This window comes from Streptomyces sp. EDA2-14, assembly GCF_054963755.1.
The window spans coordinates 341906-399576 of record NZ_JBUEGE010000005.1 but is presented as its reverse complement, the minus strand read 5'-3'; the positions used below and the strand labels follow the sequence as shown (position 1 = coordinate 399576).

The 57671-nt window shown below is 71.6% G+C and carries 46 protein-coding genes (2 of these 46 running past the window's edge); 17 read left to right on the top strand and 29 right to left on the bottom strand.

The features are described from left to right. From ACY34M_RS17310 to ACY34M_RS17295, 4 genes are all read left to right on the top strand, one after another. Positions 1-491, top strand: the 3' portion of a protein-coding gene (locus ACY34M_RS17310; protein ID WP_462716858.1) for a S8 family serine peptidase. It extends 3166 nt beyond the left edge of the window; 491 of the gene's 3657 nt are visible here — the last part of the coding sequence; the start codon falls outside the window, past its left edge; the stop codon is at positions 489-491. Between the two features lie 182 nt (positions 492-673). Next, positions 674-934 (top strand): DUF3311 domain-containing protein, encoded by a 261-nt coding sequence (locus ACY34M_RS17305; RefSeq protein ID WP_462716859.1) that lies wholly within the window; start codon positions 674-676, stop codon positions 932-934. Then, positions 931-2424 (top strand): sodium:solute symporter family protein, encoded by a 1494-nt coding sequence (locus ACY34M_RS17300; protein ID WP_462716860.1) that lies wholly within the window; start codon positions 931-933, stop codon positions 2422-2424. Before ACY34M_RS17305 ends, ACY34M_RS17300 begins: the two co-directional genes overlap by 4 nt. Further along, on the top strand, positions 2421-4082 hold the full coding sequence (locus ACY34M_RS17295) for an HAL/PAL/TAL family ammonia-lyase (RefSeq protein ID WP_462716861.1): 1662 nt from the start codon (positions 2421-2423) through the stop codon (positions 4080-4082). The genes ACY34M_RS17300 and ACY34M_RS17295 overlap by 4 nt, the downstream gene beginning before the upstream one ends. A gap of 33 nt (positions 4083-4115) precedes the next feature. On the opposite strand, the gene ACY34M_RS17290 is transcribed toward ACY34M_RS17295, so the two are convergent. Further along, complete coding sequence (locus ACY34M_RS17290) at positions 4116-5069, bottom strand: PDR/VanB family oxidoreductase (RefSeq protein ID WP_462716862.1); 954 nt, start codon at positions 5067-5069, stop codon at positions 4116-4118. Positions 5070-5256: 187 nt separating this feature from the next. Between ACY34M_RS17290 and ACY34M_RS17285 the strand changes: the two genes are divergently transcribed. Further along, the gene (locus tag ACY34M_RS17285) at positions 5257-6462 is read left to right on the top strand and encodes a cytochrome P450 (protein ID WP_462716863.1); all 1206 of its coding nucleotides are present in this window, start codon (positions 5257-5259) and stop codon (positions 6460-6462) included. Positions 6463-6493: 31 nt separating this feature from the next. Here the strand turns inward: ACY34M_RS17285 and ACY34M_RS17280 are convergent, their stop codons facing one another. Then, complete coding sequence (locus ACY34M_RS17280; RefSeq protein WP_462716864.1) at positions 6494-7261, bottom strand: IclR family transcriptional regulator; 768 nt, start codon at positions 7259-7261, stop codon at positions 6494-6496. Then, on the bottom strand, positions 7258-8031 hold the full coding sequence (locus ACY34M_RS17275; RefSeq protein ID WP_462716865.1) for a hypothetical protein: 774 nt from the start codon (positions 8029-8031) through the stop codon (positions 7258-7260). Before ACY34M_RS17275 ends, ACY34M_RS17280 begins: the two co-directional genes overlap by 4 nt. Positions 8032-8108: 77 nt before the next feature. Between ACY34M_RS17275 and ACY34M_RS17270 the strand changes: the two genes are divergently transcribed. Continuing rightward, entirely contained in the window at positions 8109-9326 is a 1218-nt protein-coding gene (locus ACY34M_RS17270) for an alpha-hydroxy acid oxidase (protein WP_462716866.1), read from the top strand. A gap of 56 nt (positions 9327-9382) precedes the next feature. On the opposite strand, the gene ACY34M_RS17265 is transcribed toward ACY34M_RS17270, so the two are convergent. From ACY34M_RS17265 to ACY34M_RS17230, 8 genes are all read right to left on the bottom strand, one after another. Beyond that, the gene (locus ACY34M_RS17265; protein WP_462716867.1) at positions 9383-10927 is read right to left on the bottom strand and encodes an FMN-binding glutamate synthase family protein; all 1545 of its coding nucleotides are present in this window, start codon (positions 10925-10927) and stop codon (positions 9383-9385) included. 160 nt (positions 10928-11087) lie between these two features. Further along, positions 11088-11606, bottom strand: a complete 519-nt coding sequence (locus ACY34M_RS17260) for a DUF4232 domain-containing protein (protein WP_462716868.1) — start codon at positions 11604-11606, stop codon at positions 11088-11090. A gap of 128 nt (positions 11607-11734) precedes the next feature. Then, positions 11735-12367, bottom strand: a complete 633-nt coding sequence (locus ACY34M_RS17255) for a VOC family protein (RefSeq protein ID WP_462716869.1) — start codon at positions 12365-12367, stop codon at positions 11735-11737. 52 nt (positions 12368-12419) lie between these two features. Next, the gene (locus ACY34M_RS17250; protein ID WP_462716870.1) at positions 12420-13538 is read right to left on the bottom strand and encodes a Gfo/Idh/MocA family protein; all 1119 of its coding nucleotides are present in this window, start codon (positions 13536-13538) and stop codon (positions 12420-12422) included. After that, a complete protein-coding gene (locus tag ACY34M_RS17245) occupies positions 13523-14221 on the bottom strand; it encodes a ThuA domain-containing protein (RefSeq protein ID WP_462716871.1) in 699 nt (232 codons plus the stop codon). Before ACY34M_RS17245 ends, ACY34M_RS17250 begins: the two co-directional genes overlap by 16 nt. Before the next feature lie 41 nt (positions 14222-14262). After that, positions 14263-15153, bottom strand: a complete 891-nt coding sequence (locus tag ACY34M_RS17240) for a carbohydrate ABC transporter permease (protein WP_462716872.1) — start codon at positions 15151-15153, stop codon at positions 14263-14265. Further along, positions 15153-16055, bottom strand: a complete 903-nt coding sequence (locus ACY34M_RS17235) for a carbohydrate ABC transporter permease (protein WP_462716873.1) — start codon at positions 16053-16055, stop codon at positions 15153-15155. Before ACY34M_RS17235 ends, ACY34M_RS17240 begins: the two co-directional genes overlap by 1 nt. 2 nt (positions 16056-16057) lie before the next feature. Further along, on the bottom strand, positions 16058-17380 hold the full coding sequence (locus tag ACY34M_RS17230; protein ID WP_462716874.1) for an extracellular solute-binding protein: 1323 nt from the start codon (positions 17378-17380) through the stop codon (positions 16058-16060). Positions 17381-17592: 212 nt separating this feature from the next. Between ACY34M_RS17230 and ACY34M_RS17225 the strand changes: the two genes are divergently transcribed. After that, positions 17593-18636 (top strand): LacI family DNA-binding transcriptional regulator, encoded by a 1044-nt coding sequence (locus ACY34M_RS17225; protein ID WP_462716875.1) that lies wholly within the window; start codon positions 17593-17595, stop codon positions 18634-18636. Positions 18637-18640: 4 nt separating this feature from the next. On the opposite strand, the gene ACY34M_RS17220 is transcribed toward ACY34M_RS17225, so the two are convergent. From ACY34M_RS17220 to ACY34M_RS17190, 7 genes are all read right to left on the bottom strand, one after another. Beyond that, positions 18641-19864: an acetyl-CoA C-acetyltransferase gene (locus ACY34M_RS17220; protein WP_462716876.1), complete on the bottom strand. Its 1224-nt coding sequence runs from the start codon at positions 19862-19864 to the stop codon at positions 18641-18643. Positions 19865-19958: 94 nt separating this feature from the next. Beyond that, positions 19959-20699 (bottom strand): 3-oxoacyl-ACP reductase FabG, encoded by a 741-nt coding sequence (gene fabG / locus ACY34M_RS17215; protein ID WP_462716877.1) that lies wholly within the window; start codon positions 20697-20699, stop codon positions 19959-19961. A gap of 8 nt (positions 20700-20707) precedes the next feature. Continuing rightward, positions 20708-21991, bottom strand: a complete 1284-nt coding sequence (locus ACY34M_RS17210; RefSeq protein ID WP_462716878.1) for a CoA transferase — start codon at positions 21989-21991, stop codon at positions 20708-20710. A gap of 34 nt (positions 21992-22025) precedes the next feature. Continuing rightward, positions 22026-22796, bottom strand: coding sequence for an enoyl-CoA hydratase/isomerase family protein (locus ACY34M_RS17205; protein ID WP_462716879.1), 771 nt, complete (start codon positions 22794-22796; stop codon positions 22026-22028). Continuing rightward, entirely contained in the window at positions 22793-23938 is a 1146-nt protein-coding gene (locus ACY34M_RS17200; protein WP_462716880.1) for an acyl-CoA dehydrogenase family protein, read from the bottom strand. Before ACY34M_RS17200 ends, ACY34M_RS17205 begins: the two co-directional genes overlap by 4 nt. A gap of 23 nt (positions 23939-23961) precedes the next feature. Beyond that, on the bottom strand, positions 23962-26118 hold the full coding sequence (locus ACY34M_RS17195) for an acetate--CoA ligase family protein (RefSeq protein WP_462716881.1): 2157 nt from the start codon (positions 26116-26118) through the stop codon (positions 23962-23964). Positions 26119-26164: 46 nt separating this feature from the next. After that, complete coding sequence (locus ACY34M_RS17190) at positions 26165-27490, bottom strand: MFS transporter (protein ID WP_462716882.1); 1326 nt, start codon at positions 27488-27490, stop codon at positions 26165-26167. Positions 27491-27722: 232 nt separating this feature from the next. Between ACY34M_RS17190 and ACY34M_RS17185 the strand changes: the two genes are divergently transcribed. From ACY34M_RS17185 to ACY34M_RS17175, 3 genes are read left to right on the top strand one after another with little or no spacing between them, the layout of a single operon-like run. Continuing rightward, entirely contained in the window at positions 27723-28625 is a 903-nt protein-coding gene (locus tag ACY34M_RS17185; RefSeq protein WP_462716883.1) for a LysR substrate-binding domain-containing protein, read from the top strand. A 46-nt stretch (positions 28626-28671) separates the two neighbouring features. Then, positions 28672-29283, top strand: coding sequence for a class I SAM-dependent methyltransferase (locus ACY34M_RS17180; RefSeq protein ID WP_462716884.1), 612 nt, complete (start codon positions 28672-28674; stop codon positions 29281-29283). A gap of 50 nt (positions 29284-29333) precedes the next feature. Next, positions 29334-29936, top strand: a complete 603-nt coding sequence (locus tag ACY34M_RS17175) for a gamma carbonic anhydrase family protein (RefSeq protein ID WP_462716885.1) — start codon at positions 29334-29336, stop codon at positions 29934-29936. Between the two features lie 71 nt (positions 29937-30007). Here ACY34M_RS17175 and ACY34M_RS17170 read toward each other — a convergent pair whose 3' ends face one another. Further along, complete coding sequence (locus tag ACY34M_RS17170; protein ID WP_462716886.1) at positions 30008-32026, bottom strand: GxGYxYP domain-containing protein; 2019 nt, start codon at positions 32024-32026, stop codon at positions 30008-30010. 292 nt (positions 32027-32318) lie between these two features. Between ACY34M_RS17170 and ACY34M_RS17165 the strand changes: the two genes are divergently transcribed. From ACY34M_RS17165 to ACY34M_RS17140, 6 genes are all read left to right on the top strand, one after another. Then, the gene (locus tag ACY34M_RS17165; RefSeq protein ID WP_462716887.1) at positions 32319-32900 is read left to right on the top strand and encodes a hypothetical protein; all 582 of its coding nucleotides are present in this window, start codon (positions 32319-32321) and stop codon (positions 32898-32900) included. Next, entirely contained in the window at positions 32897-35878 is a 2982-nt protein-coding gene (locus tag ACY34M_RS17160; protein WP_462716888.1) for a M48 family metalloprotease, read from the top strand. The genes ACY34M_RS17165 and ACY34M_RS17160 overlap by 4 nt, the downstream gene beginning before the upstream one ends. An 85-nt stretch (positions 35879-35963) precedes the next feature. Beyond that, a complete protein-coding gene (locus ACY34M_RS17155) occupies positions 35964-36515 on the top strand; it encodes a hypothetical protein (protein WP_462724117.1) in 552 nt (183 codons plus the stop codon). A 6-nt stretch (positions 36516-36521) separates the two neighbouring features. Then, the gene (locus ACY34M_RS17150) at positions 36522-37697 is read left to right on the top strand and encodes a hypothetical protein (RefSeq protein WP_462716890.1); all 1176 of its coding nucleotides are present in this window, start codon (positions 36522-36524) and stop codon (positions 37695-37697) included. A gap of 223 nt (positions 37698-37920) precedes the next feature. Then, a complete protein-coding gene (locus ACY34M_RS17145) occupies positions 37921-38880 on the top strand; it encodes a D-alanyl-D-alanine carboxypeptidase family protein (protein WP_462716891.1) in 960 nt (319 codons plus the stop codon). 212 nt (positions 38881-39092) lie between these two features. Then, the gene (locus tag ACY34M_RS17140) at positions 39093-43376 is read left to right on the top strand and encodes a caspase family protein (RefSeq protein WP_462716892.1); all 4284 of its coding nucleotides are present in this window, start codon (positions 39093-39095) and stop codon (positions 43374-43376) included. A 77-nt stretch (positions 43377-43453) separates the two neighbouring features. Here ACY34M_RS17140 and ACY34M_RS17135 read toward each other — a convergent pair whose 3' ends face one another. The 8 genes from ACY34M_RS17135 to ACY34M_RS17100 all read right to left on the bottom strand — a co-directional run bounded on the left by ACY34M_RS17135 (position 43454) and on the right by ACY34M_RS17100 (position 52420). Then, entirely contained in the window at positions 43454-45028 is a 1575-nt protein-coding gene (locus ACY34M_RS17135) for a PTS ascorbate transporter subunit IIC (RefSeq protein WP_462716893.1), read from the bottom strand. Positions 45029-45071: 43 nt separating this feature from the next. Next, positions 45072-45872, bottom strand: coding sequence for a PTS sugar transporter subunit IIA (locus tag ACY34M_RS17130; protein WP_462716894.1), 801 nt, complete (start codon positions 45870-45872; stop codon positions 45072-45074). A 108-nt stretch (positions 45873-45980) separates the two neighbouring features. Next, on the bottom strand, positions 45981-46952 hold the full coding sequence (locus tag ACY34M_RS17125) for an ABC transporter permease (protein ID WP_462716895.1): 972 nt from the start codon (positions 46950-46952) through the stop codon (positions 45981-45983). Next, a complete protein-coding gene (locus tag ACY34M_RS17120; protein WP_462716896.1) occupies positions 46939-47736 on the bottom strand; it encodes an ABC transporter ATP-binding protein in 798 nt (265 codons plus the stop codon). The genes ACY34M_RS17125 and ACY34M_RS17120 overlap by 14 nt, the downstream gene beginning before the upstream one ends. 44 nt (positions 47737-47780) lie before the next feature. Continuing rightward, positions 47781-48887, bottom strand: a complete 1107-nt coding sequence (locus tag ACY34M_RS17115; RefSeq protein ID WP_462716897.1) for an aliphatic sulfonate ABC transporter substrate-binding protein — start codon at positions 48885-48887, stop codon at positions 47781-47783. A gap of 324 nt (positions 48888-49211) precedes the next feature. Next, positions 49212-50444, bottom strand: a complete 1233-nt coding sequence (locus tag ACY34M_RS17110) for an acyl-CoA dehydrogenase family protein (protein ID WP_462716898.1) — start codon at positions 50442-50444, stop codon at positions 49212-49214. 13 nt (positions 50445-50457) lie between these two features. Next, complete coding sequence (locus tag ACY34M_RS17105) at positions 50458-51087, bottom strand: winged helix-turn-helix domain-containing protein (protein ID WP_462716899.1); 630 nt, start codon at positions 51085-51087, stop codon at positions 50458-50460. Between the two features lie 328 nt (positions 51088-51415). After that, complete coding sequence (locus ACY34M_RS17100; protein ID WP_462716900.1) at positions 51416-52420, bottom strand: amino acid ABC transporter permease; 1005 nt, start codon at positions 52418-52420, stop codon at positions 51416-51418. A 622-nt stretch (positions 52421-53042) separates the two neighbouring features. On the opposite strand from ACY34M_RS17100, the gene ACY34M_RS17095 reads away from it, so the two are divergent. After that, positions 53043-53996 (top strand): ABC transporter substrate-binding protein, encoded by a 954-nt coding sequence (locus ACY34M_RS17095; RefSeq protein ID WP_462716901.1) that lies wholly within the window; start codon positions 53043-53045, stop codon positions 53994-53996. Positions 53997-54068: 72 nt separating this feature from the next. On the opposite strand, the gene ACY34M_RS17090 is transcribed toward ACY34M_RS17095, so the two are convergent. Then, positions 54069-56780 carry a beta-N-acetylglucosaminidase domain-containing protein gene (locus ACY34M_RS17090; RefSeq protein ID WP_462716902.1) on the bottom strand — a complete coding sequence of 904 codons (2712 nt, stop codon included), beginning with the start codon at positions 56778-56780 and terminating at the stop codon, positions 54069-54071. A 96-nt stretch (positions 56781-56876) separates the two neighbouring features. Then, on the bottom strand, positions 56877-57671 hold the 3' portion of the coding sequence (locus ACY34M_RS17085; protein ID WP_462716903.1) for a PucR family transcriptional regulator. 417 nt of this gene lie beyond the right edge of the window; 795 of the gene's 1212 nt are visible here — the last part of the coding sequence; its start codon lies off the right edge, out of view; its stop codon occupies positions 56877-56879.

Genomic DNA, 57671 nt, shown 5'->3' with positions numbered 1-57671 from the left:
GACAGCTGGGCAGCACCGCCCAGTTCTCCGTCACCGACGGCTCCGAGCAGCCGTTCAAGGTCGTCACCGATACGGCGCTCGACGCGGACGTTTGGGGCATCGCCACTACCTCGCACAGTGAGTGGACGTTCCGCTCCGCCACCACACCGGACGACAGATACACCTTCCTGCCGCTCATCAACCTCTCCTACGACCTCGACACGGACCTCGCCGGGAAGATCCGCGCGGGCGCGCGCCTGCCCGTCGGCCTGTCCGCCGAGTACGTCAAGGGCGCGGCCGGCACCGGCACCATCGGCGGCGGCACCCTGAAGGTGTCCTACGACGCCGGCAAGACCTGGAAGTCCGTGCCGCTCACCGGCAAGGGCGCCTCCTGGAAGGCCACGCTGAACGTGCCGAAGGACGCCACGTCGCTCTCGCTGCGGGCGGGCGCGACGGACGACAAGGGCGGCTCGGTGTCCCAGGAGATCGTGCGGGCGGTGGCCGTGCAGTAGGCGGCCGAGCACCCGAACGCCACCTGTGAGGACGGCGGTTCCTGTGCAGTGAGAATCCGGCATTGCCAAGATCGGTTCACCGGGCAAGCATTCCCCGCGCGCCTGCCCGGTGACCTCAGGGCTCTTCTTTCCGGACGGGCGTCCCGCCCATGTCCCGTCCGTCCGGAAGGGGAGCACGTCCCGTGTCACGCCGCTGGATCCTCTTTCTGCTCAGCGCCGTCCCGGTCGCCGGGTCGTTGATCGTCGTCAATACCGAGCGGCCCTATGTCCTGGGCCTGCCGATGGTGGTGTTCTGGGCCGCCCTGTGGGTGGTGCTGACCACCGTCGTCATGGCGGTCGTCTACTGCCTCGACCCCGCCAACCGCGCACCCGACGACCCTGAACAAGCCGACACACCAACTGAGTTCACGGGCGACACCGCCACCGAAGGAGCCGCCCGGTGAACACCGCCCTCGCCATCCTCGGCAGCGCCTTCGTCCTCGTCCTCGTGCTCGGGCTGCTCGCCCGGCGTGGGCGCACCATGGACCTCGAACAGTGGTCCGTCGGCGGTCGCGGACTCGGCAGCCTGCTCGTCTTCCTCCTCGCCGCGGGCGAGAACTTCACCACGTACACCTTCCTCGGTGGCAGTGGAGGCGCCTACTCCATGGGCGGGCCGATGATCTACATGTTCTCGTCGATCTGCTACGTCGTCTTCTACTGGCTCGCACCGCCGATCTGGTCCTACGCCCGCCGCCACAAACTGCTCACCGCGCCCGATCTGTACGCCCACAAGTACCGCTCCAAGGGGTTCGGCGTGCTCACCGCGGTCGTCGGTGTGGTGTCCCTCGTGCCGTACCTGGTGCTGCAGCTCAAGGGGCTCGGCATCATCGTCCACGAGTGCTCGTACGGACGGATCTCGCAGGGCGCCGCCGTGTGGATCGGGGTCGCCGTCGTCGCCGTGTACGTCACCGTGTCCGGGCTGCGCGGCACCGCCTGGAACGCGATCATCAAGGACCTGCTGATGCTGGTCCTCGTGGTGGGGCTCGGCCTGTACCTGCCGATCCACTACTACGGCGGGCTCGGCGACATGTTCCAGGCGCTGTCCGCCGCACACCCGCACTTTTTGACACTGCCCGACCACGGCTACAGCGTCTGGTGGTACATCTCCACCAGCCTGCTGTTCGCCCTCGGCATCTGCACCTGGCCGCACATGATGCCCGGCATCCTCGCCGCCCGCAGCGCCAAGGCCCTGCGCCGCAACGCCGTGATCACCCCCGCGTACCAGATCGTCCTGGTCATGGTCCTCGTCATCGGGTTCACCGCGGTGCTCAAGGTGCCGGGCCTGAAGGACGGGGACCTCGCGTTGCTGTCGCTCGCGAAGGACGCGCTGCCGCCGTGGCTCGTCGGGCTCGTCGGCGTCGCAGGGATGCTCGCGGCGCTCGTCCCCGGCGCGATGCTGCTCCAGTCCGCCGCGATGTTGCTCGCCAAGAACGTCTACCAGGCGGCCCGCCCCGCCACGAGCGAGCGCACCGTCGGACGCCTCAGCCGGATCCTCGTGCCCGTCCTCGCGCTCGTCGCCGCCGTGCTCACCTTCCGCGGCGGCGAGGCCATCGCCATGCTCCTGATCATGGCGTACGGGTTCGTGGTGCAGCTCTTCCCGGTGCTCGTCGCGTCGATGTGGCGGCGCAACCCCGTCACCACCGCGGGCGCCTGGGCCGGGGTGTGCACCGGCGTCGCCATCGTCAGCTGGACGACGCTCACGGACGCCACCACCGCGAGCCTGCTGCCGTGGGCGCCGCAAGCGGTGCGCGACCTCGACGTGGGAGTCGTCGCCATGGTCGCCAACGTCCTCGTACTCGCCGTCGTCAGCGCGGCCACCCGGCAGCGCGCCGGACACCGCGACGACACGAGCCCCGCCGCCACCGCCACCGTCCCTGAAGGAGCCGCCCTGTGACCACCACAGCAGCCTTTGCGACCACCACCGAACCGCTCGTCATCGGCGACCGGCCGCTCACCCTCGACGACCTCGTCGCCGTCGCCCGCCACCACCGGCCCGTCGTACTCGGCGAGGCGGCCGAGAAGGCCATGGCGCCGAGCGCCGCCTGGATCGCCCGGCTCACCGACGACATGGCGGAGGGCGAGGCGGCCCGGCCCGTTTACAGCGTCAACACCGGCTTCGGCTCGCTCGCCGGACGGCAGGCCTTCGAGACCGCCGAGGACGCCGTCGAACTCTCCCGCAGGCTCATCGTCTCCAACGCCTGCGGCGTCGGCCGCCACTGCACGGAAGACGTCGTACGAGCCACCATGCTGATCCGCGCCTCCAGCCTGGCGCGCGGCTACTCCGGCGTCCGCCCCGACGTCGTGCACACCCTGCTGGCCATGCTCAACTCCGGTGTCCACCCGGCGATCCCCGAGTACGGATCCCTCGGCGCCAGCGGCGACCTCATCCCGCTCGCCCACCTCGCCCTCGTCCTCAGCCGCCCCGCCGCCGACACCGACCCTGAGGAGGACAGCGGGCTCGCCCGCCACGAGGGGAATCTGCTGAGCGGGCGCGCCGCGATGGCCGCCGCGGGGCTCGACCGGCTCGCCCTCGGCGCCAAGGAGGGTCTGGCCCTGACCAACGGCACCTCGTACTCCACCGCCCTGTGCGCCCTCGCCCTCGCCGACGCCGAGAACCTCCTCGCCACCGCAGAGGTGACCGCCGCGATGAGCATCGAGGCGCTGCTCGGATTCGGCGACGCGTTCCTGCCGCAGCTGCACGAGGCGCGCGGCCACCCCGGACAGATCGCCACGGCGGCCCGACTGCGTGAACTACTCGCCGGCAGCGCCTTCGTCGACGGCGCCGCCGACACCGATCCCGTACGTCAGCCGCCCCAGGACGCGTACTCGCTGCGGTGCGTGCCGCAGGTCCTCGGGCCCGTGCGGGACACCTTGGGCTTCGTGCACGGCATCGTCGAGACCGAACTCAACGCCGCCACCGACAACCCGCTCGTCGTGCCCGGACTGCCGCGCGACCTCAAGGCCGTCTCGGGCGGCAACTTCCACGCCCAGTACCTGGCGTTCGCCTCGGACTTCCTGTCCATCGCGGTCACCGAGATCGGTTCCATCGCCGAGCGCCGACTGTTCCGGCTCAACGACGGCACACTCAACCGCGGGCTGCCCGACATGCTCGTCGACGGCGAGAAGGTCGGCATGGACTGCGGCTACATGCTGCCGCAGTACCTCGCCGCCGCCCTGGTGTCGGACTGCAAGACACTCGCCCACCCGGACAGCGTCGACTCCATCCCCACCTGCTCCAACCAGGAGGACCACGTCTCGATGGCGTCCAACGCGGGGCGGCACGCCCGCCAGGTCGTCGCGAACATCGAGGTGGTCGTCGCCACCGAGCTGCTGATGGCGGCCCAGGCCCTGGAGCTGCGCCTCGCCGAACAGGGGCGGGACGCGGACGCCCTCGCCCCGGCGACCCGCGCCGCTCTCGACCGGCTGCGCGCCGCACCGGCCACCGACGGGCGGCCGATCGACCACCTGACCCGGGACGTCGTGCTGTACCCGAGGGTGCACGCGGCGATCGAACTCGTCCGTTCGGGCGCGGTCGTGGACGCGGTGAGGTGACCTCGGCGGGGACCGCCCGGGCGGCCCCCGGCTTCACACGTCGAGCACCAGACGTTCCCCCTGGCAGCGCGACACGCAGATCATCATGACGTCGCCCGCGGCCCGCTCCTCCTCGCTCAGGAGCTGGTCGCGGTGGTCCGGAGTGCCGTCGAGCACCACCGTCTCGCACGTCCCGCACACACCCTCCCGGCACGAGGTGAGCGTGCGCACCCCGGCGTCCGCCAGAGCGTCGACGATGGACTGCCCCGCACCCACCCCGATCTCCTGCCCGTCGGCGGTCTCCACCGTGAACGGCTGCTCCTCGCCGCGTACTTGGCCGTCCGGCGCGGCGGCGAAGCGTTCGAGTGTCAGGCGGGAGGACGGGTGCGCGGCGGCGTACTCCTGAACCGCCGCCAGCAGTCCGGCCGGGCCGCACGCGTACACATGCGCCCGCGCCGCGCCCATGCCGTCCAGTTCCGCCGCGAGGTCCGCGACGCCCGACTCGTCGTCGCGGTGCAGGCGCACCCGGTCGCCGTAGCGGGCGAGTTCCCCGGTGAATGCCATGCTGTCCGCACCGCGCCCCAGATACAGCAACTGCCAGTCGACACCCTTCTGTTCGGCGGCGGCGAGCATCGGAAGGATCGGTGTGATGCCGATGCCACCGGCCACGAACACCAGCCGCGGCGCGTCCAGGTCCAGCGCGAAGTTGTTGCGGGGTGCGCTCACCAGCAGGGTGTCGCCCTCCCGCACCCGGTCGTGCAGATACGCCGAACCGCCCCGGCCGTCGACCTCGCGCAGCACGGCGATCCGCCAGCCGGCCTCTTCGGGGTCCGCGGACAGCGAGTACTGCCGGATCAGGTCGCGGGAGAGGACGACATCGATGTGCGCGCCGGGTGTCCACGTCGGCAGCGTCCCGCCCTCACGCGCGGCCAGGACCAGGGAGCGCACCCCCGAGGCCTCGGCGCGTGTCTCCTTCACGGTCACGGTCAGGTGGTCCTGCGTGGGCATGCCGCCTCCTCCGTCTCGTCTTCTTCCGTCTCGTCCGGTGCTCCGCCGCATCGTCAGAAACCCGGCCGCAAGGCGGCAACAGCTGTTCTCAGCAGGTGATAACGCCCGTGTCCGGCCCGCCGCCCGCCGGTCTACGTTGCCCGTGCCGGTCCCGCCCGGACCGCCCCGCCGTACCCAAGGAGGCCAGATGCCCGCCCCGGCCGACACGCCCGTCGCGTCCCTCCCCGACGACCCCTACGACGACGCCCACCTCACCGACCCGTACCCCCTCTTCACCCGGATGCGGGACGCGGGGCCCGCGGTGTGGCTGGAGCGCTACGGGGTGCACGCGTTCACCCGGTACGAGCAGTGCCGGGAGATCCTCACCGACCACGGGACGTTCCTCTCGGGCGCCGGGGTCGGGCCCCGCAACTACCACCAGGAACTGCCGTGGAAGCCGGCCGGCATCCTGGACTCCGACCCGCCGACGCACACCCCGCTGCGGACCGTCATGTCCGGTGTCATCTCACCGAGGGGCGTCCGCGCGCTGCGCACCGCGTTCCGTGCGTACGCCGAGCGGCTCGTCGACGAACTCCTCGACAAGCGGGAGTTCGACGCGGTGACCGAGATGGCGGAGCTGTTCCCCATCGAGGTCTTCGGCAACGCCGTCGGCATCCCCCGCGAGGGCCGCGCCGAGAACCTGCTCCCGCACGGAGCCATGAACTTCTCCGCCTTCGGCCCCGAAGACGCCCGCTACGCCGAGTACTTCGCGGCAGGCGAGCACACCGTCGACTGGGTCATGGACAACTGCGCCCGCGAGAACCTTTCCTCCGACAGGCTCGGCGCACAGATCTGGGCGTACGCCGACCAGGGCGTGATCACCGGCGACGAGGCGACCAGGCTCGTGCGCGCCCTGCTGTCGGCGGGGCTCGACACCACGGTGCTGGCCCTCGGCAACACCATGAAGTGCCTGTCGGCCGACCCGTCGCAGTGGGCGCTGCTGCACGCCGACCCGAAGCTGACCCGGTTCGCCGTGGACGAGGCGCTGCGCCACGAGTCCCCGTTCCAGTCCTTCTTCCGCACCACGGCGCGCGAGGTCGACTTCCACGGTGTCCGCATCCCCGAGGACACCAAGCTCGCCCTGTTCACGGGGGCCGCCAACCGGGACCCGCGCCGCTTCGGCGATGACGCCGACACCTACCGGATCGAGCGGGACGCCTCCGGACATCTGGCGTTCGGCTTCGGCATCCACCAGTGCGTGGGCCAGCCCATCTCGCGCCTGGAGGCGGAGGTCCTGATCGGTGAACTCGCCCGCCGCGTCCGGGCGGTGGAACCGGCCGGTGCGCCCGTGCCGTTCCTGCACAACACGCTGCGCGGCTGGAAGCACCTGCCGGTGCGGATCACCCCGGCGTGACGGGCCACCTGGCGGCCTCGCCGTCAGGAGGTCACCCGGCCCGGGGATCGGCCCCGTACTCCAGGATCTCCGCGAGGCGGGCGCTCGCCGCCTGGAGCCGGTCTCGGGCCTGCCGCCGCCAGGCGGGACCGCAGCGCTGCTCGGGCCCGGCCACGGTCAGCGCGCACACCACCTCGCCCGTCGCAGTCACCGGCACCGCGACGGCGACCGCGCCCTCGTTCAGCTCGCCGTGCGAGATCAGGAAGCCGCTGGCACGGATGCGCTCCATCTCCCGTGCCAGACGGGCGCGGTCGGGGGTGTGCGCGGTGATGGTGCGCATCGGCTGGTCGAGGACCCGCTCGATCACCGGTCGCGGCGCGTGCGCGAGCAGGATGCGCTGACCGGCGCCCGCGTACAGCGGCAGCAACTGGTTGATCCGGAACGCCATGCGTATCGCGTGCGGTGACTGGGTCTGACGCAGACACATCGCCTGCGAGCCGACCCGCACGGTCAGCACGGCCGTCTCACCGGTCGTGTCCGTCAGCTCCTGGAGCAGCGGGTGTCCCAGCTCCACGAGGCGGGTGTGCGTCAGATGCTGGCCCGACAGCTCCAGGAGCCGCCAGCCGGGCACGTAGGTGCCCGCACGCTCCTCCACCAGGTCCAACTCCCGCAGCGTGCGCAGGTATCGGTACACCGTGCTCACCGGTATCCCCGCGTCGGCCGCGATCTGCTCGACGCGGGTCTCACCGGACTCGGCGACACTGATGAGCACCCGCAGCCCACGCTGGAACGACACACCGGCGCCGGACGGCGCTGTCACAACTCGACCTCGAATTCGAGCTCCTCGAAGCGGCCCTCCGCCAGCTGCTCCGGGGACCCCGCGACGAGCGTGAGGTAGGAGTCCCCGTGGGAGACCGCGCTCTCCGGGATGCGCAGGAGCAGGACGTCGCCCCGGTCCTCGACCGGGTTCTGCCAGGCGCGGGAGTGGCCGCCGAGCTGGAACTCCATGGCCCACCGGCCGTAGAGGACCCCTTCGATGTCCCCTACGAGCCGCTCCATGAGCCGCGCCCGCCCGGCGTCCTCCCCGGCGAACTCCACCGCCTCGGTGACGTCTTGCCAGCGGAGGAAGGACGGCCCGGTCGTGCCCGGCACCGCGTAGAGGGAGAACGGCTCGTAGAACTCCGGACGGTCCGAGGCGTCGACGTCCTGCGGGATGTGCTCGGCGGTCTCCGCGCCTGCCGGGACATGGAGGACGATGCCCTCGCCCGGGTAGTCGCTGATCTCGGCGAAGACCACCAACTGCCCGTCCGCGGGAAACCCGATGTCGAGGACGCCGGTGGGTATCTCCGCACAGTCGACGGTCACGATGTGCGGCAGGTCCTCGGGACCTTTGATGTCAGAGGGCAGCTGGGCGGCACCGGAGGCCCGCCCGACCGGGCGCGCGCCCTCCTTCAGCTCCTCGGGCAGCACGTCGTAGGGGCACAGATACACGCAGGGGCGCAGGAGCCGGAGAAACGCCTCGGTCACCCGCTCCGGCACGTCGAGGGCCCGCCCGGCGTCGAGGACTGCGTCACGTACGGTCGTTTTCATGGACGCCACAGTGCCATGGGCCACTGACATCGCACCCGGTGTCCGCTTCTCCTCCGCCACGAAACGCAAGAGGCCCGATGAAACACCGACTTCCGCAGATCTCCGAGCTGCGCCCCCTGTTGAAGTTCGACGGCTTCAACCCCGACCGGCGCGCCGCGCGGCTCGCCAAGGCAGCCGACGTGTGGGACCTGCGCGCCATGGCCAGGCGCCGCACACCGCGCCCCGCGTTCGACTACGTGGACGGCGCGGCGCAGCGCGAGTTGACGGTGCGCAGGGCGCGCAGGGCGTTCGACGACGTCGTGCTCCTGCCGCGCATCCTGCACGGCACCGCGCAGGCGGACCTGAGCACCGAGATCGCGGGCGCGCGGTCCGAGCTGCCGTTCGGGATCGCGCCCACCGGCTTCACGCGGTTCATGCACGCCGAGGGCGAGGACGGCGGAGCGAAGGCCGCGGCCGCCGCGGGCATCCCGTTCTCCCTGTCCACCATGGGCACCCGCTCGCTCGAACACGTCGCCGCCACCGCGCCCGACGCGCGGCGCTGGTTCCAGCTGTACCTCTGGAAGGACCGGCAGCGCTCTCTCGAACTCCTCGAGCGCGCCACGGCGAGCGGCTTCGACACGCTGCTGGTCACCGTGGACACCCCGGTCGCGGGACAGCGGCTGCGCGACAACCGCAACGGCATGGTGATCCCGCCGCGGATCACGCTCAAGACGGTGCTCGACGCCTCGTACCGGCCCGAGTGGTGGTTCAACTTCCTCACCACCGACCCGCTGAGCTTCGCCTCGCTGTCCGGTACGAGCCAGGACCTGCCGAGCCTCATCAACTCGATGTTCGACCCCACCCTGTCGATCGAGGACCTGGAGTGGATCCGGTCCCAGTGGCCGGGGAAGCTGTTCGTGAAGGGTGTCCTCACGGCCGAGGACACGCGCCGCTCGCTCGATGCCGGGGCCGACGGTCTCGTCGTGTCCAACCACGGCGGACGCCAACTCGACCGCGCGCCCGTCTCGTTCCACGCCCTGCCCGAGGTACGGGCCGAGGCAGGGGACGACGTGGAGATCATCCTCGACTCCGGCATCATGTCCGGCGCCGATATCGTCGCCGCGCTCTGCGCCGGGGCCGACTTCACCCTCATCGGCCGCGCCTACCTGTACGGGCTGATGGCAGGCGGCCGCGAGGGCGTCACGCGCGCCGTCGAACTGCTCGCGAAGGAGGTCGAGGTGACGATGCAGCTCCTCGGCGCCGCGACCATCGACGACCTCGGCCCGCATCTGCTGCGCACGCGGCACACCGGCTGATGCGCGACGGCCGGTGGTGACACCCGCGCGAGGTGCCACCACCGGCCGGGACGGCCTCAGACGGCCGGCTTGGTCTCCGGCTCCGGCCGCGCGGTGAGGAGTTCGGTGATCTCCTGCGCCAGGCCCTTGCCGAGTGTGCCCCAGCCGTCCTTGTAGCCGTAGACGTTCGCCAGCGTGCGGGCCTCGTAGTCGCCGTTCATGATGTCGATGTCCTCGGGCGTGATGAGCGAGGGGTGGGCGACGCCGACCGCCCCCGACACCTTCAGCAACTCCTTGCGGAGGGTGCGCAGATACATGGCGGCGCGGTTGGCCTTCGACGGCGCGTCCACGCCGCGCACCAGCCACGGGTCCTGGGTGGCGATACCGGTCGGGCACTTGTCGGTGTGGCACTTCTGCGCCTGGATGCAGCCGATGGACAGCATCGCCTCGCGCGCCACGTTGATCATGTCGACGCCGAGGGCGAAGGCGACGGCGGCGTTCTCGGGCAGACCGAGCTTGCCGGAGCCGATGAACGTGATGTCGTCGGTCAGACCCCGCTCCGCGAACGTGCTGTAGACGCGCGAGAAGCCCATCCGGAACGGCAGCGACACCGAGTCGCTGAAGATCAGGGGAGCGGCGCCGGTGCCTCCCTCGCCGCCGTCGATGGTCACGAAGTCGACGCCGCGGTCACCGCGCGCCATCAGCGTGGCCAGCTCCTCCCAGAAGCTCATCTCGCCGACGGCGCTCTTGATGCCCACCGGCAGCCCCGTCTCGGTGGCCAGCAGCTCCACGAAGTCGAGCATCGAGTCGACGTCGTGGAACGCGGTGTGCCGCGAAGGCGACGCGCAGTCCTTGCCGGCCGGGATGTCACGGATCTCGGCGATCTCCGAGGTCACCTTCGCGCCCGGCAGCATCCCGCCCAGCCCCGGCTTGGCGCCCTGCGAGAGCTTGATCTCTATCGCCTTGACCGGGGCGCCGGCGACGACGGCCTTGAGCTTGTCGAGGTTGAACGTGCCGTCGTCGTTGCGGCAGCCGAAGTACGCGGTGCCGATCTGGAGGACGAGATCGCCGCCGTTGCGGTGGTACGGGGAGAGGCCGCCCTCACCCGTGTTGTGCATCGTGCCGGCCAGCGCCGCGCCCTTGTTGAGCGCCGTGACGGCCGCGCCGGACAGCGAGCCGAAGCTCATCGCGGAGATGTTCACGACGCTCGCGGGCCGGAACGCCTTGGCCCGCCCGCGCGGACCGCCGAGCACCTTGGCGGAGGGCAGCGGGGCCTGCGGGTCGTGCAGATCGGGCAGCGCGCCCGCGAACGTGCGCTGCTTGACGTACGCGTGGCCCTGCACGTGCTCCACGTCGTTGTCGGTGCCGAACCCGAAGTAGTTGTTCTCCTCCTTCGCCGACGCGTAGATCCAGCTGCGCTGGTCGCGGCTGAAAGGACGCTCCTCGTCGTTGGAGGTCACGACGTACTGCCGCAGCTCGGGACCGATGGTCTCCAGCAGGTACCGGGCGTGCCCGACCACGGGGAAGTTCCGCAGCAGCGCGTGCTTCTTCTGTACGAGGTCGCGGGCGGCCACCGCCGCCAAAGCCGTAGCGGCGACCACGCCGATGTTCCGGGCGCGCATGTACGTTCCTCTCCTCGACTGCTCGATACCCGGCGCCACCGCAGCGCGGCGACACCGTGGACGCCCGCAGCCGAACACGGCCGGACGGGCCCGGCGTTCGACGGCGAAACGCCACACGATGCTAGAGGGCGTGAGCGGGAGAGGGCAGGCCAGGGTTGCCTCAGTCGCCGGGCATGACCGGGCCGACGACGGTGCCCTCGGTCACCCGCAGCGGACCGGAGGCGGAGGACTGGCCGGGGATCTCGCCGCCCGGTGCGCTCAGCGTGAAGGAGGCCTCGTCGGCCGGGACGCTGGGCAGGTGGTTCGGCACCTGGATGTCGAAGTGGACCGGGTTGCCGGGGCCGAACGTCACCGGCGTGTGCTGCGGCCCGTACCCGGCGGCGGAGAGGTCGCTCGGCGTGCCGTTCTCGTAGAACCGCACGTCGACGGGGGATCCGGCCAAGGTGCACGGCGCGTAGCCGGGCGCCGCGGTCAGGGTGACCCGGTAGTGGCTGTGTCCGGAGGACGAGGCGTCCGGGGTGATGGTGGCGGTGTGGTTCGCCGGCCGGCACGACGAGGGCGCCGAACCTTCCGATGCCCCGGCGGCGGGCGCCGAGGCCTGCGCGAGCCCGCCGCCGAGCGCGGCGGCCAGGACGGTGGCGGTGGCGGTGACGGCGATCTTCCCAGTGGTCGTACGCACGCGAATGCACTCCGTTTCGGTCGGTCAGACGGGCCGCGTGGTGACTGCGGAACGGCGGCCCTGCTTGGATCCCTCCCCTTGACCGAACAGAATGAATGTCACAAATGGGTCATAAAGGCGTCAAAAGGTCAGGGCTGGCCGTGCGGCAGGTCCAGCACGCCGAGAGGTGTCTCGACGCGGAACGTGAGGCCTTCGGGGCCCTCGGTGAGGTCCAGGCCGGTGCCGAGCGCGGTCAGGTGATGGTGGGTCCCGGCCGGGTCGGGGGTGCGGGCCGATACGGTCAGGAGGGTGACCGCGGGCAGACCGGTCGCAGGGTGTGCCGTGGCGCCCCAGTCGATGAGGAACGGGACCACCCCCGCCGTGTCGTCCAGCGTCAGGCGCCACTCCAGCAGGGTGCCGTCCGGGCGGCGCCGGCTCATGGCGCGGACCGGGCCGACCGGGCGCCCCGCCGCGCGGGCCGCCGCCACCGTGGCGTCCAGGTCGTACGGGCGGATCGCCCAGGTCACCACCGTCGGCGCGGCCAGCCGGTCGATGGCGAACGGGCGGGGGCGGTCCGGCTCCGGTTGCTCCGGGTCCGGACCGACGATCTCCAGGTAGGCCGAACCACCGAACCCCACAAGGTAGTTGCGGGTCCCGAGTCCGACGTGCGCGCCACCGGGCGCGGGCGCGACGCCGGTACGCCGGGTGAACTCGGCGACGGTCGCCGCCAAGTCCGGCGTGGCGTAGACGAGATGGTCCAGAAGCGGCGGGGTGGTGACCATGCGCGCAGGCTAACAGCCGCCTGCACCCCGGCCCGGTGCCCGCGGTGTGCGCCTACCCGTCCTTCTCCAGATCGATCAGCGGCACCGCCGTCGGGCGCGGGGCACGGCTGGTGACCGTGGTCGCGGTGCCGGTCGCCGCCGAGCTGAGCAGGGACTCCATGACGTCCAGGACGTGGTACGCGAGCGTGCCCGAGGCGCGTGGCTCTTCGGGGACGGGCGTGGTGGCCAGGTCGGCCAGGCCGTAGCCGCGGCCCGAGCCGACGTAGCCGGCCGAGACCGGAAGGGGCTCCCACGTGTCGGCGCCGAGGCGGAACAGACGCGTGTCGCCGTCGAAGTGGTTCGGGTCGGGCACCGCGAGGGTGCCGCGCGGTCCGTGCACCTCGATGTTCGCGGAGTGTGTCGCGACCGCGTCGAAGGTCACGACGAGCGTCGACAGCGCGCCGGACTCGTGCACCAGCACCCCCGTCACATGGGTGTCGATCCCGACGGGGACCCGCTCGCCCGCCCGCGGTCCGCTGCCGATCTCCCGCTCGGACCGTGGCCTGCTCGCGGCCCCGATCACGGAGGTGACAGGTCCGAGGAGGGTGACGAGGGCCGTGATGTAGTACGGGCCCATGTCGAGGAGCGGGCCGCCGCCCGGCGCGTAGTAGAAGTCCGGGTCGGGGTGCCAGCGTTCGTGGCCGGGTGTCACCATCGTCGCCGTCGCCGCGACCGGTGTGCCGATGAGCCCGTCGTCGATGGCCCTGCGCGCGGTCTGGATGCCGGTGCCGAGGACGGTGTCCGGCGCGCAGCCGACGACGACCCCCGCCTGCCGTGCCGCGTCGAGCACCGTGCGGGCCTCGTCGGTGGTGGCCGCGAGGGGTTTCTCGCCGTAGACGTGCTTGCCCGCCGCGATCGCCTTGAGGGCGATCTCGCCGTGCGCGGCGGGCACCGTGAGGTTCAGGACGAGGTCGATGTCGTCGGCGGCGATCAACTCGTCGACACCCACCGCGCGTACGTCCCCGCCCCACTCCTCGGCGACGGCGTGCGCCCGCCGCGCGTCCAGGTCGGCGACGGCGACGAGCCTGACGCCCGTCAGCCTGCGCAGACTGGCGAGGTACTGGCCGACGATCGTGCCGCACCCGACGATGCCGATGGCCGGCGGCTTGCCCGTGTTCAGCGGCTGGCCCACAGCAGGCCCCTTTCGACGACGGTGCGGACGCTGGGGTGTTCGAGGTCCTCGACATGGTGGCCCGGTGTGCACACGAAGATGCGGCCCTTGCCCCACCTGCGGGTCCAGATGGCCGGTGAGGTGACCTCCCGGTGCCACGGGTCCCACGCGCGGATCTTCTGGGTGGTGGTGGCGAGGACGTCGATGTAGTCGTCGGCGAGCACCCAGTACTGCTCGGTGACGAGGTCGAAGTCCTCGATGCCCTCGGTGATGGGGTGTTCGGCGGCGGCCGGGAGCATGTTCACGGTGTACGGGACGTAGTTGTCGGACTGCTCGCCGACGCGCTCGTCGGGGTGCTTGCCCGGGTGACAGGCGAACTGGCCGCCGATGAGGTGGAGATAGTCGGCGGTGTTGCGGTAGGAGTCGGCGATGCCGCCGTGCCAGCCGGCGAGCCCGGTGCCGTTCTCGACGGCCGCGCGCAGGCCCGCGAACTCCTCCCGCTCGATCGTGGACATCGTCATGCACTGCATCACCAGGTCCACGCCCACCATGTACGCGGCGTCGGCGTAGATCTTGGGCGAGTCCTCGACGCGTATCTCGTAGCCGTTCGCCTTCAGGTGCGGGATGAACAGGTCGGTGGCCTGGACGGGCTGGTGCCCGTCCCAGCCGCCGCGTACGACGAGTGCCTTTTTGGCGGTGGTCACGGATCTCCTCTGCTGCGTGATGGGGTTCTCGGGGGTGCGGGTCACTTGCCGAAGCCCGCGGTGAGGCCGCTCACCAACTGCCGTCGCGCGACGACGTAGACGACGAGGAGCGGCAGCGTCGCGAGGACGACGGAGGCGAGCACGGCGGGGACGTTGATGGTGAACTCGCCCTGGAAGGTCCACAGGGAGAGCGGGAGCACCCGGATCTCCGGGCTCTGGGTGAGGATCAGCGGGAACAGGAAGCCGTTCCAGACGGTGAGCGCGTCGTAGATGCCGACGGTGACGACGGCCGGGCGGACGAGCGGGAGGGCGAGGCGCCACATCATGGCCCATTCGCCGCAGCCGTCCAGGCGCATCGACTCGAAGAGTTCACCGGGGACGTCGCGCAGGAACGTGGAGAGGATGAGTACGGAGATGGGGATCGCGAAGGCGATCGACGGCAGGATCAGCGCGGCGAGGGTGTCGTACAGATGGGCCTTGGTGATCATCCAGTAGATCGGGATGATCGTCGCGTGCAGCGGGATCGCGAGTCCGAGCAGGAACAGCCGGTGGGTCAGGCTGAGGAACCGCGTGCGGCCGCGGACGATCGCGTAGGCCGCCATGAAGGCGAAGAGCAGGGTCGTCAGGACGCTGCCCGCCGTGACGATCAGGCTGTTGGCGAAGTAGCGGACGAAGTCGTTCTCCAGGACGAGGCCATAGTTGGAGAGGGTGGGGGAGCCGGGTGGCAGCAGCGGGTTCGAGGCGAAGTAGGTGCCCTGGTCCTTGAGGCTGGTGATCACAACGTAGTAGACGGGCACGATGGTCACGGCCAGCCAGAGCCAACCAGCGAGACCGCCAAGGAAGTTCGGCCGCTTGCGTCCTCGCCGCTGGGTGGCCGGGGCGGACTGTCGTGCGGGCGCCGTCGGCGCCGGGGACCGGGTCGTGGTGGCCATCAGACTCCCTCCAGTTGGCTCGCCGAACGGTCCTTGCCGCCCAGGCGTTGCAGCAGCAGCGCCACGGCGAGGCCGACAGCGACGAGGACGACGCCGAGGGCGCTGGCCGCGCCCATGTCACTGGCCTGGAAACCGGTGAGGTACATGTGCAGGGGCAGGAGACGGGTGGCCTCGCCGGGGCCGCCGCCGGTCAGCACGAAGACGAGGTCGAAGTAGGCGAGGGACCCCACGGCCATGAGCGTCGAGGACGTGATGATCGTGTACTTGAGCTGCGGCAGCGTGATGCTGAGGAACTGCCGTACGCGCCCGGCGCCGTCGATCTGCGCCGCCTCGTACAGGGAGGCGGGGATCTGGCGCACCCCGCCCTGGTAGATGAGGGTGTGGAAGGGCACGAACTGCCAGGCGACGACGGCGACGACCACGAACAGGGCGAGGTCGGGATCGCCCAGCCAGTTCCGGGCCAGCGCGTCGACGCCGACGCCCGCGCCGAACCCGAACGTCGGGTCGAGGAGCGCCTTGAACGCGATGGCGATGGCGGCCGAGGAGAGCAGCAGCGGCAGGAAGTACAGCACGCCGAGCAGCGCCCGGTACCGCTGACGTCCCGCCGTGAACACACCGAGCAGCAGACTGACGGGTGTCTGCACGAGGTACGAGAACACCATCACCTTGGCCGTCACCCACAGCGCGTTGACGGTGGCCGGATCGGTGACGACCCGCCGCCAACTGCCCGGGCCGTCGAAGGTGATGGCGCCGATGCCGTCCCAGCGGGTGAAGCTGAGGACGACGACGATGCCGAGCGGGACGAGGGCGAAGGCCAGGAACATCACGAGGGCCGGTGCCGCGAGCCACCCCGAGGGGCCGGGCTCGTGCGTGCGCCGCGGGGCGGTGCCGGTGTCGGCCATGGCTACTCCTCGACCGTCGCGTTCATCTTGGTGACGAACTGCTGGGGGCTGATCCTGCGGAGGAAGATCTGGTCGATGTTGACCAGGAGCGCGTCCGCCTGGGCCGGGCTGAGGGCCTGGTCCCAGGAGAGCGTGAAGTGCCGTGTCCGCTGCGTCAGTTCGTAGACGAAGGTCAGGAAGTCCTTGTCGTCGGACCGCTCCAGCTGCTTCTTGATGCCCTTGACGACGGGCACCGCACCGGAGTCGATGAGCTCCTGCGTGTGCCGCTCGGAGAACATGCCCTTCTTCAGGTAGTCGAGCGCTGCCTTGCGCTGGGGCGCGGTGGCCTTCGAAGAGATCGACCAGTAGTTGGACGGGTTGCCGACGAGGTTCGCCGGGCTGCCCTCGCCGCCCGCGACCGTGGGGAAGGTGGTCCAGCCGATGGTGCGGTCCTCGATCGCCTCCGGGAGACTCGCCTTCATGTTCTGGTACAGCCAGCCGCCCTGCACGACCATGGCGGCCTTGCCGGTCTGTACGAGCGCCAGGTCCGCGCCGTTGTCCGCCGCGCTCGACGTGAAGCTGTCGGCGAAGCCGCCCGCGGCGACCAGCTGCTGGATCTTGGTGAGGGCCTCGGTGACGGCGGGGTGGGACCAGGCGCCGGGCTTGTTCGCCGCGATGTCCGCGAAGACCTGCGGGCCGCCGATCCGGTCGACGAGGTACTCCAGCCACATCAGGTCGGGCCACTTCGACTGGCCGCCGAGGGCGAACGGGGCGATCCCCGCCTTCTTGAACGTGGGCACCAGCGCCATGAGTTGGGACCACGTCCGCGGCGGCTTCACCCCGACGTCGGCGAACACGTCCCGGTTGAAGTAGAGCAGGACGGGCTGGGCGCGGCCGTTCGGGATCGCGTAGGTCTTCCCGTCGACGACGCCGTTGTCCAGGGTCGAGGGCAGATAGCGCTCGCGGACCTCCGGGTTGCGTGCGAGGTACGAGGAGAGGTCGGCGACCTGGCCGGCGTCCGCGTAGGACTTGAGCACGCCGCCGCCCCAGCCGTAGATGAACGTCGGGCCCTTCCCGGCGCCGACGGCGGTGCGGACCTTGGTCTTGTAGGCGTCGTTCGCGAAGAAGTCGAGGCTGATGTCCTCGCGGGGATGGGTCTTGTTCCAGCTGTCGACGGAGCGCTGGAGCACGTCCTGGTCACCGCCGTTGAGCCCCCACATGGTGGCCGATCCGGTGTCCGCGCCGGGTCCCGCGGAGCCGCAGGCGGTCAGGGAGAGGGCCAGGGCGAGAGCGGTGGCGCAGCATGCCGCGCCCGTGCGGGTCGTGCGAAGTCTGCGAGATTCCATGGTGTTCCGTTCCTCGACGTTGAGAGACGGGGACCGAAATATTTCGAAGATTGTTCGAGACCCCGGAACCGTAAAAGTGGGGCCGCAGGTGGTCAAGAGGCCGCGCACGGGAAAGATGTGACGCAGTGGGTTGACGTCGGTCGTACCGGGTCCCAAGCTGCCGTCATCGAAAAAGTTTCGGGACCTTGTCCCCTCCGGTAACAGGAAGCCGTATGCCGATCCCGTCCACCTCGGCCAGCTCCGCGGCCAAGCCGACCCTGTCCGCCATCGCACACCGCACCGGAGTCTCCACGGCCACGGTCTCCAAGGTCGTCAACGGCCGTGCGGACGTGGCCGACGAGACCCGCGCGAAGGTGCTGGCCGCGCTGGAGGAAGCCGGCTACCGCTCGCCGTCGCAGCGCAGGGCGCCCTCCGGTCCCGCCGTCGTCGAGGTCGTCTTCGACGCGATCGACTCCGCGTACCCCTCGGCGCTCCTGGGCGGCATCCTGGACCACGCCGCGAGCACCGGCGTCGAGGTCGTCGTCAGCACCACCGGCAGACAGCGCGCCAGCGAGCAGTCCCTCGGCCGCAAGGCGCAGCGCCTCATCAACGAGGGCCGCGCCGGAGTGATCGTCGTGACCTCCGCCTACGACGAATCCGGGATCGCCGCCTTCCGGCGCCGCCACATACCCGTCGTCGTCATCGACTCCTACAACCCGCCGCCCGCCGACGTCGTCAGCGTCGGCGCCGCCAATTGGGCGGGCGGCAGGGCCGCCACCGAACACCTCCTGGACCTCGGCCACCGCCGCATCGCCTACCTCGGCGGCCCCGAGACCATCGAATGCAACCAGGCACGGCTGCACGGCTATCTGTCCGCGCTCACCTCCCGCGGCATCGAGGCCGACCCCGGCCTCGTCCGGCACGGCCGCTTCCGCACCGAGTACGGCATCGAAGGGCTCACTGCGCTGCTCTCCCGCCCCCAGCCACCCACCGCGATCTTCGCGGGCAACGACGCCATCGCCGTCGGCGTGCTGCGCGAGGCCCGCCGCCGCGGCATCCAGGTACCGCAGCAGCTCAGCCTGGTCGGCTTCGACGGAACCGCCCTCGCCCGCGACTCCGTCCCGGCCCTCACCTCCGTCGCCCAACCCCTCCAGGAAATGGGCCGAGCGGCCCTGCGCGCCGTGCTGCGCCAGGCCCGCGGCGAACAACCCGACACGCACCGGGTCGAGTTGGCCACTCAGCTGGTCGTACGGGAGTCGACCGCGGAGCTACGGTGATCCGTTACGGCGTCACCCGCTCGAAGACGGCCGCCAGGCCTTGGCCGCCGCCGATGCACATGGTCTCCAGGCCGAACCGGGCCTCCCTGCGGTGGAGTTCGCGGGAGAGGGTGGCGAGCATGCGGACACCCGTGGCGCCGACGGGGTGGCCGAGGGAGATGCCGGAGCCGTGCACGTTCGTGCGCTCCAGGTCCTTCTCGCCGAACTCCCACTCGCGCAGCACGGCGAGCGCCTGCGCGGCGAAGGCCTCGTTCAGCTCGATCAGGTCCATGTCGGACAGGGTGAGTCCGGCCCGGTCGAGGGCGACCGCGCTCGCCGGGACCGGGCCGATGCCCATCGTCTTCGGCGGCACCCCGGCCACAGCCCACGACACGAGGCGCACCAGGGGGCGCAGACCCAGCTGTTCGGCGCGCTCGGGCGTGGTGACGACGCACATCGCCGCCGCGTCGTTCTGCCCGCTCGCGTTGCCCGCCGTGACGGTGGCCTCCGGGTCGGAGTGGCGCAGGATCGGCTTGAGGAGGCCGAGGGACTCCATCGAGGTGTCGGCGCGCGGGTGTTCGTCGGTGTCGACGACCGTGCCCTCGTCGCCGCGGCGGCGGCCGGGGACCGTCACCGGCACGATCTCCTCGGCGAGGACGCCGTCCGCCTGTGCCCGTACGGCGCGCTGGTGGGAGGCGAGGGCGAGGCGGTCCTGTTCCTCGCGACCGATGGCGTACGCGCGGCGCAGGTTCTCGGCGGTCTCCAACATGCCACCGGGTACCGGGTGGTTGCGGCCACCGGCGGTGGAGCGGGCGCGCGCGAGGCCGTCGTGCAGCTGGACGGCGGCGCCCTTGGCGCCCCAGCGGATGTCGGTCGAGTAGAACGCCGTGTTGCTCATGGACTCCGTGCCGCCCGCGACGACCACGTCGTGTGCGCCGGTCTGCACCTGCTGGGCGGCGTACAGCACGGCCTGGAGGCCCGAGCCGCAGCGGCGGTCCAGGTGGAGCCCGGGGACGGTGACGGGCAGGCCCGCGTCCAGGGCGACGACGCGGCCGATGGCGGGGGCCTCGCTGTTGCCGTTGCAGTGGCCGAGGACGACGTCCTCGATCAGGTCGGGGGAGATGCCGGTGCGGTCGAGGAGGCCCTTGAGGGCGGCGACGCCCAGGTCCACGGCGGTCAGCGCCTTGAACATGCCGCCGTAGCGGCCGATGGGGGTCCGGACGGGTTCGCAGACGACGGCTTCACGCATGGGGTGCTCCTCGCGGGCGTGTGAGGGCGGGTGCGGGTGCGGGTGCGGGTGCAGGCGGGTGCGGGTGCGGGCGACAGGGCTGCGGGGGTGCGACTCACATGAACCTGCCGCCCGTCACCTCCAGGACCGTCCCGGTCATGTACGAGGACAGGTCCGACGCGAGGAAGAGGGCGACGGAGGCGACCTCCTCGACCTCGCCCGCGCGGCCCATCGGGATCTCGGCCATCTTCTGGGCCCACGCCTTCTGCGGCATGGCCTCGGTCATGGCGCTGCGGATCAGCCCCGGCTGGATCGCGTTGACGCGCACGCCGTGGTGGGCCATCTCCTTGGCCGCGGCCTTCGACAGGCCGACGATTCCGGCCTTGGCGGCGGAGTAGTTGGTCTGCCCGACCATGCCGACCTTGCCGGAGAGCGAGGAGATGTTGACGATGGCGCCGCGCTTCTGTTCGCGCATGATGGCGGCGGCCTTGCGGGTGCCGTTCCACGTGCCCTTCAGGTGCACGTCGATGACCTGGTCGAACTGGTCCTCCGTCATGGTGCGCATGGTGGCGTCGCGGGTGATTCCGGCGTTGTTCACCATCACGTCGAGGGAGCCGAAGGTGTCGATCGCGGCCCGCAGCAGGGCGTCCACCTGGTCGGCCCAGGTGATGTCACAGCGCACGGCGTGGGCGACGGAGGGCCCGCCCAGCTCCTTGGCGGCGGCCTCCGCGGCCTCCGGGTCGAGATCGCCGAGGACGACCTTCGCGCCCTCACGGACGTAGGCCCCGGCGATGGCGAGGCCGATGCCCCGGGCGCCGCCGGTGATGACCGCGGTCTTGTCGGCCAGTAGTGCCATGAGTCTCCTCAGCTTCCTGTGGTCGGGGTGAACGGGTGCGCGGGCACGTGGGGGCTGATGACGCCTGCCGCGCCCAGCTTCTCCAACTCGACCTCGCCGAGGCCGAGTTCGGTGCGGAGTACGTCGTGCGTGTGCTGGCCGACCCTCGGCGAGGGCTGGGGCGGGGACTGGGCCGCGTCCATGACGACGGGGGAGCCGGGTGCCCAGTGCGGCGCGATGCCGTCCTGGCTCACCCGTGCCATCAGCGGGTTCTCGCGCAGCAGCCGGGCGTCGTCGGCGGCCAGGTCCGCGAAGCTGCGGTACGTGGACCACAGGACGCGGGTGCGGCCGAGTGTCTCCTGCGCCTCGGCGAGGGTGTGCGCGGCGAACCAGCCGGCGAGCAGTTCACCGAGAACCTTGCGGTGCGCGTAGCGCTCCGCCTCGTCGGTGAAGTCGGCGCCCAGCGCGCGGGCGAGGGCGTCCACCGCGTCGGTGAGCCCCGTGACCGCCAGCAAACCCTGCCAGTGCCGGCCGGTGAGGGCCACCACCATCAGACGGCCGCCGTCGGCGGTGCCGAAGTCGCGGCCGAACGTGCCGTACACATAGTTGCCCGAGCGGGCGCGCGGGGTGCGGTCGAGCTGGGCCTCGGCGAGATAGCCGAGATTGCCCGCGGTCGCCAGGGCCACGTCCTCCAGGGCGACGCGAACCCGCTGCCCCCTGCCGGTGCGCAGCCGGTGCCGCTCGGCGGCCAGCAGACCGACGGCGAGGTAGAGCCCGGCCGCCACGTCCCAGGCGGGCATCAGGTGGTTGACCGGATCGGGCGTGCCCTCCGGCCCGGTGAGCTGCGGGAATCCGGTGGCGGCCTGCACGGTGTAGTCGACGGCGGCGGAACCGTCGCGGCGACCGGTGAGCGTCACATGGATCAGGTCGGGACGGCGGGCGGCCAGCGCCTCGTAACCGAGCTCGCTGTAGCGCTCGGAGTTGGCGAGCACGATGCCGCCGCCCGGCCCGCCTCCGGTGATCAGACCGGCGACGAGCTCGCGCCCCTCCTGCGCGCGCAGGTCGACCTCGACGGCCCGCTTGCCCTTGTTCAGGCCCGACCAGTACAGGCTCGTCCCGCTCTCCGCCAGCGGGTGCCGGGTACGGTCCGGGGCCCCGCCCAGCGGTTCGACGCGGATCACGTCGGCGCCCAGCTGCGCCAGCGTCATCCCGCCGAGCGGGCTGGCCACGTAGCTGGAGAGCTCGACGATCCGCATGCCTTCGAGGGGCCGGGCGTACGGAGTGGCGGGGGCGGCGGGTTCAGGATCCGGCATGCGGTCGACTCCTCTACGGACACGGGGGGATGGCTCAGGCGGGGAAGTCGGGTCTGCGGCGTTCAAGGAACGCCGCCCGGCCCTCCGCGAAGCCCGCGCCCCCGAGCAGTTCGACCTGGGCCTCGGCCTCCGCGTCGAGGACCGCGTCCAGGTGCTGCGCCTCCATGGCGAAGATCCGCTTGGTGGCGGCGACCATCGCGGGGGAGGCGGCGGCGAGCCGCTCGGCCCGCTCCAGCGCCCGCGCGGCCACCTTCTCGCTCGCGACGGCCTCGCCGACCAGGCCGATCCGCGTGGCTTCGGCCGCGTCCAGTTCCTCGGCGAAGAGGATGAGTTCCTTGGCGCGGGCCGGTCCGACGCGCTGGGCGAGACTCCAGCTGAGGCCGGAGTCGGCGGTGAGCCCGATCCTGGCGAAGGAGGCCGCGAGCCGGGCGTCGTCGGCGGCCACGACGTAGTCGCAGGCGGCGGCGAGCCCGAGGCCCAGACCGTAGGCGCCGCCGCGCACGGCGGCGACCACCGGTTTCGCGGAGCACACCAAGGCGCGGGCCACGTCGCCCACGACGTCGAGGCGCTGTCGTGCGGTGTCCGGGTCCTGCGACATGGAGCGGATGTCACCGCCCGCGCAGAACACCTCGCCCGCGCCGGTCAGCACGACCGCCCGGCACTGCGGATCCCGCTCGGCCTCCCGCAGTGCGGCGAGGAGCTCGCGCCGGTCGGCGAGGTCGAGGGCATTGCGGCGGGCCGGCCGGTTCAGGGTGAGGATGCGGACGCGGCCGTGGCGTGCGGTCAGTACGGCGGGCTCGCTCATGACCGGGCCTGCCGCAGCAGCTGCTTGGCGATGATGACCTTCTGGATCTCGCTGGTGCCCTCGTAGATGCGGAACAGGCGGGCGTCGCGGAAGCAGCGCTCCACGACGGTGCCGCGCATGTAGCCCATGCCGCCGTGGATCTGCACGGCCAGGTCGGCGGCCTTGGAGACCATTTCCGAGCAGAACAGCTTGGCGGACGACGGGCGGATCCTGCGGTCCTCGCCCGAGTCGTACTTCTCGGCGGCGTCCAGCACCATCGCGCGGCCCGCGAGCACACCCGTCTGGATCTCGGCGAGCATGCCCTGCACGAGCTGGAACTCGCCGATGGGGCGCCCGCCCTGCTTGCTCGTCGCCGCGTGCGCGACGGACTCCTCCAGGATCCGCTCGGCCATCCCGACGCACAGCGCCGCGATGTGCACCCTGCCGCGTACGAGGGACTGCATGGCGGTGCCGAATCCGGCGCCCTCCTCGCCGCCGATCAGCGCGGTCCTGTCGACCCGTACGTCGTCGAAGAACACCTCGGCGGTCCAGGCGCCCGCCTGCCCGGTCTTCGCGTCCTTCGGGCCGACCGTGACGCCCGGAAGCCCCGACTCGACGAGGAAGACGGAGATGCCCTTCGTGCCGTACGTCTCCTCGCCGGTGCGCGCGAAGACCACGAACAGGTCGGCGAGCGGGGCGTTGGTGATGAATCGCTTGGCGCCGTTGATGACATAGCCCTCGCCCGACCGGACGGCCCGCGTGGTCAGGCCCGACGGGTCGGAGCCCGCCTCCGCCTCGGTCAGCGCGAACGACGCGACGGCGCCCTCGGCGAGCCGGGGCAGCCAGTGCTTCTTCTGCTCCTCGGTGCCCGCGTTGTCGAGGACCTTGCCCGCGATGCCGTTGTTGGTGCCGAACATCGAGCGGAACGCGGGCGTGGTGTACCCGAACTCGAAGGCGAGCCGCACGTCCTCGGACAGGCTCGCCCCCAGCCCGCCGTACGCCTGCGGCAGCGTGTACCCGAACAGGCCCATCTCGACGGCCTTGCGGCGGACGTCCTCCGGGATGGCGTCCGTCTCCTCGATCTCGTCCTCGCGCGGCACCACGTCCTCCCGTACGAGGGTGTGGACGGCGGCGACGACCGCCTCGAACTCGTCGGCTTCCATCGTGAATCTCCGTTCCGGTCGGGTCAGTTGGCGGGGGCGAGGTGCGCCAGCGCGTCCACGGCCAGGGCGCCTTCGCCCGCCGCGCCGAGCAGCAGCGGGTTGACGTCCAGCTCGGCGAGTTCGTCGGCGAGGTCGGCGGCCAGCCAGGACAGGCGCGCGACGGTGTCCGCCGCGGCGTCCACGTCGCGGGCGGGCTTGCCGCGCACCGCGCCGAACAGGCGGGCCCCGCGCAGCGAGAGCAGCATGCGCCGTGCCCCTGCCGTGTCCACGGGCGCGACGGCGACCCGGCTGTCGGCGAGCGCCTCGACGAGGATGCCGCCGAGCCCGGCGACCACGACGGGACCGAACACCGGGTCGTTCTTGACGCCGACGATCAGCTCCGTGCCGCCGCCCTCGGCCATCCGCTGGACGAGCACGCGGGCGTCGTCCGCGCCCGCCTCGCGCGCGATCCGCAGGACGTCGGTCGCCGCCTCGCGGACCGCGTCCGCGCCGTCGAGGCCGAGCCGGACCCCGCCGATGTCGCTCTTGTGCCCGATCCGCCCGGAGAGCAGCTTTACGGCGACGGGCCCGCCCAACTCCTCGGCCGCGGCGACCGCTTCGTCCGCGTCCGCGGCCGAACGGGAGGCGGCGGCCCGTACCCCGTAGGCGGCGATCAGCCGCGTCGACTCGTGCTCGTCGAGCTGCATGCGGCCCTCGGCGCGCGCGTGGGCGAGGACGGCGCGGGCCGCGTCGGTGTCGACGTCGGCGGGCCGCTCGGGGGCGGGCGGCGCCGGGCGCAGGCTGAAGTCGGCGAGCAGGCCGAGGGCGCGGGCGGCCTGGGCGGGGTCGGTGTAGCAGGGGATGCCCAGTTCGCGCAGGCGGGCCCGGGGGCGGCCGCTGCCGCCGGTCCACACGACGACGAAGGGCCGGTCGGTGGAGCGGTACGCCTCGTCGAGCGCCGCGATGAGAGTGTCGGAGCAGTTGTCGGCGCAGCCGAGGAGTACGGCGATCAGATCGGTGCCGGGGTGCTCGACGGCGACCTTCAACGAGCGTCGCAGGATGTCGGGTTCGGCGACGAGGGTGCCGGTGAGGTCGACGGGGTTGCGCGGGGACCCGTAGACGGGGATCGCGGCGGCCATCGTGCGCTGCCACTCCTCGTCCCAGGCACGGACCTCGATGCCGTGGGCGGCCGCCGCGTCGGCCATCAGGGCACCCGCGCCGCCGGACACGGAGAGCGAGGTGAGCCGACGCCCGGCCGCGCGGCGGCCGGTGGCGAAGATCTGGGCTGCCTCCAGCATGGACTCGGGTCCGTCGACGCGCAGGATGCCGTACTGGTCGATCGCCCCGTCGAAGACGGCGTCCTCGCCGGCGAGCGAGGCCGTGTGGGACTGGGCGGCGCGGGCGCCCGCAGCGGAGCGGCCGACCTTGACGGCGATGATCGGCTTGTCCCGCTCGTGCGCCTCACGGGCGGCGTCCAGGAGACGGCGGCCCCCGGTGACGCCTTCGAGGTAGGCGAGGATCACCTCCGTGTCGTCGCTGCGCACCAGGCCGTCGACCAGCTCGGCGACCGAGAGGTCCACCTCGTTGCCGGTGTTCAGGTAGTGGGAGATCCCGATGCCGAGGTTCTGGGCGGCGTTGAACACGAAGCCGCCGAAGGCGCCGCTCTGGCTGAGGAAGGCGATCGGGCCCTCGACCAGCTCGGCGTCCTCGTCGAGCGCGGACGTGAAGGTGGGCAGCGCCCGCTCGCGGGAGGCGATCATGCCGAGGCAGTTGGGGCCGAGCACGCGCACCCCGCTCTCGGCGATCGCGGCCTTCAGGTCCTCCTGGAGCCGCACGCCCCGGCCGCCGACCTCGGCGAAGCCGGAGGCGCCCAGGATGGCGGCGGGGATGCCACGCCGTCCGCAGGCGCGGACGGCGTCGGCGCACTGCTCGGCCGAGAGCATGATCATGGCGAGGTCGATGTCGCCGTCGATGTCGTCGAGGCCGCGGTAGGCGGTGAGGCCCTGCACCTGCTCGCGCTTGGCGTTCACGGGCAGGATCCGGCCCGTGAACCCGAACCGCTTGAGGTAGTCGACGGGCCGTCCCGACAGTTTCGTCGGGGTGTCGGAGGCGCCGAGTATCGCGATGGAGCGGGGGTGCAGGAGGGCGTTCAGTGGGTTCGGTGCGTTGTCGGTACGGGGCTGTTGCGCGTGCTGCTGCACGGTGACTCCTCGGGACTGCGCGACACGAAGTACGGGTGGGGGAGGATCAGTTCACGACGGCGGACGGCGCCTCGGCCGGCTGTTCCCTCTCGGTCGTCCTCGCCGACAGCGTGAGGAACGCGCGGGCCGCGACGAGCGAGACGGCGCCGAGGACGACCACGAAGAGGACCGGAAGCACGATCGTCCCGGAGGCGGAGAGCAGCGACTGGAGGATGACCGGCGCCAGGCCGCCGAGCACGCCCGCGAGGCCGTACGCCGTGGAGATGCCGGTGTAGCGGACCTTGGCGGGGAAGGCCTGGGCGAACATGCCGGCGACGATCGCGTAGTACATGACGTCCGGGATGGTCGCGAGGACCGCACCGGTCACGGCGAGCGGGAAGCTGCCGGTGCCGATCAGTGCGAACATGACGGGGATCGTGGGGATCTGGCAGGCCAGGATGACGGTGACGGCCCTGCGGACGCCCCAGCGGGTGGCGAGCACCGCGCCGAGGGGCTGCACGAAGAACTGCACGACGCTGGCGACGAGGATGACGGTCAGGAAGTCCTGCCGCCCCATGCCGACCTCGCCGGTCGCCCAGGACAGGGCGAAGGTGTCACGGGCGTAGACGATGGCGAAGACGGTGAACGCGGCGCCGACACCGAGCAGCAGCAGCTTGGAGTGCTCCCGCAGCAGGGTGACGACCGGCACCTTCGCCGTCTGGTCGGCGGCCCGCAGGGACACCATCGCCGGCGACTCCTCCAGGCTCAGCCGGATCACCAGACCGATGATCACCAGCAGTGCGGAGGCCAGGAACGGGATGCGCCAGGCCCAGGCGAGCAGGGCCTCGTCGGAGAGCCGGCCGACGGCGAGGAAGGAGAGGGTGGCCAGGATGCGGCCGGTGGGCGAGCCCTGCTGGGCGAACGCGGCAAAGAGGAAACCGCGTTCCTTCTTGGCGTGTTCGGTGGTGATCAGGACGGAGCCACCCCACTCGCCGCCGAGCGCGACGCCCTGCACTGTACGGAACAGGGTGAGCAGGATCGGCGCGGCCACCCCGATCTGCCCGTACGTCGGCAGACAGCCGATGCCGACGGTGCTGACACCCATCAGCAACAGCGTGGCGACGAGCGCCTTCTTGCGGCCCAGGCGGTCGCCGAGGTGGCCGAAGAGGATCGCGCCGAGCGGGCGGGCCAGGAAGCCGACCCAGAAGGTGACGAAGGAGAGCAGTACGCCGATCGACTTGGGTACGTCGGCGAAGAACAGCGGGGCGAACACCAGGGCTGAAGCGGTGCCGTAGACGTAGAAGTCGTACCACTCGATCGTCGAGCCAAGGTAGGAGGCCCAGCCCGCCTTGCGGGCCATCCTCTCCTCTGCGGGAAGCCGTCTGCTCGGCATCTCGTCCCGTCCTTCCGGTCGGCCACGGACGTCGTCGTCCGGGCGTGGGCAGGGGAACTCCGTTGAGAAACAGCGTGATCGCGCTCACAGGGAAGCTATGCCGACCGACTGGTTTCGTCTAACACCAAACATCCGTAGCGTTGATACGGCAGCGCGACACAATCGCCGCTGACCTGCACGGACGAACCCGGACCCGGCGGGCCGCCAAGGGGCCGTATCGGAAAGGGAGTTCATGGAGCTTCGGCATCTGCAGTCGTTCGTGACGGTCGCGGAGGAGCTCAACTTCCGGCGGGCGGCCGAGCGGCTGCGCATGTCGCAGCCACCGCTGTCGCAGCAGATCAAGCGGCTCGAACACGAGGTCGGTGTGGCGCTGCTGCGCCGCACGACGCGGCAGGTGGCGCTCACGGCGGCGGGCGAGGCGTTCCTGATCGAGGCCCGGCGGGCGCTGCGGGCCGCGCAGGAGGCGCCGCTCGCGGCCCGGCGCGCGGCGAGCGGACAGACCGGTGTGGTGCGGCTCGGATTCAGCGGACCCACGTCGCACGAGGTACTGATCCTGCTGACCAGGAAGTTCCGCGAACACCGTCCGCGCGTACGCCTGGAGATCCACGGACCGGTGTACGGCGGCGAGTTGGTCACCCGGCTCACCGACGACGAGATCGACGCGGGTCTGATGCGGCTGCCGGTCGCGGGCACCGGCATCCAGGCCCGCGAACTGACCCGGCACCGCATCGTGGTGGCGCTCCCCGCGGGCCACCGGCTCGCGTCACGCGCGGAGATCGGCATGGCCGACATCCAGGACGAGCCCGTCGTCAGTCACCCCACCAACCGGGGCGCGGGCATCGTGGCGCTGATCCACACCGCCTATCTGGCGCACGGGTCCAGTCCGCGCATCGTCCAGGAGGCGCCCGACACCCACACGATCCTGACGCTGGTCGGAGCCGGTGTGGGCATCGGCTTCGTGCCCTCCTCCGCCGGCCACCTGAAGGTGCCGGGCGTCGTCCTCATCCCGGCCCGCGACATCCCGCCCCTGCCCCTGGCCCTGGCCTGGCGCGCGGGCGACCCGAACCCGGCCCTGCACGCCCTGATCGACCTGCTGGACGAGATCGCCGGTGACTGCGGGGCCGGTCCCGCCTGACCGGGCGGCCGCCGCATCGTGGTCACGGCGACCTATAGTCGATCTCATGAGTCGTTGGCAGGAACTGACCGGTGGGACGTCCGGTGGCGAGTACGCCGCCCGGTTCGAGGCGCTGGCCCGCAGTGGGAAGGACATGCACGGAGAAGCGGCGTTCTGCGCCGCCCTCGTGCCCGCCGGGGCCCGCGTGCTCGACGCCGGGTGCGGCACCGGGCGGGTCATGATCCGGCTCGCGGAGCTCGGGTACGACTGCGTGGGGATCGACCTGGACGCCTCCATGCTGGACGTGGCGCGGGAGCGGGCGCCCGGGCTGCCGTGGTTCCAGGTCGACCTCGCCGAGTTCGACCCGGCGGCGCTCGGCGTTGCCGCGGACTTCGACCTCGTGGTCGCCGCCGGGAACGTCCTGCCGCTGCTCACCCCCGGAACCGAGGCCGCCGTGGTCGAACGCCTCGCCGCGGCCCTCCGGCCGGGCGGCCTGCTGGTCGCGGGCTTCGGCCTGGACGCCGCCCACCTCCCCGTGCCGCCCACCATCACGCTGGCCGAGTACGACGCCTGCTGCGAGGCGGCCGGCCTCAGCCCCGTCGACCGCTTCTCCACCTGGGACGCCGCGCCCTACGACGGCGGCGGCTACGCCGTCAGCGTCCACCGCGCCGACACCTGACGCGGCGCCGCGCGCAGGTAGGCCGCCGCGTGCCCGCTGCCCTACGCTCCATGAGCATGCTGATCGAGCACCGTGGAAAGCGGCCCGTGGTCCCCGACTCCGCCTATGTCGCGCCGTCGGCCGTGCTGTGCGGCGCGGTCGTCCTGGGCGAGCGCGCCCGCGTCCTGCACGGAGCCGTCCTCACCGCGGAGGACGGCGAGGTGCGCACCGGCCGGGACGTCGTGGTGATGGAGAACGCCCTGGTCCGCGGCAGGGCCGAGCATCCCGCAGTGCTGGGCGACTCCGTTCTGGTCGGCCCGCACGCCCACGTCAACGGGGCACACGTCGAGGACGAGGTCTTCGTGGCGACCGGTGTGTCGATGTTCCCCGGCGCGGTGGCCGGAGCCCGCTCGGAGCTGCGGATCAACAGTGTGCTCCACGCCAACTCCCGGCTGAGTCCGGAGAGCGTGGTGCCCATCGGATGGATCGCGGCCGGGGATCCGGCCCGGCTCTTCTCGCCGGACCAGCACGACGCGTTGTGGGAGGAACAGGAGGGCCTGGACTTCCCCGGCACCGTGTACGGCGTGCCGCGCGGCACGCCGATGCGTACGGTCATGGAGCGCCAGGTCGACTTCTACGGCGCACACCGGGAGGACCGGACCCTGCCCGACTGACGTTCCGGACACCTCGCCGACCTCCTTGCCTGCCGCCTTGCCGTCGACGGAGAGACCGAGGATGTGTCCGTCTACTCGTAGGTGCGGTTGAGCAGTTCGAAGAACACGTCGCCGCGCACGATCTCGAACGGGTCGTCCAGCAGCTTCGCCAGCTCCGCGATGTCGCTCGGCGTCCAGCTCCACGCGTTGATGGCCGCGGCGACGAACATCGGCTCGTCCGGGTCGCGGCCCTCGATGTGGTGCACCAGCGCGTCCCGGAAGTCGGCGCCCTTGCCCTGCGGGTAGAAGTTGCCGATCACCGGGATCCCGGCCGTGCGGGCCTGCAGATCGCCGGTCTCCCAGGACTGGATGACACCCCGCAGCGGCGTGTTCTTCCGGAAGGACGCCATGACCTTCTCGTCGAACGGCACCCAGCCGTCGTTGTCCGCGTTGCGCGGGTTGTAGGCGTAGACGAGATCCATGCCGGTGCGCCGCAGGTAGCGCCCGGTCAGCTCGGTGTACGCGTCGAGCGCCGCCTCGGGCCACGAGCCCGGATAGGTGTAACCGGCGCCGGAGGGACCGCAGATGAGCAGGTCGTTGTCGGTGGCCGTCTTCTGGTAGTACGCGAGCTGGGCGGGCCCGATGTCGGCGAGCAGCGGGCTCACCGTCCAGTTGACCGGGACGTCGCCACGCTTGGGGTCGTCCCAGATGTCGCGCATGCGGCGCTGGCAGTACTGGATGTTGTCGCCCTCGCCGACGGTGAACGTGACGTACACGCGGTTGCGCAGCTCGGCCTTGGGGCGTGCGGGCACCCGGCCGGAGACCTTCGCCGGGACACCGGCGTGCACGGTGCCGTTCATGTAGAAGTCGGCGGCGACCACCGGCACACCGTGCTGCGAGGCGCGGTCGACGCCGCCCCACTCACCGGCCACGTCGTTGGGGAACCATCCGGCGTACGGGGTGGTGGGCTCGACCTTGGTGAGCACCTCGTCGAGCAGCTTGCCGGTGTCTCCGGACGGCGGCAGCCACAGCACCATGGCCCGGCTCGCCACCACGTAGTCCCGGAAGTATGGGAAGGGCTCGACGCGGGTGGGCGCGGTGGCGGTCGCGGTCACCAGGTACTGGTTCCACAGGTCGACGTCGACGGTCAGCCTGCCGGTACCGGCCGGTGCCTTGAAGTGATAGACGAAGTAGCCGCCACCGTCGGCGAAGCGGTTCTGCTTGTCGCCGAGCGAGGAGTTCAGTCCGTCGAACAGATACGGCTTCTCGGCCTCCGTGCCGGGCGTGAACGACGCGAGCTCCTTGCCGTCCGCCGTGACCTTCACCGAGCCGACCGAGGCGCCCCAGCCGTCGTCGCCGAAGGAGTCCTGGAAGCGGAGGTAGACATCGTTGTCGCCGCCCAGTTCGGGGCTGAGGTCGAGCGTGCGCACCTTCCGGTTGGAGGTGTCCCTGATCCGCTCGCTCTCCCGTGCCACCTCACGCCACTTCACTCCGCTGACGTTGACCGTCCGCGTCGGCGGCAGACCGGACAGCAGGGCGTGGTCGCAGTGCGGGAAGAGCGTGTCGAGCTGCCAGCGGTAGGTGGCCAGGACGTCGTCCGCGTCGAAGCGGCCGCGCAGGTCGACCAGGGTCTTCAGGCCGTGGTCGCGTGCCTGGTCGGCGGTGGCGGCCACCCCGTTCTTGAGCCCGGCGAGCGTGGTGGCGACGTTCACGGAGTCCGGCACGTCGGGGTCGACCAGGACCGCGCCGCGCACCCGGTCGCGGTACCGGCCCACCAGGTCCAGGGCGTTGTCGTGCCGGGTGAGGGACGCGCCGGTGCTCGACAGCCACCGCCGGTCGGCCGCGCCGTCGTCGAAGGTGAGGTAGAGGCGTGGGCCACCGCGGTTCACCGTCCCTTGAAGGGTCGTCAACAGCAGCTGGTCGTAGCCGTTCAGGTCGCCGACGTGGGCGACGTCGAGCCGGGTCGGCCGTCCGAAGGACGGCAGCAGGCGGGCTGTCGAACCGCGTCCGGCGCGCGTCGACGCTGCCGCCGGGCCGGACAGGGAGATCCCGAAGGTCCCGGCCGCCAGGGCCGCACCGCCGGTCTGCAGGAGGGTTCTTCGTGTCACCATCGACGTTCACTGCCTCTCGAATGGGCACCGCTGACATCGTTGTCGAACCGTCGGTGAACGTAACCAGTGGGCGGACCGTTGTCCATGGGATGCGCACACACTTTTGCGTCAACGGCCCGCTGTACGGGCGGTCTTGCCCCGTGGGGCGCGTTCGGCCAGGGTGAGAGGTGGTGCGGGTGGCAGACCTTCGCGCACCGAACCTGATCACGGGGGTGACATGGGTTCCGGAACGGCTTGGCCGGACGGTTCGGCATCGGGTGCGGGAGCGGAAGGCACGCGCGTACGAGACGTGGTGCGTGATGTCGTCGCCGAAGTGGCCCCGGAGGAGCAGCCGCTGGTGGCGGGGCTCTCCCGGTTCGACGACGCCACCGTGGTGCGGCGCCTCGGCAACCGTCGCCGACGGCGTGAACCGCTGGGTTTCGGCTTCGGTGAGGCCGTCGCGCTGGTGACGCCCGTGGTGTGGCTCGCGGTGAATCAGACGGCGCAGCGGGTCGTGGGTGCCGCGCTGGACGGCGCCGCCGTCCGGGCGCGTGCGGTGTTCCGCAGGCTGTCGCGCAGGCCGCCCGAGGTCGTCACGGTGCCGCCGCTCAGCCGTGAACAGCTGCTCATGGTGAGGACGTTGGTGTTGGAGGTCGCCGCGGAGCGCGGTCTGGAAGCGGAGCGGGCGGAGGGCGTCGCCGACGCGGTGGTGGCCAGGCTGGTGCTGTCCGAGCCGGGGGCCGCCGATCCCGACGACCCGGACAGCCCGCCCAATGCCGCCGGTCCCGCTGGTCCAGGTGGTCCGCCCGATCCGGCCGGTCCTGGTGATACTGCTGGTCCGGCCGGTCCCGCGGGGCCTGCCGGGCCCACCACGCCGCCCGACGGTGCGGCGTGACGCTCCGCCCGTCCAGCGGTTCGGCGTCCACCGGTTCGGCGTCCAGCGGTTCCGTATCCGCCGACGCCGCGTCCGCCGACGCCGCGTCCGCCGACGCCGTGCCCGGCGCGGAGGAGCGCCCTGGCACGGCCCGGCTCGACGAGCGGGTCCTGGCGGCCGGGACCACCCTGCGGTTCGTCCTGCTTCTGCTGCTGGTGGCCGCGGCCGGCGCCAACATGGTCCCCAGGGTCGTCTGGCACCTGCTCGCGTCGTCGGAGCTGGCCGACAAGGCATGGGCGTGCTGGATGGCGGCGGGCATCGACGCCTCGGGCCCCCTGAACGCGGGCTACGTCGCATACGCCCACAACGTCGCGCCGTTGAAGGCGTGCACGGCCCGGTACCAGCAGGACTTCGACGGGGTGTCGCTCGCGGTGGGGGCGGCGGCCGTCGCCGTGGCCGTGGCGGTGTACTGGCTGCTGCCGGTCTGGCGGACGCGGCGCTCCAAGGTCGCCTCCATGGACACGATGGACGTGCACGGCGGGCTGCGGCCCCTGCTCGACGAACTGGTGGCCGTCGCGGGACTCACCCACCCGCCCCGGTTCGTCGTCGACCCGGCGGCGGTGTCGACGGCCGGCGCCGTCGCGTTCGGCCGTCGGCGCGCTCCCGTGATCCGGCTCGACGGCGGCCTCGTCGCGATGTGCGACGCGCAGCGCGAGCGGTTCCGGGCCGTGGTGCTCCACGAACTCGCGCACCTGCGCGGTGGGGACACCGTCGTCACGTACGCGACCGTGGCCCTGTGGCGGGTGTTCCTCGTGCTCGTCCTGCTCCCGTGGGCGGCGGTGAGCGTCGACATCCTCTTCATCGCCGGGACGCCCGACGCCCGCGGGCAGTTCGCCCCGTTCAACGCGCACGACCTGGCCCTCGCAGGCCTGATCGTGCTCGCTGTCTACCTCACCCGCGCCGGAATCCTGCGCAACCGCGAGATCTACGCCGACCTCATGGCGGCGCGCTGGGGCGCGGGCGCGGAGCCGTGGGAGGAGCCCGACCGGCAGCCCGCCGGGAGGTGGCCACGGCTGGTCCGCGGATTCCTCGAACTGTGGCGCACCCACCCGTCGTGGGAAGTGCGCCGGACGTCGCTGACCGACCCGAAGGCGCTGTTCGCTCTGGAGCGCCTGCCCCTGTTCCTCACCGGGCTCGCCGCCGACGTCCTCGTCTGGCACCTCGGGAGCCTGCCGGGCGCCGCGCTCCCCGCGAAGTCGGCGCTCATCGCCGCACTGGCCGTGGGCGTCGCGGGCGTCGCCCTGTGGCGGGCGGTGCTGTACGCGCTCGTCACCGGGCAGCGGGCCCCGTCCGGAGCGCTCGTCGGCCTGTGGCTGGGCCCGGGCATCGTCGTGGGTGAACTGGTCGGTCCGGGAGCGGCGTACAACCACTGGCTGCCACCTCATCCCGAGGCGCTGCTGATCCTCGTAGCGGCGCTGGTCCTGGTGATGACGTGGACCGCGCACAACGCCGAGTGGTGGCTGCGGACCTGGCGCGGGCGCTCCCTGGCACCGGCCGTGCCGGCGGGTCTCGCGGCGCCCGCCCTCGTCCTCGCCTCCGTCCTGTACTGGTGGTACGCCGAGGGCCGCGCCCTCACCGACGGCTGGCCGTACACGACGGCCGGGCTGCTGGGCTCGTACGGTCTGCCGGGCCTGCCGCCCCCGGACATCGGCCCGCTGCTGGAGGTCGTTGCGGTGGTGGGTGTGCTGCCCGGCACCGACGCCTCCGTGGACACCTTCTGGTGGGCCGGGGTGCTGCTGTGGACGCTTCCGCTGCTGGCTGCCGTCGTACGCCCGTCCTCGCGCGCCCCGAAGTGGCTTGCCGGTGCGTTGCCGGGGATGGCCGACCCGCTCGCCCCGAACCGATGGGGGCCGGGCCGGCTCCTTGCCGCGGGTCTCGCCGGGGCCGCCGTCTGCTGGGCGGGTCTCGCGCTTGCCCTGGCCCACCAGCACACACCGGACCCGGCGGCCGTGCGCACGACGGGCCCGTTCCAGCTCGCGCACCTGATGTGGCCGGTCCTGGTGATCTGCGGTGCGATGGCCCTGACGGCCGCCGTCGTCGCCGCGCTGACGGAGTCGGCGTGGCTGCCCGCCGGGCTCGTCGCGGCGGGTGTCACCGGGCTGCTGGGCGCCGGGGCCACCTTCCTCCTGATGGCGACGGACGGCTGCCTCGGCCCGCTCAACACCATGACCAGCACGTGCGGTTGGCTGCCGAACGCGGCGGGTCCGCTGGTGCGGACGGAGCTGGCCTACGTGCTGTGCCTCGGGACGCTGCTGGCCGGTCTGGCCGCCTTCGTGGGGCGCGGCGCCGGGGTCATCGGGCGACGGCTCGGCCGAGCTGTGCGCCGGCCGACGGTGCGCACCGCTTCGGAACGCCGAACTCCGCGAGGATGGGGGAGAGTTGCCCGCGTGGCGGCCGTCGCGGTCGTGGTCGCCGGAGTCGGTACGACACTCTTCGCCGCCCAGTCGCCTGCCCCGGCCGCCCGCTCCTCCCGGCCGCCGGAGGCGATGCTGGACCAGTCGACGCCGACCCCCTCGGCGGAGCTGACCCGGCTGGAGGGCAAGGCGTGGGCGGCGGTCGGAGGGCTGGACCACCTCAACGCGTTCATGGCGGCGGAGCGTGACTACACCGCCGCGGTGAAGGTGGCCGGAAACTCCGCCTCGGACACCGAATTCGAGGCGGCCATCGCCAAGTTGAAGCCGCGCTGCGCCACGCTGGCCCGGTCGGCGCGGCGGGCCGGCGCGTACTTCCGTGTGCCCGAGCCGACGGGTCAGCAGATGTGGTCGTCCGTCCTCACCCGTCACCGGCAGTTGGCCACCGCCTGCCGGGCGCTCACGGCGCGGCCCGGGGTCGGGACCGCCGAAGCCGCCACGGCCGCCCGGCAGTCAGCCGTCGACTCGACCGACGCGATGATCTACTGGCTCGCCGAGACGGGCGCGATCCGGCAGAAACCCTCGTGAAGGCGGCGTGAACATCCTGCGCTCAACCGGGCAGCGATACGACAGGTTCATGGCAAGCCTGTGAGCACGCCACTACGGTCGGTTCATGGGGAACGTCAAAGTGCATACCACTCGGGGGAGTTGGCGTACGTCGGGCAAGACCGCCCTACCCGTCACACTCGCCGTACTGACCGCAACGCTCGCACTGACCTCGTGCGGCGGTGACCAGAAGACCGAGGACAAGGCCAAGAAGCCGAGCGAAAGCCACACCGTCGTCCTGGAGGCCACCTCCGACTACGGCAGGCCGATCGCCATCAACTACTTCGGCACGGCGACCGGGCCGAAGGGCATGACCACCTTCGGCGAGAAGGGCAAGGGAGACCTGTCGGCGGCGTCGCCGTGGAAGGTCACGCTCACCGTGAAGGGCAAGAACCCGTGGGTTCACCTGTCGGCCAACGGGACCGGCTGCCTCGGACGGGCGACCGGGGGAGCCTCCTGCGAGACAGGAGCCATCCCCGACGAGGCCAACATCGAGGGCAAGGGCACCCACACGTGCCGGATCACCATCGACGGCAAGGTCGTGGCGAAGAAGTCGTACACGTATCCCACGATCATCCCCGTCACCTGCCTCACGCCGCTCAGCGGCAAGAAGAAGTGAGGGGCCGTGACCGATGACACCGCGGGATCCGTCCCGCCGAAGGACTCACGGCGGCGCACCCTGCTCATCGCGCTGCTCGTCCTCCTCCTGCTCGTCGCCGGCGTGCTCGTGTGGATCCTCGCGCCCGGCAGCGGCGGCTCCGACGACTCGGACTCGCCCCTGCGCGACGAACTCAACCGCTCCGCGGACCTGCTCCGCGGCGCGCCGGCGCTCCATTACACGGGCACCATCAAGGTCAAGGGCCAGGAGGACTCCCGCGTCGACCTGATCGTGGACAACCCCGGCGACGGACTGGGCACCTTGGGCAAGCCGGACGCGCCACTCGACTACGTGGGCGTCGACGGCAAGTCGTTCGTCCGCGGAAACACGGAGGCGTGGCGGGGACTCGGCATGGACAGCGCGTCCAAGGTGCTCGCGCAGGATCCGCGCCTGCTGGCACCGGGTGTGTTCTTCCGCAAGGACCTCGCCTCGGTCCTGGCGCCCCCGGCGCTGGCGAAGACCCTGCTGTTCAAGGGTGTTCCGGACAAGAAGATCACCGCGGGCGACCCCGTCAAGGTGGGCGATCACACCTGCAAGCCCGTCCACGCCGACGGCATGACCGTCTGTCTGGGCGAGAAGGTGAAGGGCGACGCCCGGTTCGTCGACCGCATCAGCTTTCCCGGGAAGTCGCTCGTGCTCGACATCGAACCGGTGTCGCGGAAGGCCGTCCGGCAGTTCTCCAGCGACTTCCGCTCGGAGCTGCCCATGACGTACGAGGCGGTCAACGACCAGATCGACGTGACCAACCAGATCCTCCACGACTACAAGGGCAAGTGCGCCCCGACGGCCTGCACCTTCCGGTCCCGGACGACCGTCACGTACCTCGGGTCCTCCACGGCTCCCGAGGCGTCCAAGGACGTGCGGGTGCAGTACACGTGGGTCATGGAACGGGACGGGAAGCGGGTGAAGGCCGGACCGGGCTGCTCCGGCACGCTGCTGATCAAGCCCGGCCGGTCGAAGGACCTGTCCTGCACCGCCACCGGTTCCTCGGTGCCCGCCGGCCAGACCAGCGGCCAGTACAACGGGGCCATCCACACCTCCGACTTCGCGCTCACCAAGGCCGAGTACGAGGACGTGGTGCGGCTTGCTGCCGACAACGCCAAGAAGGTCGAGGCCCTCCACGACCTGCCGTCCGTGGACTGACTCCGATCAGTGAGGCCGGGGGGCGTCCGAATTCGACTCCCCGGCCTCAGTCACGTCACGGGATCAACCGCTTGTCTGCACGCCGTCTTCACGCAGGTGGGCCTGTTACCCGGTTATGACATGGCGATCTTGACTTAAAGGGCCGGTCAACAAGTAGGTTCGGTGTGCACTTACTTACCGTGACGAGCCGGCGGCCCACACGTCGGCAGGAGGGGGACGTCTCATGGGGTCCCATGCCCGACCCAACCGGCTGCACAGGACCGGAGCCCGGGTGGCGACGGTCGCGCTGTTCGGAGCAGTTCTGCCGATCACCGCCGGAGGGCTCGCGCAGGCCGCCACCCCCGCCGCCACACAGGCCGCCGACCAGGACCAGGGCGCGTCGGCCGCGAAGGACCAGGACGTCCCGGACATCACCGCCGACCACGCCTACCTCCTGGATGCCCGTGACGGCAGCCAGGAGCGCGAGATGTGGGCCGGGCCCAAGGCCGACGACAGTGTGTCGATGGCCAGCACGACCAAGATCATGACCGCGGTCGTCGTGCTCAAGCACCCGGAGTGGCTCGACCGGCAGATCACCGTGAAGCAGGAGTACCGGGACTACGTCCAGGAGAACGGCGCCAGCACCGCCGACCTCCAGACCGGCGACAAGCTGACGGCCCGGCAACTGCTGCACGCCATGCTGATCCCCTCCGGCGGGGACGCCGCCATGGCCCTCGCCGACAACTACGGCATCGGGGACACCACGGAGGCGCGCATCGCCAACTTCGTGGGCCAGATGAACGTCGAGGCGGCGCAGCTGGGCATGACCGGCACCCACTTCGACTCGTTCGACGGAATCTCGCACGGCGACAACCGCAGCACCGCCCGCGACCTGGCCAAGCTCGGCCAGCGCGCCATGCTCCAGCCGGTCTTCGCCGACGTGGTCAAGCAGAAGAAGTACGAGGCTGAGGCCCCGGCCGCCAACGGTCGCACCCGGTACTACACCTGGGAGACCACGAACGACCTGCTCAGCAACTACGACGGCGCCCTGGGCGTCAAGACCGGCAGCGGCGCAGAGGCCGGCTACTCCCTGGTCTTCGCCGCGAAGCGGGACAACCGCACGCTGGTCGGTGCGATCGTCGGCGCCGACAAGGAGGTCTTCGGCGACGCGGCGAAGATGCTCGACTGGGGCTTCGCGCACTGACGGGACGGGATGTGCCGACGCCCTCTAAGGTTGCTTGTGTTCAAGCACCATGAGCGGGGGCGTCATGGCGCGTGTGGCCGGCGTGCACGGAGTGGGACAGCAGTTGATGGGCGAGCAGGGCTTGACCGTGGTCCCGGTGTCACCGGCGCCCGCACCGGGAGCGCGCAGGATCGTCGTCGCCCGGACCGGAGCGGCAATCGCCGGCGTGCTTCGTGTCGCGTGACCGCGAGGACCGGACGGAGCCGCGCCGATTCCTTCTCGCGACGGCGGTGACCCGGGACCCCGAGGCGGCGGACCCCGGCCGAGACGGGGCCGGAGCGGCCGCGGCGCGCGAGCGCGTCGTGGAGCTGTTCACCGGGCCTCTGGGGTATCAGCACGTCACCGATCTCGGCCTCGATCCGACGAGCGATCAACTGATGCGGAAGCTGCGGGCGTTCTGCACGTCGCCCGACCGGCGACCGGACGACCTCGTCGTGGTCTACGTCGCCGGGCACGGGGAGATCCGCGACGGCGGCGAGCACGTACTGCTGACGTCCGGCACGGACCCCGAGGGCGTCCAGGACGCCCTGCCCACGCCGACACTGGTCCGCACGCTGCTGCGTGGAACCGCCGTCCGGCGGATCCTGCTGCTGCTCGACACGAGTCATTCGGGGCAGGGCGGCGCTGAACCGCTCGCGTCCGCACTGGTCAGGACGAGCGGCGACCGGGACCAGGAATCAGGGAGGCCCCGGACGGATCTTGTCGTCGTCTCCTCGGACCAGCCGTGCGAGCGGGCCGTGAGCGGTTCGTTCTCCGAACTGCTCGCCCGTGCGGTGGACAGCCCGGCGGTGGCGGGCCGCGTCCCGCCGACCCTGGCGCTCGACGCGGTGGTGCAACAGATGAACGATCACGCCGACCGCCCCCGCGATCAGCGCATCGGCCTCGCGCGGATCGGTCCGACCGGTGCGATGCCCCCCTTCCTGCCGAACCCGCGCCACGAGTCACGCATCCCGGAGACCGACCTCGCGCTTCAGCGGGCGGTCCAGTGGAAGGAACCCGCCGAGCGGCGGGGCTGGTGGTTCTGCGGCAGGCGGACGGCGCTGGCCGGGATCACCGCCTGGCTGCGGGCCCGCGACGAGGACACGCCGCGTCTCCTCGCCGTGACCGCAGGACCCGGGTCCGGCAAGACGGCCACCCTCGGGCTCGTCGCCGCGCTGACGCACGAGGAACGGCGCCGCACCGTCCCGCTGGACACCCTCGGCCTCACCGCTGCCGAACTGCCGGCCCCCGGCGACATCGACGTCAGCGTCTACGCACGGAGCCTGACGGACGACCAGGTCCTTCAGGACCTGGCCGCCGCGGCCCGCGTCGAGGCCGCCACGGTCGGCGAGCTGGCCGAAGCGCTGAAGCACAGGGCGTCCGCCGGCCGACCGTTCACCGCTCTGATCGACGCCCTGGACGAGGCGTCGACCCCGTACAGCCTGTGCGGCCGTGTCCTGCTGCCGCTGATCCGGCACAGCGGCGGAGCGGTCCGGTTCCTGCTCGGCACCCGACCGCACCTTCTGGGCGAACTCGGCCTGCGCCGCGCACTCCAGATCGACCTCGACGCCGACCCGTACGCGGATCCCGACGCCCTGCTGAGGTGCACGGTCCGCAAGCTGCTCGAAGGGCACCCCGACTCGCCGTACCCGGAGTGTCCGGAGGCCCTGCGGACGGCCGTCGCCAAGAAGGTGGCCGAGGCCGCAGGGGACTCGTTCCTCGTGGCGCGGATCTCGGCAGGCACCTTGGCGGCCCGCCCCGATGTCCCCGACCCCGACGACCCGGACTGGCCGGCCGCCCTGCCGCGCGTCCCCAGCGACGCGCTGCGACAGGACATGAGCCGACGCCTCGGCGCCGACGCCGACCGCGCCGCCGACCTGCTGCGACCGCTGGCCTTCGCGGAGGGGCAGGGCCTGCCCCGGGAGGATGTGTGGGCGCCACTGGCCGGTGCGTTGGCGGGGAGGCCGTACACCGACGACGACCTGATGTGGCTGCGGCGCGCAGCAGGGGCGTACGTCGTCGAGGCCGCGGAGGACGGGCGGTCCACGTACCGGCTGCACCACGCGGCCATGGCCGAGTACCTCAGGGAGGACAGGGGCCGGGCCGGGGTCCATGCCGCCGTGACACGTACCCTCGTCGCGCGCGTTCCCCGCCGGGCCGACGGCACGCACGACTGGGCGCGCGCCCACCCGTACGCCCGGCGACACCTGGCATCCCACGCGGCGCGCGCCCAAGAGCTCGACGCTCTGGTCGTCGACGCCGAGTATCTGGTGAACGCCGACCCCAACGAGCTGATGCCGCATCTGGACTCGGTGCGGTCCACGGCCGCCCGGCAGGCGGCGGAGGTGTACCGCACCTCCTTCGCCAGACACCGTGGCATGGACGCGGGCAAACGCCGCCGGGTCCTCGCCCTCGACGCCGCACGCTGCGGCGCGTCGGCCCTGCTGGCGGCGCTCAACCGGGGCAGCGGCCAGGGCGCTTGGAACCCCTTGTGGAGTTCCGGTGGCACGCTGTCCGCCGGCCTGCATGCCACGGTCACCCACGAGTCGGGTAAGGTGCGCGCGGTGGCGTGTGCGGAGTGGAACGGACGGCGCACCGTCGTCGCCGGTTACGGCGACACGACCGTACGGCTGTGGGACCTGGCCGGGGAGCGGCGGATCGGCGAGTGGGAGACGGGGCACGCCGGCGCCGTGACCGCACTGGCGTGGACCGTTCTGGACGGCCGGCCGCTCGTCGTCACCGGCTCCGGCGACCGGACGCTGCGGGTGTGGGACCCGGCGACCGGGCAGCGCTTGGGCGAGCCGATCGCCGGTCATGAGGCCCCCGTGACCGCGCTGGCGTGCACGGTCCTCGACGGGCGGACCGTGGTCGTGAGCGGCTCCGAGGACAGCACCGCCCGCATGTGGGACCTGGCCACCGGCCGGCTGGTGGGCGAGCCGATGCGGGGCCACACCGCCCCGGTGTCCGCGGTCGCGTTCGCCGAGGTGGACGGGGACACGGTGGCGGTGACCAGTTCCAGGGACCGCAGGGTGAAGGTGTGGAACCTCGGCGGCGACGGACCCACCCCCGCGTACGAGTGGCGCCACTCCTCCCGGATCAGCTGCATGGCGTGTGTCGAACTGGACGGGCGGCCGGTCGTCGTCACGTGCTGCACCGACCGGCGGGTGCAGGCCTGGGACCTGATCGACCGCACGCTGCGCAAGGAGATCAGGACCGACCACGACCGGGCGATCGGCGCGGTCGCGTGCGCGGTTCAGGACGGCCGCCTCGTGACGGTCACCGGCTCGGACGACGGCGCCGTCAAGGTGTGGGACATGAACACGGGGGAGCACCTGGGCCGACAGCCGATCGGGCACTCCGCCGAGGTGACGGCCGCCGCCTGCACGGAGCTGGGCGGAACACTGGTCGCCGTCACCGGCTCCGAGGACCGGTCCGTCCACGCATGGGATCTGACCACTGCGGGAAAGCTGATCGGCGGCCGGGTCAACGCGGCGACCGCCGTGGCATGCACCAGCCTGAACGACCGCCCCGTGGTCGTCACCACCCACGGCGACCTGTCGATGCGGCTCTGGGACACCGCCACCGGCGAACTCCTCGACTCGCACCGGCTCGGCCACACAGGCGCCGTCACCGCACTGACCTGCGGCCTGATCCGGGGACAACCGGTCGCCGTCACGGCCTCCGAGGACGCGACGGTACGCGTCTGGGACGTGGCCACAGGGCGGGAGCTCCCCGGCCCCGGCTTCGTCCACGACGGCCGGGTCAACGACGTGACGAGCATGACCCTGAACGGCCGGTGCATCGCCGTCGGCGCGGCGGAGGACGGCACGGCACGCGCCTGGGACGTGGAGACCGGCGAACCGTTCGGCCGGCCCCTGACCGTCCATGTGGGCCCCAGCGAACTGGGCGTCCGCGCCCCGCTCTCCACGGTGGCGTGCGGCGAACTGCACGGGCGCCCCGTCGGAGTCGTCGGATCGCCGCGCGCCGAGCTCCGGGTGTGGGACCTGGTCACGGGCCGGCCACCGGTGTTCCCCTCCGGGGAACAGCTGCCGAGCCGCCCGTACGCCTCGATGAGCATGAGCCGTGACGTCAGCGCGCTGGCCTTCGCCGCGCGGGGCCCCGCACCCGAGGGCGCCTCACCGGTCGTCGTCACGGCGGGGCGCAGCGGCCGGATCCGTGTGTGGGACCTGACCTCCCTGCGGGTCGGCACTCCCTTGACGGGGTACCAGGCGACCTGGAACGGCCTGCGGGACCGTGGCGCCGCGGTGACGGCGGTGACGACGACCGAACTGGACGGGCGGCGCGTCGCGGCCACGTGTTCCGACGACCGGACGGTGCGTCTGTGGGACCTGGACACACACCGGGCCCTGGGAGCCGTCGACCTCCCCGACCCGTGCCACGCGGTGGCGTTCAGCCCTGAGGGGCATCTGGTCTGCTGCTACGGCGACCACATCACCGTGCTCAACCGGGCGACGTAGAAGACGCTCGCGCTCGGGCGCGGATCCGTCGAGGGCCCGCGACGATGCGGGCCCTCGACGGATGCCGAGGACGCGACTCAGTCCTCCGGCGGAGGCGGCGGCACCGGGGCGCCGTCCGGAGGCGTGATCTTCGCGTACGTACGGGAGACGGGGGTCTCGCCGCCCGCGGCCTCGTCGTGCTGCTCCGGGCGGTCCTCCGGCGGCAGCAGCGCGGCGCGCTTCGCGCCCGGGTCCCAGCCGGTGTCCACGACCCGCTTCTGCCAGGTGATGGCCGCGGCGAGGATCAGCAGGCCGACCACGAGCATGAGGATCACGCCCGCGACGTCACCCGCCTTGGCGACGTTGCCGAGGATCAGGCCGAGCCAGCCGAAGTCGGCGTCGCCGAACGTGGTGTTGGCCGAGCCGAACGAGCCGAGCACGCCGAGCAGGAACGCGGGCAGGAACGTGATCAGTACGCCGTTGAGGAACGAGCCGAGGGCCGCCCCGCGGCGCCCGCCCGTCGCGTTGCCGAAGACGCCCGCCGCACCACCGGTGAAGAAGTGCGGGACGAGCCCCGGAAGGACGAGGGCCGTGCCGAAGGCGGGCTTGAAGACACCGACGAGCAGACCGAGGCTGACCAGACCGCCGACGAACGAGCAGATGAAGCCGACGAGCACGGCGTTCTGCGCGTACGGGAAGACGATCGGCGCGTCCAGCGCGGGGATCGCGCCCGGCACCACCTTCTGCGCGATGCCCTGGAAGGCGGGGACCAGCTCGCCGAGGATCGTACGGACACCGAACAGGATGACGGCGACGGCGATGCCGAACTGGAGGCCCTGGTTGACCGACGACATCAGGTAGTTGCCGACGCCCGTGGAGGCCGCGCCGCCGTCCGTCGCGAACGCCTTGAACGCCTCCGTCTTCCCGACCTTCGCGAGGAAGACGATCGCCATGATCATGTAGATGAGCAGCATCGACAGGGCCGTGGCCACCATCGAGTCACGCAGGAAGCGCAGCCCCTCGGGCAGGTTCATCTCCTCCGTCGAGCGGCTCTTCTTGCCGACGGCCTGACCGGTGGCACCGGAGACGATGTACCCGGCGGTCCCGAAGTGCCCGACGGCGACCGTGTTGTTGCCGGTGACGCGCTTGGTCCATGGATGGGCGAAGGCCGGCATCGCGACGAGCATGATGCCGAGCAGCACCGCACCGGCGACGACCACGACCCACGAGGTGACGCCCGCGGTGGCCATCACCATGGTCAGCAGCGTGGCCATGAACAGCATGTGATGGCCGGTCAGGAAGACGTAGGAGAGCGGGGTGAAGCGGGCAAGCAGCAGGCTGACGAGGAAGCCGAGGATCATCAGCCATGCCACGCGTGAGCCGTACTCGGCCTGCGCGATGCCGACGATCGCCTCGTTGGTGGGGATCACACCGTGCGAACCGGTGGCGCCCGTGATCATCGTGCCGAGCGGGGCGAGCGAGTTGGTGACCAGCGTCGCGCCCGCGCCGATCAGCAGGAAGCCGAGGGTCGCCTTGATGGCGCCGCCGATGACCTGGCCGGTGGTCTTCTTCAGCGCGATGAGACCGACGGCCGTGATGATGCCGATGAGATAGGCGGGGACGCTGAGAATCTCGTTGACGATGAATTTCGCGATGTCCACGAGGGTGTTCATGCGGACTCCTGGGGAGGGGGAGCGGAAGCGGGAGCGGTGGGGATCACACGTCGTAGAGGTCGCGCATGGCCGCGTCGACCTCCTTGGTGCTGGTGAAGTCCTCGATCACCCGCACCGGCACCCCCACGTCGCCGAGCGTCCGCGCGATCTCCCGCGACGTCATGATGGCCACGGCCTCCGACGCCTTGCCCTTCGCGGAGATGGTGTCGGTCGCCTCGGTGGTGATGTACCGGCCCCACTTCCAGCGGTCGAGCACCTTGTCCAGCGTCGACTTGAGGAACAGGCTCGTGCCCACGCCGTTGCCGCACACCGTCAGAATCTTGTGCATGCCGTGTCCTGAGCCCTTGGACGCGGCCGCCGGAGGCGTGCTGTCGGACGGCGCCGCGTCCTGCACTTCTTCGCCCGTGAGGATCTGCCGCAGCGCCTCCGGGGTCGGCGCGCGGTCGAGGGCGGCCGAGGTGTCCGGGTCGGCGAGCAGCCGCGCGAGGGCGCCCATCGCCTGCGTGTGCGCCCCGGCGTCCTGGGCGGCGAGCGCGACGACGAGGTGGACCGGGTCGTTCGTCTCGTGCCCGAAGTTCACCGGCGTCGAGAGCCGGACCCATGACATGCCCGTACGCAGCACGGCCGGTGAGGGCCGGGCGTGCGCGAAGGCGAAACCGGGCGCGATGACGATGTAGGGCCCGTTCTCCTCGACGTTGCGGAGCATCTCCTCGGTGTACGTGTCCGTGCTGACGTCCGTGGACACGAGCAGGCCGCCGGCGGTGCGCACGGCGGCCTGCCAGTCGGGGGCGGCCACGTCGAGGCGGATGGCCTCGACGGGAATCAGATCGCTGAGTTCACTCATATGAGCAGTGGTCCCGAGCGGCGCTCCCGTGTCAGCCCGACACGCCGGGGGACGGCACCTTCGTTATGAGGTTCCTTCGAGTGCCGTCCCCCGTGGCCGTGCACCCGGTCAGCGGGTGACCAGCAGCCCCCGGCTCCGCAGCACCCGCCGCTCCAGCGGGCTGAAGATCAGCAGATCGATCGCGATCCCGACGAGGAGGATCAGCAGGATCGCCAGGAACACCTGCGACATGCTGCTGTTGTTGCGGCCGTTCTCCAGCAACTGGCCGAGCCCCACGCCGAGGTCGGGAGACGAGGCGATGATCTCGGCGGCCATCAGCGAGCGCCACGAGAACGCCCAGCCCTGCTTGAGGCCCGCCAGATAGCCCGGCAGCGCCCCCGGCATCACGATGTGCCAGGCCCCGCGCAGCCCGGTCGCGCCCAGGGTCCGCCCGGCGCGCAGGAACAGCGGCGGGATCTGGTCGATGCCGGCGACGAGGCCGTTGGCGATGGACGGGACCGCGCCGAGCAGGATCACGGCATACATCATCGAGTCGTTCAGGCCCAGCCAGATCACGGCGGGCGGCACCCACGCCACCGACGGCAGTGCCTGGAGCCCCGACAGGATGGGGCCGATCGCGGCCCGGACGAAGCGCACCCGGGCCACCAGCAGGCCGAGCGGTGTGCCGATGGCAAGGGCGAGGAGGAAGCCGAACAGTCCGCGGGAGACGGACACCCAGATGGTGTCGAGGAGCGTGCCCTGCAGCCAGGCCGTGCGCACCTCGCCCCACACATCGGCGGGCGAGGCCAGCTTGTAGTCGGGCACGACCTCCGCCCACACCAGCAGCTGCCAGACCACCAGCACCACGGCGATCGCGGTGACGGGCGGCAGCACCTTGCGGCGCAGTGTCTGGCGCAGCGGCGTACGGACGGACCGCACGGTGTCGAGCGCGTCGAGCCCGGCCTCCAGACCCGCCAGATCGCTGGAATGGCGCGTCGCGCCGGGCGCGGTGGCGTCGTCCGTCGTGAGGTCGGGCCCGGCGGCGACGCCCTTCTTGCCGTCCACGTCGGCGGAGGCGACGGCGTTGTCAGTTGCGGCCATGGCGGCGGATCTCCTCACGCAGTTCTTCGGTGATCTCGGCGGACAGTTCGGCGACCGCGGTGTCCTCGAGGCGCCGCGGCTGCGGCACGTCGACCGTCCACTCGCGGGCGACGCGGCCGGGGCGGGACGACAGCAGCACGACACGCTGCGCCAGGCGCACCGCCTCGCGGACGTTGTGCGTCACGAACAGCACCGACACGCCCGTCTCCCGCCAGATGCGGGTCAGTTCGTCGTGCAGCACATCGCGGGTGATCGCGTCGAGCGCGGCGAACGGCTCGTCCATCAGCAGCAGCCGGCTGTCCTGAGCGAGCGCGCGGGCGAGCGCCACGCGCTGGCGCATGCCACCGGACAGCTCGTGCACCCGCTTGCCGTGCGCGTCCGAGAGCCGTACGAGGTCGAGCAGGCGCCGCGCCTCCGCGCGCCGCTCCTTCGCCGCGACCCCGCGCAGCTTCAGCGCGAGCTCGATGTTCTTGCCCGCGGTCAGCCACGGGAACAGTGCGTGTTCCTGGAACATCAGGGCGGGCCTGCCGTCCGTGGCGATGGTGCCCGCGGACGGCAGGTCGAGGCCCGCGACCAGATTGAGCAGGGTGGACTTGCCGCAGCCCGAGGCCCCCAGGAGGGTGACGAACTCGCCCGGCGCGACATCGAGCGTGATGTCGTCGAGGACGGGCTGCCGGCCACCGGGCGCACCCGGTGCGGGGAAGGCTTTCGATACGTGCTCGATACGGGCGGCGTACGGCACCGCCTCGGCGGCCCGGGCCGGCTGGGTGATCGTGGTGGCCATGGGCGTCACCTCCTGGGGACTCGTCAACGTGGCTGCTGAATGGGTTACTTGGCGCCGAGACCGGCGTCGTCGACCTCGTCCTGGCCCTCGGCCTTGAGGACCTTGTTGAGCGGCCGCAGGTCGTAGATGCCCTTCAGGTCGGGTCGCTCCAGGAGTCCGGACTTCACCGCGTGCTTCGCCTCGGTGTCGAGGGTGGCGGCCAGCGGGTCGTCGAGGAACGCGATGGACTTCCAGGCCGGGTCGATGACGTTGTCCGGCAGCGCCTTGCCCGACAGCTTCTGCAGCGCGTCGTTGGCGGAGGCCTTGGCCTTCTCCGGGTTGGCGTTGATCCACTTGTTGGTCTTCACCGAGCCACGCAGCACGGCCTCGACGACGTCCGGGTGTTCCTTGAGGAACTTCTGCGACACGATCATGTTCGTGATCACGAACTTCTTGTCCGGCCACAGGTCGGACTCGTCGAGCAGCTCCTTGGCGCCCTCGGCGACCAGCTTGGACGCGGTCGGCTCGGGCACCCAGGCGCCGTCGATGGAGCCGGACTTGTAGGCGTCCGGTGTGATCTTGTTGTCCGTGCGGACGACGGAGACGTCGCCCTTGCCGCTCTGCGCGTCGACCTTCCAGCCCTTCTCCGCGATCCAGTTGAGGAAGGCGACGTCCTGCGTGTTGCCGAACTGGGGCGTGGCGATCTTCTTGCCCTTGAGGTCGTTCTGGGACTTGATCTTCTTCGGGTTCACGACCAGCTTGACGCCGCCCGAGGCCGAGCCCCCGATGATGCGCAGGGACTTGCCCTTCGACTTGGTGTAGCCGTTGATGGCGGGGGAGGGGCCGATCCAGCCGATGTCGATCGATCCGGCATTGAGCGCCTCGATCTCGGACGGTCCCGCGTTGAAGGTCGACGGCTTGATCTGGGTGCCGCCGAGCTCCTTCTGCAGCAGCCCTTCCTGGACACCCACCAGGGCGGTGGCGTGCGTCAGGTTGGGGAAGTAGCCGATCTTCACCGAGTCGGCGGAGAGCTTCTTGGCGTTCTTGACGGCCTTGGCCTGGCCGCCGTCGTCGGCGGACTCGGAACCGTAGCCGCAGGCGCTCAGGGCGAGCGGGAGCACGGATATCGCGGCGAAGGTGCGCAGGATGGTGCGCGGGCGTGCGGCAGACACGGAGGTGTCCTCTCGGGGAATGGATGGTTCGGGGGAGACGCTCGGGGCGCCGTGGGACCGGGGCCGCGGGGACCGCGGGGCTCGCCGGCGTGGACGGACTCAGGCGGCCCGACAGATGGCGGTGCAGGTGCGGCCGAGGTCGATGTGGCGGCGCGAGGTCAGCGGCGGGCGCGACAGGACGGCGCGACGGCTGAACGTGCTCATGGCCACCCCCTGGCTTCCCCAGTTTTCCTACCTGACTGATAGGGATCGTGGCAGAAGGTGGCCCTCACCCCAAGAGGGTGTTCACAATATGGACGAGTGTGTCTCGTATTTTAAGAACGCTCAGGCCGGGAGAGGGAACGGAGGCTGCGCTCCGTTGAGGAAGTAGTCCCCGATGTCGCGGAGTTGGTGGCCGATCGGCTCGTACAGGGTGTGGGTGCGGGCGTTGCGCCAGAAGCGGTCGAAGCCGAGGCGTGCGGAGGCGGCGCGCGGGCCGACGATGTCGAGGGCCCGGGTGGTGGACTCCTGTGCGGCCCGGGCGGCGGCGGCCTCCGCCATGGTCACGAGGGTGGAGACCTCCGCGCACTCGTCGTACGAGAGGTCGTCGCCGAGGGCCAGCGCGTCCTGTACGGCGCCCAGCGCCTGGTCGGCGAGGGCGGAAGCGGAGCGGATGAGGACGGTGAGCTCCCCGTAGGCCGTCAGGACCTGCGGATCGTGCGGGCTCCCGACCGGCCACGCCGGGTGGAGCGGCGTCTGTCCCGTCCTGCTGTACTCGCGGGCCTCGGCGAGCGTCCCCTCGGCCGTGCCGAGCAGGACCTGGACGGAGATCAGGTGGGAGACGGGCGACGCCAGGGCCGTCCGCGGCGGCAGGAAGTCCTCGTCCGCGGGCAGCGGGCCGAGCACCTCCTCCGCGGCGACCGGCACGTCGTCGAACTCCACGCTGCCCCCGCCGGCGAGCCGCCGCCCGAAGGTGTCGGCGTCCCCGTCGATCACGACGCCGCGCCGGTCGGCGTCCACCACGACCGCGAGCGGCGCGCCCGTGTCCGCGAGGACGGCCCGGACGGCGATCCGGTCCGCGACCAGGACCCCGGTGGTGTAGTCCTGCCGGCCGTTGAGCACGAGGCCGTCGGCGGTCCTGGTCAGCGTCAGCACGGGCTCCTGCCGGGCGAAACCGCCGCCCCAGCAGCTCTGTTCGGCCGCGGAGCGCTCCTCGACCTGTGCGACGGGGGCGGGCCCGGCGAAGAACTGGGCGCTGCCCGCCAGGAAGTAGTGACAGCCCAGCAGTTGGCCGATCGCGCCGTCGGCGGCGGCGATCTGGCGGACCACCGCGCAGACGGCCGCCCACTCCCCGCCGTCCCCCTCGGCCCCGGCCGCCGCGGGCGGTGTCAGCAGGCCCGCCTCGCGCAGCCGGGACACCTCGTCGACCGGGGCCTTGCCCGCCTGCTCCCTGGCGACCGCGTCCGTGGCGAGGTCGTCCGCCACCTCGCGGGCCACGCGCAGCCAGTAGGGGGCGTCGGGCCCGGTGGTCCGGTCGTGCGGGGAGGCGGGGCGGGGCGACGCGGTGGCAGGGCCCATCACGGTGATCTCCTCAGGGTCGGTGGCGCGGCGCGGAGTCGGGGCTCTCCCGCAGGTCGGGCTGCCGGTCGGGTACGTACTTGTAGCCCACGCGCCGCACGGTGACGATCTGGTGGCGGTGGGCCCTGCCCAGCTTGCGCCGCAGTCGGGCGATGTGGACATCGACGGTGCGGCCGTCGCCGACGTGGTCGTAGCCCCAGACCGACGTCACCAGCAGCTCGCGCGTCAGCACGTGGTGGGGGCGCTGGACGAGATGCCTCAGGAGCTCGAACTCCAGGTAGGTGAGGTCGAGTTCGCGCCCCTCCAGCTCGGCGACGTGGCGCGTGGAGTCGATGCGGAGGGAGCCGTCCGTCACCGGTGCGGCCGGGGTGCGCGGGGCAGGGCCCGGCTGGGCGGCCGCCCGCTGGAGCGGGATCGGGTCCGCGGCCGTGACCGGCCGGAGCTCGGGCCGTGGCCTGCCCTCGGCGAACAGTTCGGCGGGGTCGGTGCCCTCCGGTACGAGCAGGAGGTATCCGACCATCGGTACGGAGCCGTGCTGCCCGGCACCGCCGCCCTGTGGGGCGTTGCGTACGAGGCTGAGGTGGCGGGAGTCGGCGAGCGGCGCGGTGGCGTGCGGGGCCCGGGTCTGCGGTGCCGTGGTCATGGCGGTTCGTCCCTCGGTGGTGTGTCGGTGCGCCGGGCGAGCGGTGGATCACGTCACCTGTTGCGTCCGGCGGGTGGGCGCGGAGTGGCACGGTCCGGGATGTGGACGGTGTGCCTTACGCGCGACAGCACGCGGCGCTGACGACGCGACCAAAGTCGACATGCCGACGACGAACGAGTCGTTGCTGCTTACGGGACATGTGCCTCATCCTGTGGGTCCGCGACGGGGCGGTCAAGCATTTCCTAGTAATTCGATAGGGAAACTCGGGAAAGTCTCGCATAGTGAGAGGCGACGGTCTCGCGCGGGGCGGTGGTGGCCAGGTCGTGGCTCACTTCCGGCCGTCCACCGCAGGCCGCGCGTCGGCGGCCGTCACCCTGCTCAACCACGCCCGTACGACGGTGGATCGGTGGCGCAGTCGCTGCACCGGCGAAGGCGGCAACGTACGTGAGTCGCCCCGCGCGTAATGCCGCTCCACGTAGTACTGCCCGACGCTGAGCAGGCTCGTCACCGCGATGTACCAGAGCGTGGCGACCATGAGCAGCGGGATGACCTGGTACGTCTGGTTGTAGATCAGCTGCGCCGAGTACAGCAGGTCGTGCACGGCGAGCACGCTGACGATGCTCGTGCCCTTCAGGGTGCCGATCAACATGTTCCCCGCGGTCGGCACGATCGAGCGCATCGCCTGCGGGACGACGATCCGGTGCAGCGTGCGGCGGCGGCTCAGTCCGAGTGCCTGGGCGGCCAGGGTCTGCCCCCGGTCGACCGAGAGGATGCCGCCGCGCACGACCTCGGCGGCGTACGCGGTCTCGTGCAGGGTCAGGCCGATGAGGGCGGTGAGGGTCGGGCCGAGCAGGTTCACCGTCTTGACCGTGAGGAACTCCGGGCCGAACGGGATGCCGAGGCCGAGCGTGGGGTACAGGGCGCCGATGTTGAACCAGAACAGCAGCTGCACCAGGAGCGGCGTCGACCGGAAGATCCACACGTAGCCCCAACTGAGCGTGCGCAGAATCGGGTTGGCGGACAGCCGCATCGTCGCGAGGACGGTGCCGAGCAGGAATCCGAGCGCCATCACCGCGGCGGTCAGCCACACCGTGAGCAGCAGCCCGTCCAGCACGGCGGAGGTGGTGAAGTAGTGGCCCACCACCTCCCACTGGAAGGCGTCGTTGCGGACGACCGAGTTCAGCACCATCGCGAAGACCAGCAGCGCGACGGCGGCGGACACCCAGCGGCCGGGGTGCCGGCGCGGCACGATCCGCGCGTGCGCGGGGATGTTCTGCGGCTCGTCGGGCGGTGCGGCGGGGGAGGAGGGTTCGACGTAGGACGACGTGGTCATGGGGAGGCTCTCCGGGGGAGGGAATCGCGGGCGTGGGTGAGATCGCCCGGCGGCGCTCGACAGTGGGCGCGGCACACAGGCGCTGCGCGGACACGGGGTGCTGCCGGGCTTCGGCGTCGTCACATGCGCCGCGTCCCTCAACGCGGCCGGAGCGGCCGCGCGCACGGCGGGACCGGTCCGCCGACGATCGTATGCGCCCGCGGCACCGATGTGTCAACAAGGCCCGGGCGCGGCCGATTCGGGGCGGCGAGACACCATGGCGTCCTGCGGGCGCCGCTTGACGAACAGCTCGATGTACTGCTCAATTGTCCGCATGACTGCCCAGCGCCTGGTCTCGCGTGACCACATCGACTTCGGTCGGGTGTGGTCCGCGGCGTGTTGCGCCTGACGCGGCAGCGGGCCAGCTGACCGGCCCTTCCCTCCCTCGGTGACCCCGTCGCGGGCCGAGCTCTCTTTGCTGTGCGCTGCCGCGCGCGCCTCTCCTTCTTTCCCGACCTGCCGCGCCTTCTCCTGGCGCCCGGTGTCGTCACATCCCCTGCCTCGGCGTCTCGCTGACGAGCCGTCACTCGACCTGCGGACCGGTGCCCCGCGCACCGGCCGCACTCCTGAAAGGCCCCGACCCGTGAACCTCTCCGGGACCAGAACCCGACCGCGCATCGCCGCGCTCGTCCTGCTGCCGCTGCTCGCGCTGACCGCCTGTGGCTCGGGTGACACCGACGGTGCGGCGGGCACGGGCGCGCAGGCCGCCGCCGCGCCCACCGGCGACCCGGTCGCCAAGGTCCGCACGGTGGACTCCGCCGCGGCGCTGCTGCCCGCCGACGTCCGCAAGAAGGGCTCGCTGCGCATCGGCAGTTCGACCGGCGGCCCGCCCGCCGCGTACTACCCGAACGGCACCGGCAAGGCGCCCCAAGGGCAGGACATCGAACTCGCCGACGCGGCGGCCAAGGTGCTCGGCATCAAGCTGCGCCGCCAGGACGCCTCCTTCGAGACGATCCTGCCGGCCCTGGAGAGCGGCAAGTACGACCTCGGCACGGGCAACTTCGGTGTCACCGGCGAACGCCTGAAGACCATCGACTTCGTCACCTACATCAACGACGGCCAGGGCTTCGCGGTCAAGACGGGTGACACCTCGTTCGGCAAGAAGATCACCGACCTCACGCAGCTGTGCGGCCGGAACATCGGTGTCGGCGCGGGCACCACGTTCGAGGCGACCCTCGACGCGGAGAAGGCACGCTGCACCAAGGCGGGCAAGAAGCCGTACGACGTGCAGGTCTTCTCCGACAACGGCGCCACCCTCACCGCGCTCCAGCAGGGCCGCATCGACGTCATCATGTCGACCATCAACGGGCTGCGCCACCAGGCGAGCAAGCCGGCGTCCCGGACCACGTTCCTCGGCGAGTTCCACCGCCTCGACGTCGGCTTCGCCTTCAAGAAGGGCTCCCCGCTCACCAAGGCCTTCCAGGCCGCCGTCAACGAGCTCATCAAGGACGGGACGTACGAGCGGATCCTCAAGAAGTGGGGCACCACCGCCTCCGCGATCGGGACGTCGCGCATCAACCCGCCCGAGCACACCTGAGGCGGGCAACCGGCGATCGGGTGCGGGAATCCGCCGAGGGTTCCCGCACCCACGCCGTTCACGACACCCCGGCTACTTGACGATCACCTCGCTCACCACGGGCGCGGCCGAACCGTCGTCCCACACGAGCCGCACCGCGTCCGCGCTCGCCCCCGCGGGCGCGGACCGTGTCGTCACCGGGCCGTCCAGCGCGCCCAGTGACTGCCACGCGCCGTCGACGCGGAGCTGCACCCGTGCCTTCGAGGTGGCCGCTCCGTCCGGGCGCAGCACCGTCACCGAGGACACGGCTCGCGGCGCCGGGTACGTCACCGTGAGCGCGTCGCCCGCGGCCGGGGCGGAGGCGGCACGGTAGGGGTTCTCGGGGACACCGTCCGCCGCCGCCGACAGGCTGCTGCCGTCCGCCGCGACCGGGCCGCCGCTCACCGTCGGCCGGTCCGTGCGCGCCACGGTGAACTCCCGGACGACCAGCCAGTTCGACTGGTCCGCCGTCGCGCGGGCGCGCACGTACCGGGCGGTGGTCCCGCTCTGCGCGTCCGCCGTCCACGTCGCCTTCCCGCTGAATTCGGCGCCCAGCGCATGCCACGCCTTGCCGTCCGACGAGTACTCCAGGACACCCTTGTGCAGGTAGTCCTCGGTGCTGCCGGACTTGCCCATGGCCACCGTCACCGAGCCGAGCGGCTGCTCTCCGCCGAGGTCGACGCCCACGCTCTCGCCCGACTTCGGCGACCGGCTGCTCCAGAAGTACGTGGAGTCGTCGCCGTCGGTCATCCGGTCGGCCGTGTTCCCGCTGTAGACGGGCAGGCTCGTCGTGCCGGTCGGCTGCGGCGGCAACCCGAGGTCCTTGTTGGACGCGTCCCGCGCCTTCGCGACGAACGGTTCGAGCACCCCCTCGCCGACGACCACCGGCACCTTGGTGCCGTTCAGATCGGTGTACCGGTACGACTTCGCCTTGCCGACCAGTTCGGGCAGCTGCTGACGGAGTGTCCAGGCGGCCTCGGTGTGTCCGGCGCGCTGCTCCTCCAGCATCCGCACCGCCGCGATCCCGGCCCTGCCCCAGGCCCCGGCCGAGTCGAGCCACGGCCCGGAGTCCTCGACGAAGCCCTGCTCGGTGCCGCCGCGGACCGTCGCCGGCGCGTCCCGCAGTGCCGCGAACGCCGCCGTCAGCCCGGCCGCCGGGACCGACCCGTCCCAGTACCCCTTGATCAGCTTCGACAGCTCCGGCGCCTCCACGGAGTCCATCCGCGAGCTGTGGTTGACGTCGGTGAACGCCAGCAGAGCCCGCGCCACCTTCGCGTTCCCACCTGCCGCCTCCGCGACGGCGCCCCGGTAGGACGCGTCGGGGTCGTACGCCGAGTCGTTCCACGTGTAGTCGGCGACGGTGTGCAGGGCGAGCTTCGACGCGTACGGCTGGATCATCGGATTGGCCGTGATCCCGGCCAGCTGCTCGGCGAGCCCCTTCTCGCGGCCGGTGAACGGGCCGAGGAACAGGCGCCCGGTCGCGAAGTCGTTGACGGGATAGTTGTCCCAGGTCAGGATCGCGTGCCCGAAGACCTCCTTGGCCCGCTTCGCCTGCGCCACCGTCATCGTCGGCGCCACGACACCCTCGCCCGTCCACTCGACGAGCACGTCCTTGTCGAGCTGCCCGGCGATCGCGGTCTTGTACGGTGTGGAGGTGGTGTTGTAGTACTCCGTCGGCACCATCTGCAACGGCAGGGCGCCGTCATGGGTCTTGATGAACCGCTGGTTGACCCGGTTGAGCAGATACGCCTGCGCCTGCCCTGCGGCGCCGCCACCGGTGCCCCACTTCGCCTTGTCCGCTTCGCAGTTCCAGTCGGTGTAGCTGATGTCGTCGAGCGGTACCGCGAACTGCCGCACCCCGATGTCCCACAGCGTCTGGAACTTGTCGGTGAGGGCCTTCAGGTCGTCGTCGGAGCTGTAGCAGACGCTCAGGCCGGGAGAGAGGGCGTAGGTGAACTCGACGTGGTTCGCCCGCGACCGGTCCACCAACTCCTCGATCTGGTCGAGCTGTTCGGCCGGGTACGGGTCGCGCCACTTGGCGCGCAGATACGGGTCGTCCTTCGGCGAGTACACGTAGATGTTCATCTTGCGCTCGCCGTAGTAGTCGAGCTGGTCCAGGCGTGCCTCGTGCGACCACGGAGTGCCGTAGAAGCCCTCGATGACACCGCGCACGGGGGTCGCGGGCCAGTCGCGCACGGCCAGGCCGCGCACCGTGGCGCCCGGTGCCTTGCGGTGCGGCAGCACCTGGCGCAGCGACTGCGCCGCGTAGTACGTGCCGGTCGGGTCGGCGCCGGAGAGCACGATGCGGCCCGCGCCCTTGCCGCCCATGGCGAGGACGTATCCCTCGGCGGCGAGCCCGGCGGGTCCTTCGACATGCAGGGCGTCGAGCGCGCCCGCCGACGCCGGGTTCTCGGCCGGCCCGCCGACGTAGACCGCCAGCGAACCGGAGCCCGCGGGCGCCTTCTGCGCGGTGGTGACATCACGCGCGCCGGCCGCCTTCAGCGCGGCGGTGGTGAGCTCGACGGCGGCCGGGTCGGACTTCGTGCCGGTGACGAGGGTGACGGCGGGTGTGACGACGATCCGGTCGGTGCGTTGCTTCTCGCTGTGCGGGGCCGGGGTGATGGCGGGCGGATCCGCGTCGGGAGCCGACCCGGATCCGGCGGCGGCCGGGCCGGGACCGAGGGCGAGGGGAGCGGCGGCCAGCGCGGCCACCGTGAGCAGGGCTGTGAGCGACGTCCTGCGCGATCTGTGCTTCGGGCGGAACATAGGTGAACCTCCACGGTAGGCACATGCTCTAGCGGACTAGACCACTTCACTGGTGGACTGTCAATGTTGCGTGAAGGGGCGGGAGTTCGAGCATTTTCAAGCATCTCGGCGCTCTTGGTCGCCGATGCCCATCGCGGCACCGAGCACCAGCAAGCCCTGTGCCGTACGGGGGTTGACCCCGGTCAGCGCGTCGACGCGGGACAGGCGGTTGTCGATCGTGTTCGGGTGGACGTGGAGCTGCTGCGCGGTCTGCCGCCGGTTGAAGTCGTTGGCGAAGTAGGCGTCGACCGTGGTCAGCAGATCCGGTTCGGTGCGCAACTGCTCCACGAGGGAGCGCAGGTACGGGGCCGCCTCGCTCTCGTGGCGGAGGTGGTAGGCGAACAGATGGTCGCCGAGCACGGCCACCTCGCCGGGGGCCGCGACGAGCGGCAGCAGCCGGCGGGCCTGCGCGGCGGCGGACGGGATCCGGGTGTGGTCGCCGGCGTGGGCGAACCCCGCGGTCACGTCGACGCCCGTGGCCTGCCGGACCCTGGGCAGCGCGGCGCGCGCGGACTCCAGGCCGTGGTCCGGGCGGTCCGGATGCGAAGGGACCAGGACGAGTCCGCCGTCCGGGTCGAGGGCGCTGAGGAGCTCCGCGCCGATGGCGTCCTCGCTGAAGGCGCGGAGCAGTTCCTCGGTGATCCGGTGCACCTTGCGGCGGCCCGCGAGGCGGCGCCCGAGGGCGTCCCCGATGGACTCCGAGGCCTCCGCGTCGAAATGGAGCGCCAGCACCGCGTAGGAGTCGGCGAGCCGGATGCCGAACCGCGTGGCCGACTCGGTGGCCCGCTCGCCCGCCACCAGCGCCCGCACCGTCGCCCGCCTCGCCTCGCGCTCCTCGCCGCGGGCGGCCTG

What these genes read in the sequence shown, in the direction of transcription:
- ACY34M_RS17225 (WP_462716875.1), top strand. Translation starts at nt 17,593, where the DNA reads ATGCCGATCCCGTCCACCTCGGCCAGCTCCGCGGCCAAGCCGACCCTG.
- ACY34M_RS17110 (WP_462716898.1), bottom strand. Translation starts at nt 50,444, where the DNA reads ATGGGCCCTGCCACCGCGTCGCCCCGCCCCGCCTCCCCGCACGACCGG.
- ACY34M_RS17180 (WP_462716884.1), top strand. Translation starts at nt 28,672, where the DNA reads ATGAGTCGTTGGCAGGAACTGACCGGTGGGACGTCCGGTGGCGAGTAC.
- ACY34M_RS17235 (WP_462716873.1), bottom strand. Translation starts at nt 16,055, where the DNA reads ATGGCCGACACCGGCACCGCCCCGCGGCGCACGCACGAGCCCGGCCCC.
- ACY34M_RS17270 (WP_462716866.1), top strand. Translation starts at nt 8,109, where the DNA reads ATGAAACACCGACTTCCGCAGATCTCCGAGCTGCGCCCCCTGTTGAAG.
- ACY34M_RS17290 (WP_462716862.1), bottom strand. Translation starts at nt 5,069, where the DNA reads ATGCCCACGCAGGACCACCTGACCGTGACCGTGAAGGAGACACGCGCC.
- ACY34M_RS17230 (WP_462716874.1), bottom strand. Translation starts at nt 17,380, where the DNA reads ATGGAATCTCGCAGACTTCGCACGACCCGCACGGGCGCGGCATGCTGC.
- ACY34M_RS17285 (WP_462716863.1), top strand. Translation starts at nt 5,257, where the DNA reads ATGCCCGCCCCGGCCGACACGCCCGTCGCGTCCCTCCCCGACGACCCC.
- ACY34M_RS17145 (WP_462716891.1), top strand. Translation starts at nt 37,921, where the DNA reads ATGGGGTCCCATGCCCGACCCAACCGGCTGCACAGGACCGGAGCCCGG.
- ACY34M_RS17205 (WP_462716879.1), bottom strand. Translation starts at nt 22,796, where the DNA reads ATGAGCGAGCCCGCCGTACTGACCGCACGCCACGGCCGCGTCCGCATC.
- ACY34M_RS17200 (WP_462716880.1), bottom strand. Translation starts at nt 23,938, where the DNA reads ATGGAAGCCGACGAGTTCGAGGCGGTCGTCGCCGCCGTCCACACCCTC.
- ACY34M_RS17220 (WP_462716876.1), bottom strand. Translation starts at nt 19,864, where the DNA reads ATGCGTGAAGCCGTCGTCTGCGAACCCGTCCGGACCCCCATCGGCCGC.
- ACY34M_RS17135 (WP_462716893.1), bottom strand. Translation starts at nt 45,028, where the DNA reads ATGAACACCCTCGTGGACATCGCGAAATTCATCGTCAACGAGATTCTC.
- ACY34M_RS17105 (WP_462716899.1), bottom strand. Translation starts at nt 51,087, where the DNA reads ATGACCACGGCACCGCAGACCCGGGCCCCGCACGCCACCGCGCCGCTC.
- ACY34M_RS17240 (WP_462716872.1), bottom strand. Translation starts at nt 15,153, where the DNA reads ATGGCCACCACGACCCGGTCCCCGGCGCCGACGGCGCCCGCACGACAG.
- ACY34M_RS17265 (WP_462716867.1), bottom strand. Translation starts at nt 10,927, where the DNA reads ATGCGCGCCCGGAACATCGGCGTGGTCGCCGCTACGGCTTTGGCGGCG.
- ACY34M_RS17190 (WP_462716882.1), bottom strand. Translation starts at nt 27,490, where the DNA reads ATGCCGAGCAGACGGCTTCCCGCAGAGGAGAGGATGGCCCGCAAGGCG.
- ACY34M_RS17155 (WP_462724117.1), top strand. Translation starts at nt 35,964, where the DNA reads ATGGGGAACGTCAAAGTGCATACCACTCGGGGGAGTTGGCGTACGTCG.
- ACY34M_RS17090 (WP_462716902.1), bottom strand. Translation starts at nt 56,780, where the DNA reads ATGTTCCGCCCGAAGCACAGATCGCGCAGGACGTCGCTCACAGCCCTG.
- fabG (WP_462716877.1), bottom strand. Translation starts at nt 20,699, where the DNA reads ATGGCACTACTGGCCGACAAGACCGCGGTCATCACCGGCGGCGCCCGG.
- ACY34M_RS17255 (WP_462716869.1), bottom strand. Translation starts at nt 12,367, where the DNA reads ATGGTCACCACCCCGCCGCTTCTGGACCATCTCGTCTACGCCACGCCG.
- ACY34M_RS17185 (WP_462716883.1), top strand. Translation starts at nt 27,723, where the DNA reads ATGGAGCTTCGGCATCTGCAGTCGTTCGTGACGGTCGCGGAGGAGCTC.
- ACY34M_RS17275 (WP_462716865.1), bottom strand. Translation starts at nt 8,031, where the DNA reads ATGAAAACGACCGTACGTGACGCAGTCCTCGACGCCGGGCGGGCCCTC.
- ACY34M_RS17175 (WP_462716885.1), top strand. Translation starts at nt 29,334, where the DNA reads ATGAGCATGCTGATCGAGCACCGTGGAAAGCGGCCCGTGGTCCCCGAC.
- ACY34M_RS17125 (WP_462716895.1), bottom strand. Translation starts at nt 46,952, where the DNA reads ATGGCCGCAACTGACAACGCCGTCGCCTCCGCCGACGTGGACGGCAAG.
- ACY34M_RS17170 (WP_462716886.1), bottom strand. Translation starts at nt 32,026, where the DNA reads ATGGTGACACGAAGAACCCTCCTGCAGACCGGCGGTGCGGCCCTGGCG.
- ACY34M_RS17210 (WP_462716878.1), bottom strand. Translation starts at nt 21,991, where the DNA reads ATGCCGGATCCTGAACCCGCCGCCCCCGCCACTCCGTACGCCCGGCCC.
- ACY34M_RS17130 (WP_462716894.1), bottom strand. Translation starts at nt 45,872, where the DNA reads ATGAGTGAACTCAGCGATCTGATTCCCGTCGAGGCCATCCGCCTCGAC.
- ACY34M_RS17120 (WP_462716896.1), bottom strand. Translation starts at nt 47,736, where the DNA reads ATGGCCACCACGATCACCCAGCCGGCCCGGGCCGCCGAGGCGGTGCCG.
- ACY34M_RS17100 (WP_462716900.1), bottom strand. Translation starts at nt 52,420, where the DNA reads ATGACCACGTCGTCCTACGTCGAACCCTCCTCCCCCGCCGCACCGCCC.